The sequence below is a fragment of the Micromonospora sp. WMMD712 genome (assembly GCF_029581295.1).
GTDB classification, from domain to species: Bacteria; Actinomycetota; Actinomycetes; order Mycobacteriales; family Micromonosporaceae; genus Micromonospora; species Micromonospora carbonacea.
The window spans coordinates 2,348,682-2,406,352 of sequence record NZ_CP120743.1 but is presented as its reverse complement, the minus strand read 5'-3'; the positions used below and the strand labels follow the sequence as shown (position 1 = coordinate 2,406,352).

Annotated in this window: 50 protein-coding genes and 1 pseudogene (2 of these 51 cut by a window edge); 38 read left to right on the top strand and 13 right to left on the bottom strand. The window is 75.6% G+C overall.

What is annotated here, in order from left to right; all coding sequences use genetic code 11:
* The 5 genes from O7633_RS09965 to O7633_RS09945 all read right to left on the bottom strand — a co-directional run.
* Nucleotides 1-344, bottom strand: partial view of a YbaK/EbsC family protein gene (locus O7633_RS09965; protein WP_074474476.1) — the 5' portion only. 145 nt of this gene lie to the left of the window's left edge; only the first 344 of its 489 coding nucleotides appear in the window; its start codon is at nt 342-344; its stop codon lies beyond the left edge, outside the window.
* 65 nt (nt 345-409) lie between these two features.
* Nucleotides 410-1,222 carry an FAD:protein FMN transferase gene (locus tag O7633_RS09960; protein WP_278128211.1) on the bottom strand — a complete coding sequence of 271 codons (813 nt, stop codon included), beginning with the start codon at nt 1,220-1,222 and terminating at the stop codon, nt 410-412.
* Between the two features lie 17 nt (nt 1,223-1,239).
* On the bottom strand, nt 1,240-1,716 hold the full coding sequence (locus O7633_RS09955; protein WP_282327486.1) for an FMN-binding protein: 477 nt from the start codon (nt 1,714-1,716) through the stop codon (nt 1,240-1,242).
* A 20-nt stretch (nt 1,717-1,736) separates the two neighbouring features.
* Complete coding sequence (locus tag O7633_RS09950) at nt 1,737-3,137, bottom strand: ferredoxin reductase family protein (RefSeq protein ID WP_282327484.1); 1,401 nt, start codon at nt 3,135-3,137, stop codon at nt 1,737-1,739.
* A 104-nt stretch (nt 3,138-3,241) separates the two neighbouring features.
* Nucleotides 3,242-4,225, bottom strand: coding sequence for an EamA family transporter (locus tag O7633_RS09945; RefSeq protein WP_219824940.1), 984 nt, complete (start codon nt 4,223-4,225; stop codon nt 3,242-3,244).
* Nucleotides 4,226-4,646: 421 nt separating this feature from the next.
* Here O7633_RS09945 and O7633_RS09940 point away from each other — a divergent pair, with 421 nt between their 5' ends.
* The 10 genes and pseudogenes from O7633_RS09940 (at nt 4,647) to O7633_RS09895 (ending at nt 16,225) form a co-directional block, all read left to right on the top strand.
* Nucleotides 4,647-5,096 carry an SAV_6107 family HEPN domain-containing protein gene (locus O7633_RS09940; RefSeq protein WP_074474473.1) on the top strand — a complete coding sequence of 150 codons (450 nt, stop codon included), beginning with the start codon at nt 4,647-4,649 and terminating at the stop codon, nt 5,094-5,096.
* Nucleotides 5,097-5,182: 86 nt separating this feature from the next.
* A pseudogene (locus O7633_RS09935) lies at nt 5,183-5,923 on the top strand (hypothetical protein); the annotation flags it as partial.
* A 131-nt stretch (nt 5,924-6,054) separates the two neighbouring features.
* A complete protein-coding gene (locus O7633_RS09930) occupies nt 6,055-7,668 on the top strand; it encodes a DNA polymerase Y family protein (protein WP_348776326.1) in 1,614 nt (537 codons plus the stop codon).
* A gap of 90 nt (nt 7,669-7,758) precedes the next feature.
* The gene (locus tag O7633_RS09925) at nt 7,759-11,250 is read left to right on the top strand and encodes an error-prone DNA polymerase (protein WP_282327476.1); all 3,492 of its coding nucleotides are present in this window, start codon (nt 7,759-7,761) and stop codon (nt 11,248-11,250) included.
* A gap of 68 nt (nt 11,251-11,318) precedes the next feature.
* Nucleotides 11,319-12,086, top strand: a complete 768-nt coding sequence (locus tag O7633_RS09920) for a methyltransferase domain-containing protein (RefSeq protein ID WP_282328512.1) — start codon at nt 11,319-11,321, stop codon at nt 12,084-12,086.
* On the top strand, nt 12,083-13,300 hold the full coding sequence (locus O7633_RS09915; protein ID WP_348776325.1) for a nucleotide pyrophosphatase/phosphodiesterase family protein: 1,218 nt from the start codon (nt 12,083-12,085) through the stop codon (nt 13,298-13,300). The genes O7633_RS09920 and O7633_RS09915 overlap by 4 nt, the downstream gene beginning before the upstream one ends.
* 91 nt (nt 13,301-13,391) lie before the next feature.
* Complete coding sequence (locus O7633_RS09910) at nt 13,392-14,651, top strand: DNA polymerase IV (protein ID WP_282327475.1); 1,260 nt, start codon at nt 13,392-13,394, stop codon at nt 14,649-14,651.
* A gap of 115 nt (nt 14,652-14,766) precedes the next feature.
* Entirely contained in the window at nt 14,767-15,165 is a 399-nt protein-coding gene (locus tag O7633_RS09905) for a DUF3040 domain-containing protein (protein ID WP_043967266.1), read from the top strand.
* A 140-nt stretch (nt 15,166-15,305) separates the two neighbouring features.
* Nucleotides 15,306-15,698 (top strand): hypothetical protein, encoded by a 393-nt coding sequence (locus tag O7633_RS09900; protein ID WP_282327474.1) that lies wholly within the window; start codon nt 15,306-15,308, stop codon nt 15,696-15,698.
* Nucleotides 15,695-16,225 carry a DUF6036 family nucleotidyltransferase gene (locus O7633_RS09895; RefSeq protein ID WP_282327473.1) on the top strand — a complete coding sequence of 177 codons (531 nt, stop codon included), beginning with the start codon at nt 15,695-15,697 and terminating at the stop codon, nt 16,223-16,225. Before O7633_RS09900 ends, O7633_RS09895 begins: the two co-directional genes overlap by 4 nt.
* A gap of 43 nt (nt 16,226-16,268) precedes the next feature.
* Here O7633_RS09895 and O7633_RS09890 read toward each other — a convergent pair whose 3' ends face one another.
* The 3 genes from O7633_RS09890 to O7633_RS09880 form a co-directional block, all read right to left on the bottom strand.
* Nucleotides 16,269-18,746, bottom strand: a complete 2,478-nt coding sequence (locus O7633_RS09890; RefSeq protein WP_282327472.1) for a DUF3488 and transglutaminase-like domain-containing protein — start codon at nt 18,744-18,746, stop codon at nt 16,269-16,271.
* A gap of 67 nt (nt 18,747-18,813) precedes the next feature.
* A complete protein-coding gene (locus O7633_RS09885; protein ID WP_282327471.1) occupies nt 18,814-20,112 on the bottom strand; it encodes a DUF58 domain-containing protein in 1,299 nt (432 codons plus the stop codon).
* Between the two features lie 2 nt (nt 20,113-20,114).
* Nucleotides 20,115-21,170 carry a MoxR family ATPase gene (locus O7633_RS09880; protein ID WP_074474466.1) on the bottom strand — a complete coding sequence of 352 codons (1,056 nt, stop codon included), beginning with the start codon at nt 21,168-21,170 and terminating at the stop codon, nt 20,115-20,117.
* Nucleotides 21,171-21,654: 484 nt separating this feature from the next.
* Between O7633_RS09880 and leuS the strand changes: the two genes are divergently transcribed.
* Nucleotides 21,655-24,492 (top strand): leucine--tRNA ligase, encoded by a 2,838-nt coding sequence (gene leuS, locus O7633_RS09875; protein WP_282327470.1) that lies wholly within the window; start codon nt 21,655-21,657, stop codon nt 24,490-24,492.
* A 75-nt stretch (nt 24,493-24,567) separates the two neighbouring features.
* Here the strand turns inward: leuS and O7633_RS09870 are convergent, their stop codons facing one another.
* On the bottom strand, nt 24,568-25,410 hold the full coding sequence (locus tag O7633_RS09870; protein ID WP_278128189.1) for an ABC transporter permease: 843 nt from the start codon (nt 25,408-25,410) through the stop codon (nt 24,568-24,570).
* A complete protein-coding gene (locus O7633_RS09865) occupies nt 25,407-26,318 on the bottom strand; it encodes an ATP-binding cassette domain-containing protein (protein ID WP_278128188.1) in 912 nt (303 codons plus the stop codon). Before O7633_RS09865 ends, O7633_RS09870 begins: the two co-directional genes overlap by 4 nt.
* A 131-nt stretch (nt 26,319-26,449) precedes the next feature.
* Between O7633_RS09865 and O7633_RS09860 the strand changes: the two genes are divergently transcribed.
* Nucleotides 26,450-27,628, top strand: coding sequence for a sensor histidine kinase (locus O7633_RS09860; RefSeq protein ID WP_282327467.1), 1,179 nt, complete (start codon nt 26,450-26,452; stop codon nt 27,626-27,628).
* Nucleotides 27,625-28,281 (top strand): response regulator transcription factor, encoded by a 657-nt coding sequence (locus tag O7633_RS09855; protein WP_278128185.1) that lies wholly within the window; start codon nt 27,625-27,627, stop codon nt 28,279-28,281. The genes O7633_RS09860 and O7633_RS09855 overlap by 4 nt, the downstream gene beginning before the upstream one ends.
* A 143-nt stretch (nt 28,282-28,424) precedes the next feature.
* Here O7633_RS09855 and O7633_RS09850 read toward each other — a convergent pair whose 3' ends face one another.
* The 3 genes from O7633_RS09850 to O7633_RS09840 form a co-directional block, all read right to left on the bottom strand.
* The gene (locus O7633_RS09850) at nt 28,425-29,156 is read right to left on the bottom strand and encodes a VTT domain-containing protein (protein WP_282327465.1); all 732 of its coding nucleotides are present in this window, start codon (nt 29,154-29,156) and stop codon (nt 28,425-28,427) included.
* 70 nt (nt 29,157-29,226) lie between these two features.
* Nucleotides 29,227-29,946: a glutamine amidotransferase gene (locus O7633_RS09845; RefSeq protein WP_278128182.1), complete on the bottom strand. Its 720-nt coding sequence runs from the start codon at nt 29,944-29,946 to the stop codon at nt 29,227-29,229.
* Nucleotides 29,936-31,183, bottom strand: coding sequence for a MurT ligase domain-containing protein (locus O7633_RS09840; protein ID WP_282328509.1), 1,248 nt, complete (start codon nt 31,181-31,183; stop codon nt 29,936-29,938). The genes O7633_RS09845 and O7633_RS09840 overlap by 11 nt, the downstream gene beginning before the upstream one ends.
* 354 nt (nt 31,184-31,537) lie before the next feature.
* On the opposite strand from O7633_RS09840, the gene mraZ reads away from it, so the two are divergent.
* From mraZ to O7633_RS09715, 25 genes are all read left to right on the top strand, one after another.
* Nucleotides 31,538-31,969, top strand: coding sequence for a division/cell wall cluster transcriptional repressor MraZ (gene mraZ / locus O7633_RS09835; protein WP_043967289.1), 432 nt, complete (start codon nt 31,538-31,540; stop codon nt 31,967-31,969).
* Between the two features lie 202 nt (nt 31,970-32,171).
* Nucleotides 32,172-33,266 carry a 16S rRNA (cytosine(1402)-N(4))-methyltransferase RsmH gene (gene rsmH, locus O7633_RS09830; protein ID WP_282327463.1) on the top strand — a complete coding sequence of 365 codons (1,095 nt, stop codon included), beginning with the start codon at nt 32,172-32,174 and terminating at the stop codon, nt 33,264-33,266.
* A complete protein-coding gene (locus O7633_RS09825) occupies nt 33,263-33,883 on the top strand; it encodes a hypothetical protein (protein ID WP_278128180.1) in 621 nt (206 codons plus the stop codon). Before rsmH ends, O7633_RS09825 begins: the two co-directional genes overlap by 4 nt.
* 5 nt (nt 33,884-33,888) lie before the next feature.
* Nucleotides 33,889-36,108 carry a penicillin-binding protein 2 gene (locus O7633_RS09820; RefSeq protein ID WP_282327461.1) on the top strand — a complete coding sequence of 740 codons (2,220 nt, stop codon included), beginning with the start codon at nt 33,889-33,891 and terminating at the stop codon, nt 36,106-36,108.
* A 91-nt stretch (nt 36,109-36,199) separates the two neighbouring features.
* Entirely contained in the window at nt 36,200-37,723 is a 1,524-nt protein-coding gene (locus O7633_RS09815) for a UDP-N-acetylmuramoyl-L-alanyl-D-glutamate--2,6-diaminopimelate ligase (RefSeq protein WP_282327460.1), read from the top strand.
* Entirely contained in the window at nt 37,720-39,120 is a 1,401-nt protein-coding gene (gene murF, locus O7633_RS09810; protein ID WP_282327458.1) for a UDP-N-acetylmuramoyl-tripeptide--D-alanyl-D-alanine ligase, read from the top strand. Before O7633_RS09815 ends, murF begins: the two co-directional genes overlap by 4 nt.
* Nucleotides 39,117-40,253, top strand: coding sequence for a phospho-N-acetylmuramoyl-pentapeptide-transferase (gene mraY / locus O7633_RS09805; protein ID WP_043967300.1), 1,137 nt, complete (start codon nt 39,117-39,119; stop codon nt 40,251-40,253). The genes murF and mraY overlap by 4 nt, the downstream gene beginning before the upstream one ends.
* Nucleotides 40,254-40,613: 360 nt before the next feature.
* Nucleotides 40,614-42,020, top strand: coding sequence for a putative peptidoglycan glycosyltransferase FtsW (locus O7633_RS09800; RefSeq protein ID WP_282328508.1), 1,407 nt, complete (start codon nt 40,614-40,616; stop codon nt 42,018-42,020).
* Nucleotides 42,020-43,126: an undecaprenyldiphospho-muramoylpentapeptide beta-N-acetylglucosaminyltransferase gene (gene murG, locus O7633_RS09795; RefSeq protein ID WP_178065849.1), complete on the top strand. Its 1,107-nt coding sequence runs from the start codon at nt 42,020-42,022 to the stop codon at nt 43,124-43,126. Before O7633_RS09800 ends, murG begins: the two co-directional genes overlap by 1 nt.
* A 34-nt stretch (nt 43,127-43,160) precedes the next feature.
* The gene (gene murC, locus O7633_RS09790; RefSeq protein ID WP_282327455.1) at nt 43,161-44,615 is read left to right on the top strand and encodes a UDP-N-acetylmuramate--L-alanine ligase; all 1,455 of its coding nucleotides are present in this window, start codon (nt 43,161-43,163) and stop codon (nt 44,613-44,615) included.
* The gene (locus tag O7633_RS09785) at nt 44,612-45,430 is read left to right on the top strand and encodes an FtsQ-type POTRA domain-containing protein (RefSeq protein ID WP_178065847.1); all 819 of its coding nucleotides are present in this window, start codon (nt 44,612-44,614) and stop codon (nt 45,428-45,430) included. Before murC ends, O7633_RS09785 begins: the two co-directional genes overlap by 4 nt.
* Nucleotides 45,431-45,728: 298 nt before the next feature.
* Entirely contained in the window at nt 45,729-46,841 is a 1,113-nt protein-coding gene (ftsZ, locus tag O7633_RS09780) for a cell division protein FtsZ (protein ID WP_077939058.1), read from the top strand.
* Nucleotides 46,842-46,850: 9 nt separating this feature from the next.
* Nucleotides 46,851-47,612 (top strand): YggS family pyridoxal phosphate-dependent enzyme, encoded by a 762-nt coding sequence (locus tag O7633_RS09775; protein ID WP_282327451.1) that lies wholly within the window; start codon nt 46,851-46,853, stop codon nt 47,610-47,612.
* A 190-nt stretch (nt 47,613-47,802) separates the two neighbouring features.
* On the top strand, nt 47,803-48,543 hold the full coding sequence (sepF, locus tag O7633_RS09770; RefSeq protein ID WP_282327449.1) for a cell division protein SepF: 741 nt from the start codon (nt 47,803-47,805) through the stop codon (nt 48,541-48,543).
* A gap of 29 nt (nt 48,544-48,572) precedes the next feature.
* On the top strand, nt 48,573-48,872 hold the full coding sequence (locus O7633_RS09765; protein WP_043967312.1) for a YggT family protein: 300 nt from the start codon (nt 48,573-48,575) through the stop codon (nt 48,870-48,872).
* A gap of 55 nt (nt 48,873-48,927) precedes the next feature.
* A complete protein-coding gene (locus O7633_RS09760; RefSeq protein ID WP_043967314.1) occupies nt 48,928-49,731 on the top strand; it encodes a DivIVA domain-containing protein in 804 nt (267 codons plus the stop codon).
* A gap of 73 nt (nt 49,732-49,804) precedes the next feature.
* The gene (locus O7633_RS09755; protein ID WP_282327447.1) at nt 49,805-50,422 is read left to right on the top strand and encodes a hypothetical protein; all 618 of its coding nucleotides are present in this window, start codon (nt 49,805-49,807) and stop codon (nt 50,420-50,422) included.
* A 6-nt stretch (nt 50,423-50,428) separates the two neighbouring features.
* Entirely contained in the window at nt 50,429-50,728 is a 300-nt protein-coding gene (locus O7633_RS09750; protein ID WP_074474448.1) for a DUF167 domain-containing protein, read from the top strand.
* 22 nt (nt 50,729-50,750) lie between these two features.
* Nucleotides 50,751-52,256, top strand: a complete 1,506-nt coding sequence (locus O7633_RS09745) for a potassium/proton antiporter (protein WP_077939062.1) — start codon at nt 50,751-50,753, stop codon at nt 52,254-52,256.
* Nucleotides 52,257-52,479: 223 nt separating this feature from the next.
* Nucleotides 52,480-52,899 (top strand): TraR/DksA family transcriptional regulator, encoded by a 420-nt coding sequence (locus O7633_RS09740; RefSeq protein WP_043969309.1) that lies wholly within the window; start codon nt 52,480-52,482, stop codon nt 52,897-52,899.
* A 62-nt stretch (nt 52,900-52,961) separates the two neighbouring features.
* Nucleotides 52,962-53,570, top strand: coding sequence for a signal peptidase II (gene lspA, locus O7633_RS09735; RefSeq protein WP_074474446.1), 609 nt, complete (start codon nt 52,962-52,964; stop codon nt 53,568-53,570).
* Nucleotides 53,567-54,511: an RluA family pseudouridine synthase gene (locus O7633_RS09730; RefSeq protein WP_282327443.1), complete on the top strand. Its 945-nt coding sequence runs from the start codon at nt 53,567-53,569 to the stop codon at nt 54,509-54,511. The genes lspA and O7633_RS09730 overlap by 4 nt, the downstream gene beginning before the upstream one ends.
* A gap of 4 nt (nt 54,512-54,515) precedes the next feature.
* The gene (locus O7633_RS09725; RefSeq protein WP_282327441.1) at nt 54,516-55,424 is read left to right on the top strand and encodes a hypothetical protein; all 909 of its coding nucleotides are present in this window, start codon (nt 54,516-54,518) and stop codon (nt 55,422-55,424) included.
* A 76-nt stretch (nt 55,425-55,500) separates the two neighbouring features.
* Entirely contained in the window at nt 55,501-57,198 is a 1,698-nt protein-coding gene (locus tag O7633_RS09720) for an AAA family ATPase (RefSeq protein WP_282327440.1), read from the top strand.
* 89 nt (nt 57,199-57,287) lie between these two features.
* Nucleotides 57,288-57,671 carry the start of a DUF2567 domain-containing protein gene (locus O7633_RS09715; RefSeq protein WP_348776324.1) on the top strand. It continues 570 nt past the right edge of the window, so only the first 384 of its 954 coding nucleotides appear in the window; it begins with the start codon at nt 57,288-57,290; the stop codon falls past the right edge of the window.

The following is a 57,671-nucleotide window of genomic DNA, read 5'->3' as shown; positions in this document are numbered from 1 at the left end:
GGGTGGCCGAGCGGGGCGACCCCGCCGATCGGCTGGCCGGTGTGCGCGCGGACGAACTCGGGGGTGGCCCGGCGCAGGTGGGTGAACCCGAGGTGCGCGGCCAGGCCGGCGGCGTCCACCCGGTGCGCGCCGGAGGTGAGCACCAGCAGCGGCGCGCCGTCGGCGTCGAAGACGAGCGAGTTCGCGATGGCGCCGACGGCGACGCCGAGCGCGTCGGCCGCCGCGGCGGCGGTGTGCACCGCCTCGGGCAGCAGGCGGACCTCGCTGGGCCGGCCGGAGCCGTCCCGCGCGCCCGCGGCGTCGAGGGCCTCCTGCACGGCCCGCACGTTCGGGTGTGGCTGCATGCCGCCCATTCTCCCCGCCCCCGCCGGGCCCGGCGCACCCACCCACCCGCGCCCCCGCCGGCCGGCTACGCCGCGGCGGCCCACGCCGTCGGCCGGGTCCCCGGCCAGCCGGGGGTGGCCCGGATCCGGCCGTCGGCGGTCACCAGCAGGGCGGCGTACCCGTCGAGGGTGGCCAGCCAGTCCAGGGTGTCCGGGCCCCCGGCGACGGCCGCCGTGGCGTACACGTCGGCCCAGAGCAGGTCGGGGCCGACCACGGTGACCGCCCGGACGGCCCCGGCGGGCCGGCCGGCGCGCGGGTCGGTGATGTGCGTGCCGCGCCGGGCGGTGCCGGAGGTGGCGACCGCGCCGGACGCCCGCTCCAGCACGTCGAGCAGGTGCCCGGGGCGCTGCGGGTCCTCGACGCCGACCCGCCACGCCGGTCGGTCGGGCGCGGCGCGCAGCAGCACGTCGCCCCCGGCGTTGAGGCACACGTCGTGGTCGGGCAGGTCGGTCAGCCACCGGGCGGCCCGCGCGACCGCCCAGCCCTTGACCAGCCCGGACGGGTCGAAGCCGACGCCGCCGCGCGGCAGCGGCAGCCGCCGGGCGTCGAACCGGCCGTCGGTGCGCAGCCGGGCCCGCTCGCACAGCTCGACGACCTCCCGCACCGCCGGTTCGGCGGTGGCCGGGTCGGGCGACCGGCCGTCGAGCCGGCCGAGGACGCTGTCCGGCCGGTACGTGCTGAACGTGTCGTCGGCCGCCCGCAGCTCGGCGAAGAACGCCTCCACCCGGGCGGCGACGGCGGCGTCGCGCACCCCGGGCCCGCGCAGGTGCACGCTCACCGGCAGTCCCATCACCTGTTCCACCCAGGCCCGCCGGCCCGGCTCGGTGGTCGTGGCCATCGTGTTCACCTTCCCGCTCACAGGTGGGCCGCGTCGATGGCGGCCTGGAGGGACTCCCGGTAGCCGTCGCTGGTGACGGTGGCCCCGGAGACCGTGTCGATGTCGGCGCTCTGCGCGGCCAGGGCCGACTGCCGCAGGATCGGCACCGCGTAGTCGTTGATCTGCTGGTCCCGGTGGTTGCCGTCGGGCACCCGGAGCGTGGTGACGTCGGTGATCTTCCCGCCGGAGACGGTGATCCGGACCTGCACCGGCCCCCACCGGGTCTGCGCCACCGACCCGTCGTACCGCCCGGCGTCGGTGCCGGACGAGCCGGTGTCGGCGTCGGTGCCCGACGGGCCGGTGTCGGTGCCGGCCGGGCCGGTGCCGGCGTCGCCGCCCGTGCCGGCGGCGATCGCGCTGCTCTCCCCGCCCACCCCCATCGTGCTGGTCTTGTAGCTGAACAGCAGCACCAGCGCCGCCACGGTGGACAGCAGCCACACGGTGATCCGTCGCATGGAAACCCCCTTCGCGCCTGTCACCAGGCAAAACGTTCGTGGTGGGTGTGCTCGTCGGGCACCCCGGCGGCGCGGGTCGCGGCCCGCGCCGCGTCGACCCAGCCGTCCGGGCCGCAGAGGAAGACGTCGTGGTCGGCGATGTCGGGGGAGAGCCGGCGCAGCGCCTCGGCGTCCGGCGTCCCCTCCGCGTACGCGGGCAGCCAGGCGGGTCGCCCGGCGCGCGGGCCGACCAGGTGGTGCACCACCACCCCGCGCTCGGCCGCGAGCCGGTCCAGCTCCGCGCGGAAGGCGATCTCCTCCCCGGTACGCGCGCGGTAGAGCAGCACCGCCTGCCCCGGTGCGTACGGCAGCTCCCACAGCAGCGCCACCAGCGGGGTGACGCCGACCCCGCAGGCGAACAGGGTGATCCCGCCGCCGCGCCAGTGCTCCCCGGTCAGCCGCCCGTACGGGCCCTCCAGCAGCACCCGGGTGCCGGGGCGCAGGGCGGCCACCCGGGCGCTGCCGTCGCCGAGGTCCTTCACGGTGATCCGCATCAGGTCCCCCGCCGGGGGCGCCGACAGCGAGTACGGGTGGGCCCGGGACCAGCCGGGGCCGTCGAGGAACCGCCAGGAGAAGAACTGCCCCGCCCGCACGGGCAGCCGGTGCAGGTCGCGCCCGCGCAGCCACACCGAGGTCACCCCCGGCGCCTCGGGCACCACCGCCGCCACCTCGACCCGGTGCCGCAGGGAGCGCCACGCCGGCAGCCCGAGCCGGAACACCAGCACGCTGCCCAGCGCCAGCAGGTAGACCGTCCACCAGTACGCCCGCGCGGCGGGGGCGGCGACGAAGTCCGCGCCGGTCCAGAGCTGGTGCGGCAGGGCCAGCGCGATCCCCAGGTACGCGTACAGGTGCAGCAGGTGCCAGGACTCGTAGCGCAGCCGGCGGCGGGCCGCCCGCACCGAGGTGGCCACCACCAGCACCAGCAGGCCCAGCGCGGCGGTGGCCAGCAGCATCCCCGGGTAGCCGGTGACCAGCAGCCAGGACTGCGTGACGACGTCCTCGCGGGCGGTGCCGGCGTACCCGATGGTGGTCAGCGCCACGTGGGCCAGCAGCAGGTGGAACGAGGCGAAGCCGGCGAGCCGGTGCCAGCGGGCGATCCGGTCCTGGCCGAAGCGCCGCTCGACCAGCGGCACCCGGGCCATCAGGACCACCTGGATCAGCATCAGGTCGGCGCTGAGCAGGCCGGTGAGCCGGCCGGCGGAGGTGAGGCCGCCGGCCACCCCGGACAGCAGCTCCTGCACGCCCCGGTCGGCCGTCCAGAGGGCGGTGACCACGAGCAGGCTGAGCACGGCGGCGACGCCCGCCGCGTCGGCCCACCAGCCGGGCGCCCCCGGCGGGACGAGCCGGGCCGGGGCCGGTCGCCCGGCGACGGCGGCGCTCATCCGACGATCGTTTCGGTACGGCTGACGTTCATGGTCCCCACCCTGCGGCGGTGACCTCGACCGGTCCTTTGCGAAGCCTGTGCGCGTCCTGGGAGTCGCGGCGGTCAGCGGCCGGCGGCGGGCGCGCCGGTGACCACGGCGTCGGGCGCGGGCGGCACGGTCTGCCGTCCGGGCGGGGCCGACCGGGCCGTCTCGGCCAGCGCCACCCCGAGCAGCACCAGCGCGCCGCCGCCGAGCTGGGCGGCGTTGAGCGTCTCGCCCGCGCCGATGACGACCCAGGCGACCGCGGCGGCGAGCACCGGCTCCACCATGCCGACGATCCCGACGCTGGTCGCGGGCAGGTGCCGCATCGCGCCGGCCACCAGCAGGTACGGCACGACCGAGCCGAGCACCACCACGTACGCGCAGAGCAGGGCGACCGGCACGCCCCCGGCGCGGCCGGTCAGCGGCTCCCAGCCCCCGGCGCCGGCGGTGACCGCCCGGGTGAGCAGCCCGGCCACCGCGGAGCCGCCGAACGCCCAGGTGCACAGCGACAGGGTGTCCCGGCCCTGCACGCCCCGCGCCCCGAGCACGTAGTAGCCGGCCAGGAAGACCGCCGCGCCCACCCCGGCGAGCACGCCCAGGCCGTCCAGGCGCAGCCCGCCCCACACCTCGGCCACGCAGCCCAGCCCGACGAGGCTCAGCGCCAGGCCGACCCAGAGCCGGGGGCGGACCCGGTGCCGCTGGCCGAACCGCGCCCAGAGGGCGACCAGCAGCGGGGCGGAGTACTCGAACAGCAGGCCGATCCCGACCGGCAGCCGGGAGATGGCGACGAAGTAGAGCATCGGCACCAGGAAGAAGCCGGTCAGGCCGTACCCGAGCAGCAGCGGGAGCTGCCGGGGGGTGACCCGCAGCCGGCGCGCCCCCGGCCGCAGCGCGACGCTGAGCAGCAGCAGGACGACGACCGCGCCCAGGGCGCGCAGCAGGGTGAGCTGCTGCGCGTTCAGGCCGGCCCGGAGCACCAGCTTGGAGACCGTGCCGTTGACGGCGAACAGGGCTCCCGAGCCGAGCACCATGGCGACACCGAGGGCGGGGCGGGGAGTCGTCACCAGCAGAGGCTAGCGTCGCCGTCTGTTTCGGCACGCCGGCCTGCCACACGTTGCGTTTTCGTCGGGCGCGGGGTGTACTGTCAGCAGTAGTTAGAACGAGTGTTCGATTGCCTCGAACGTTCGTTCCAACCACCCGGGGTGGTGTTTCGCGGCGCCGGCCCCGGGCGGTGCGGCTCCGCGGGCCGCACCTGGGTCCCGGGCAGTCGCGAGTCCGGGCCCGTCAGGCAGGAGCGTCGCCCGCCGCCCACGACCCCCGGGCGGCGGGCGACGAACCCGCCGGCCGCCGGCCGGGTGTGGTGTGGGGAAGCGTCCACACCCGGCCGGCCCCACCCGGTGCGTCTTCCTCCGCACCACCCGACCCGGCCCGTGCCGGCGGCCCCGGCCGCCGTGCCCGGCCCCGGCCACGTGGAGGAGACAGCCCATGCCGACCAACTCGGCCCAGCCACCGACGGTGCCGGCGCACGTGCTGCCGAACCGCACCCCGGCCCAGCTCCTCGCGGTGGCCCGGCACGGGCTGGCGGAGGCCGCCCGCACCCGCCCCGACGGCCTGCGCTACGCCGCGGCCCACCTCGCCGCCCTCCGCGCCGCCGCGGCCGTGCTCGCCGCCCGCGCCCGCCCCGCGCCGGCCCGGCGACACCGCATCACGAGCGTCTGGGTCCTGCTCTGCACGGTCGCCCCCGAGCTGGACGAGTGGGCCGCCTACTTCGCCGCCGGCGCGGGCAAGCGCGCCGCCGCCGAGGCCGGCATCCCCCGGGTGGTGAGCGCCCGGCAGGCCGACGACCTGCTGCGGGCGGCCGAGCAGTTCGTGACGGTGGTGGAGACCTCCCTCGGGCTGGCCCACCAGCCGGAGCTCGACGGCCTCGCCGCCTGACCGCGACACCCACCCAGCACAGCACTTTGGCACAGCACTTCGGCACTTCGGCAACGACGGGCGAGGCACGACAGGGGGTAGGTCCGATGGCGGGCCGCATGGTGGTCGGTTCCGCCGCACTGGCCGGCCTGGTCCGTCCGGCGAGCGCGCCGGACCCGGCCGGGGCGCACCGGACACTGCCGGTGGCCGCCGAGCTGACCGGCCTGCTGCCCAGCCGGGGGCTGCGCCGGGGCAGCACGATCGCGGTCGCCGCCGGCCAGCCCCGGCGCAGCGGCGGCACCTCCCTGGTGCTGGCGCTGCTCGCCGAGGCGTCCCGGGCCGGCTCGTGGTGCGCCGTGGTGGGGGTGCCGACCTTCGGCGCGGGGGCGGCGGCCGAGGCCGGCATCGCCCTGGACCGGCTCGCCCTGGTGCCGCAGCCCGGGCCCGACTGGCCGACCGTCGTCGCCGCCCTGATCGACGGGGTGGACGTGGTGGTCGCCGCCGTGCCGGCCACCGTCTCCGCCTCCGTGGCCAGCCGGCTGGCCGCCCGGGCGCGGCAGCGCGGCAGCGTGCTCGTCCCGTACGGCCGGTGGGACGGCGCGGACGTCACGTTGCAGGTGGTCCGGGGCGTCTGGGAGGGGCTGGGCCAGGGCCGGGGCCGGCTGCGGCGGCGCGAGGTCACCATCTGTGCCCGGGGGCGGGGCGCGGCGGCCCGGCCCAAGGAGATCAAGGTCTGGCTCCCCGGTGACGCGCTGACCCGGGTCGTCCCCTGCCCGCCCGTCGCGCCGGGCGTCTCCGCCACCGGCCGCTCGGCCGCCGGCCGGCTCCGCCCCGTTCCGCCGTCGCTGCCGTCGGTCGCCCCGCCGCCGCCTCCGTCGGGCGTCCCGTCCTCGTCGGCTGTCCCGTCCTCGTCGGGCGTCCCGTCCTCGTCGGCGGGCGCACCGCCCCGCCGTGGCGCGCTCACCGTGGTCGGTCCCGCGTGACCGGTGCGCCGGTGCGGACGCTGCTGCTCTGGTGTCCCGACTGGCCGGTGCTCGCCGCCGAGATCGTCGACGGGGTGCCGGCCACCGGGGCGGTGGCCGTGCTGCACGCCAACCGGGTGGTCGCCTGCTCCGAGGCGGCCCGCGCCGAGGGCGTCCGCCGGGGCCTGCGCAAGCGGGAGGCGCAGGCGCGCTGCCCCCGGCTGACCGTCGTCGACCACGACCCGGGGCGGGACGCCCGGGCCTTCGAGCCGGTGGTCGCCGCCGTCGAGGAGCTGGCCGCCGGCGTCGAGGTGGTGCGCCCCGGCACCTGCGCGCTGGCCGCCCGGGGCCCGGCCCGCTACCTGGGCGGCGAGGAGGCGGCCGCCGAGCGGATCATCGAGCACGTCGCCCAGACCTGTGCGGTGGAGAGCCAGGTGGGCATCGCCGACGGGGTGTTCGCCGCCGGCCTGGCGGCCCGTGCCGGGCAGGTGGTGCCCCCCGGCGGCACCCCCGGCTTCCTGGCCGACCTGCCGGTGGAGGCGCTCGGCCGGCCGGCCCTGGCCGACCTGCTGCGCCGGCTCGGCGTACGCACCCTGGGGGGCTTCGCCGCGCTGCCGGCCGGGGACGTGCTGGCCCGGTTCGGGTTCGACGGCGCGCTGGCCCACCGGCTCGCTGCCGGCCGGGACCACCGGCCGTTGGCCGTCCGCCGGCCCCCGGTGGACCTGGCCGTCACCGCCGACCACGACGAGCCCGTCGACCGGGTCGACGCCGCCGCCTTCGCCGCCCGTGCGCTGGCCGAGCGGCTGCACGACCGGCTCGCCGCGCACGGGCTGGCCTGCACCCGGCTGGGCATCGAGGCGGTCACCGCCCACGGCCAGGAGCTGCACCGCGTGTGGCGGCACGACGGGCTGCTCACCGCGGCGGCCATCGCCGACCGGGTGCGGTGGCAGCTCGACGGCTGGCTCACCGGCAGCGCCGGCCGCCCCGGCGCCCGCCCGACCCGCCCGACGGCGGGGATCATCCGGCTGCGCCTGGTGCCCGACGGGGTGCTCGCCCGGGCCGACCTGCAACCCGGGCTGTGGGGGGAGACGGGCGAGGAACGCGAGCGGGCGCACCGGGCGCTGAGCCGGGTGCAGGGCCTCCTCGGCCCCGAGGCGGTGGTCACCGCGGTCCTCGGCGGCGGCCGGTCACCGGGCGACCAGGTGCGGCTGGTGCCGTGGGGCGACGAGCGGCTGCCCGCCCGCCCCGGCGAGCCGACCGGCCCTGCCCGGGGCGGGGCGGCCTTGCCGGGGCGGGGCGCGTCGCCGCCGTGGCCGGGTCGGCTGCCGCCGCCCTCGCCGGCCGTGGTGCTGCCCGCCCCGCTCGCGGCGACCGTCCACGACGCGGCCGGCGAGCCGGTCGGGGTCAGCGCGCGGCTCCAGCTCACCGCCGCCCCGGCGCGGCTGGCCGTCGGCGCGGCCCGGCCGGTGGAGATCGTCGGCTGGGCCGGCCCGTGGCCGGTGGACGAGCGCTGGTGGTCCCCGGCGGAGTCCCGCCGCCGTGCCCGGTTCCAGGTGTGCCTGGCCGACGGGGCGGCCCTCCTGCTGGCGGTCGAGTCCGGCCGGTGGCTGGTGGAGGCGATCTATGACTGACCGTCGGAGTCTCCCTGCTGCGGATCTTGGAAGTTCGTGGACCCTCCAGGGGCCGGAAACTTCCAAGATCTCCGTGGCTCGGGGCGCGCGGTGAGCTTTCACAACCCCGGCGTGGGGTGGAGGGAGCTGGAGCGGGTGCTCTCGGGCCGGGCCGGGCCGGGTCCGGGCGGGTCAGGGCGGGCCGGGGCGGATCGGGGCGGCGGGGAGGGCGAGCAGGGCGGGGAGGGCGAGCAGGGCGGCGCGGGCGGGGCGGGCGGGCGACGCCTGTGGGCCGTGGACCCGCCCGTGGTGGATCCCCTCGCCGTCGACGCCGACGGGGGCGACGGCCCCGCCTGGAGCCGCCACCGGGGCCGGTACACCCCGCCGGAGCCATCCCGCGCCGGCGGCGGCCCGGGAAGCGGCGGCCCCGGCACCGGCGCGGTGCCCTACGCCGAGCTGCACGCGCACAGCAACTTCAGCTTCCTCGACGGGGCCAGCCACCCGGAGGAGCTGGCCGAGGAGGCGGCCCGGCTCGGGCTCACCGCGCTCGCCGTCACCGACCACGACGGCTTCTACGGCGTGGTGCGCTTCGCCGAGGCGGCCCGCGCGCTGCGCCTGCCGACGGTCTTCGGCGCGGAGCTGTCCCTCGGGCTGCCCGGCCCGCAGAACGGCGAGCCGGACCCGCTCGGCGCGCACCTGCTGGTGCTGGCCCACGGCCACGAGGGCTATGCGCGGCTCGCCGCGACCATCTCCCGGGCCCAGCTGCGCGGCGGCGAGAAGGGCCGCCCGGTCTACGGCGAGCTGGAGGAGGTGGCCGCCGAGCTGCGCGACCACGTGCTGGTGCTCACCGGCTGCCGCAAGGGGCACGTGCCGGCCGCGCTGCTCACCGCGGGCGTCGACGCGGCGGCCCGGGAACTGGACCGGCTCACCGCGCTGTTCGGCGCGGAGACGGTGGCGGTGGAGCTGACCGACCACGGGCACCCGGTCGACGGCGACCGCAACGACGCGCTCGCCGAGCTGGCCCGCGCCGCCGGGCTGCCCACGGTGGCCACGAACAACGTGCACTACGCCACCCCGGGCCGCCGCCGGCTGGCCACCACCCTGGCCGCCGTGCGGGCCCGGCGCAGCCTCGACGAGATCGACGGCTGGCTGCCCGCCGCCGGCACCGCCCACCTGCGCGACGGGGCGGAGATGGCGGCGCGGTTCGCCGCGTACCCGGGCGCGGTGGCGCGGGCCGCCGAGTTCGGCGCGGAGCTGGCGTTCGACCTGCACCTGGTCGCGCCGAAGCTGCCGGCGTACCCGGTGCCGCCGGGGCACACCGAGATGAGCTGGCTGCGCGAGCTGACCATGGCCGGGGCCCACGAGCGGTACGGGCCGCCCGCGGCGCACCCGGAGGCGTACGCGCAGCTCGACCACGAGCTGCGGATGATCGACGAGCTGGGCTTCCCCGGCTACTTCCTGGTGGTCTACGACATCGTCGCGTTCTGCCGCGAGCAGGACATCTACTGCCAGGGCCGGGGGTCGGCGGCCAACTCGGCGGTCTGCTACGCGCTGCGGATCACCAACGTGGACGCGGTGCGGCACCGGCTGCTGTTCGAACGGTTCCTCGCCCCGGAGCGCGACGGCCCGCCCGACATCGACGTGGACATCGAGTCCGACCGCCGGGAGGAGGTGATCCAGCACGTCTACGCCCGCTACGGCCGGGAGCACGCCGCCCAGGTCGCCAACGTCATCTCCTACCGGCCCCGGTCGGCGGTGCGGGACGTGGCGAAGGCGTTCGGCTTCTCGCCCGGCCAGCAGGACGCCTGGAGCAAGCGGATCGACCGCTGGGGCTCGGTCGCCGCGGTCGACGCCGAGGACGTCCCCGAGCAGGTCGTGACGTACGCGAACGAGCTGCAGACCTTTCCGAGGCATCTGGGCATCCACTCCGGCGGGATGGTGATCTGCGACCGGCCGGTGATCGAGGTCTGCCCGGTGGAGTGGGGGCGGATGCCCGGCCGCAGCGTGCTCCAGTGGGACAAGGACGACTGCGCCGCCGTCGGGCTGGTCAAGTTCGACCTGCTCGGCCTCGGCATGCTCTCCGCCCTGCACTACGGCTACGACATGATCGGCGAGACCCTCGACCTCGGCGACATGACGCTGGACGACCCCGAGGTCTACGCCATGCTCTGCCGGGCCGACTCGGTGGGGGTGTTCCAGGTGGAGAGCCGTGCCCAGATGGCCACCCTGCCCCGGCTCAAGCCCCGCGAGTTCTACGACCTGGTGGTGGAGGTGGCGCTGATCCGGCCCGGCCCGATCCAGGGCGGCTCGGTGCACCCGTACATCCGGCGGCGCAACGGCCAGGAGCCGGTGGCGTACCCGCACCCGCTGATGCGCAACGCGCTGGAGAAGACCCTCGGCGTGCCGCTGTTCCAGGAGCAGCTCATGCAGCTCGCCATCGACCTGGCCGGCTTCGACGCGGCGGAGGCCGACCAGCTGCGCCGGGCGATGGGGGCGAAGCGGTCGGTGCAGCGGATGGCGCGGATCGCCGACCGGCTCTACGCGGGGATGGCCGAGCGGGGCATCGCCGGCGAGCTGGCCGACGACGTCTACCGCAAGCTCACCGCGTTCGCCAGCTACGGCTTCCCGGAGAGCCACGCGATGAGCTTCGCCTACCTGGTGTACGCCAGCTCCTGGCTCAAGCGCTACCACCCGGGCCCGTTCCTGGCCGCGCTGCTCAACGCCCAGCCGATGGGCTTCTACTCGCCGCAGACCCTGGTGGACGACGCGCGGCGGCACGGCGTGCAGGTGCGCCGGCCGGACGTCAACGCCAGCGGCGCGAAGGCCGTGCTGGAGTCCACCCCGGACACCCGGTGGGGCAGCGCGTCGGGCGAGCCGCCGCACGCGTGGGGGCTGGGCGGTCCGGCGGTGCGGCTCGGGCTGGGCGGGGTGCGTACCCTCGGCGACGGGGTGGCCGAGCGGATCGAGGCGGAGCGGGCGGCGCACGGGCCGTACCGTGACATGCCGGACCTGGCCCGGCGCGTGGGCCTGTCGGCCGCGCAGCTGGAGGCGCTGGCCACCGCCGACGCCTTCGCCTGCTTCGGGCTGACCCGGCGGCAGGCGCTCTGGGCGGCCGGGGCGGCCGCCCAGGACCGGCCGGGCCGGCTGCCGGGCACGGTGACCGGCGCGACCGCGCCGACCCTGCCCGGCATGGACGCGGTGGACCGCCTCGTCGCCGACGTCTGGGCGACGGGCCTGTCGCCGGAGAGCCACCCGGCCCGGTTCCTGCGCGACCGGCTCGACGCCCTCGGCGCGGTGCCGATCGCCCGGCTGGGCCGGGTGGAGCCGGGCCGGCGGATCCGCGTCGGCGGGATCGTCACCCACCGGCAGCGGCCGGCGACCGCCGGCGGGGTCACCTTCCTCAACCTGGAGGACGAGACCGGCATGCTCAACGTCACCTGCTCGCCGGGGCTGTGGCAGCGCTACCGGCAGGTGGCGCGCACCAGCGCCGCGCTGGTGGTGCGCGGCCGGTTGCAGCGGCACGAGGGGGTGACCAACCTGACCGCCGACCGGCTCGACCCGATCGAGGCGCCGGTCGCCCCGCCCTCCCGCGACTTCCGCTGAGGTGTAAGGAAGGGCACCTTTGTTAACGCTTTCTGCATAGCAGGGGCCCCCTGTTAACGCCGCCGGGGCTGACTAGGCTCGACCGTGTGGAGCAGACCAGTGCCCGGTTCACCGGCCCGCCGTTGACCCCCCGTACCGCCGTCATCTGGTCGGTGCTCCGCGCCGAGCTGGAACGTCGCGCCGGCGACCGGCTCACCGTCCTCGACGTGGGCGGCGGCACGGGCGGCTTCGCCGTGCCGCTGGCGCAGGCCGGGCACGGGGTCACCGTGGTCGACGCCAGCCCCGACGCGCTCGCCGCGCTCACCCGCCGGGCCGCCGAGGCCGGCGTCGCCGACCGGGTGCGCGCCGTGCAGGGCGACGGCGACGCCCTCGCCGGGCTGGTCGAGCCGGCCAGCGTCGACCTGGTGCTCTGCCACTCCGTGCTGGAGGTCGTCGACGACCCCGCGCCCGTGGTGGCCGCGCTGGTCACCGCGCTGCGCCCGGGCGGCGCGGCGAGCGTCCTGGTGGCCGGGCAGGCCGCGGCGGCGCTCGGCCGGGCGATGAACGGCCACCTCGACGTGGCCGCCGCCCTCGCCGCCGCCCCGACCGGCACCGCCGGCCCCCGCGACACCCTGCGCCGGCGCTACGACGCCGACCGCGCCGCCGCGCTGCTGGCCGCCGCCGGCCTCACGGTCGAGGAGATCCACGGGGTACGCGTCCTGGCGGACCTCCTCCCCGCCGCCGTCGCGGACGGCCAGCAGGCCGCCCTGGTCGAGCTGGAGCGGGCCCTGGCGGCCCGGCCGCCGTACCGGGACCTCGCCGCCCAACTGCACCTCTTCGCCCGCCGCCCCGCATGACCGCCGCCGTCCCGCCCCCGCCCGGTGAGCCAGCGCGGGGGGCCGTCCCGGCCCCGCGCCCGCCGGCCGATCCGCTGGCCCCGGTGCCGCCCTGCTACGGCGGGGGGAGCCTGGCCGACGTGCTGCCCAGCGCCCTGGCGGTGCTCGGCGTGCCCGGGGCCGTCGACCTGCTCGGCCTGACGCCGGCGCTCGCCGGGGTGCGGCGGGTCGCGGTGCTGCTGGTTGACGGGCTCGGCTGGTACCAGATCCCCACCGCCGCCCCGTACGCCCCGACCCTGGCCGGGCTGGCCGCGACCGTCGGCCGCCCGCTCACCTCCGGCTTCCCGTCGACCACCCCGACGAGCCTGGTGACGCTGGGCACCGGGGCCGCGCCCGGCGCGCACGGGGTGCTCGGGTTCCGGGTGCGGGTGCCCGGCACCGACCGGGTGCTCAGCCACATCGAGTGGACCGGCGACCCGGAGCCGCTGCGCTGGCAGCCCGTCGCCACCCAGCTCGAACGCGCCCGCGCCGCCGGGGTCGCGGTGACCGTGGTGAGCCGCCCCGAGTACGCCGGCAGCGGGCTCACCCTCGCCGCCAACCGGGGCGGGGACTACCGGGGCGCGGCCGACGCCGACGCGCTGGCCACCGCGATGCTGACCGCGCTGCGCGCCGGGGCCGGGCCGGCCCTGGTCTCCGGCTACCACCCCGACCTGGACCGGCACGGCCACCTCTCCGGCGTCGACTCGCAGCCGTGGCGGGCCGCCGCGACCGGGGTGGACGCGCTGCTCGCCCGGCTGGTCGACGGGCTGCCGCCGAACGCCGCGCTGCTGGTCACCGCCGACCACGGCCAGCTCGACGTGCCGCCGGCCGACCGGATCGACTTCGACGCCGACGACCGGCTGCGGGCCGGGGTGCGGGTGCTCGCGGGGGAGCCCCGGGTCCGCTACCTGCACGTCGCGCCGGGAGCGGCCGACGACGTGGTGGCCGCCTGGTCGGCCGTGCTCGGCGACGCGGCCCGGGTGCTGCGCCGCGAGGAGGCGGTGGCGACCGGTTGGTTCGGGCCGGTGCCCGAGGCGCACCTGGGCCGCATCGGCGACGTGGTGGTGGTCTGCCGGGGCACGTCCGCCGTGGTCGCCACCCGCTCGGAGCATCCCATGGACTCCCGCCTGGTGGCCTACCACGGGTCGGACACGGCCGCCGAGATGACCATCCCGCTGCTGGTGGTGCGCGGCTGAGCGGAGGCACCTGCGCGCCCGGGCGGTGCTGAGCGGGGCGGCGCGGCCCCGGGGGCCGCGGTGTGTCGTACCCGGGAGCTAGCCTGCGGGCATGGGTCGCAGTCAGTCGTTGCCGCGCGGCGGCGACCCGCGCTTCGGGCCCGACGGCGACGACTCCGGCAGCCCGATCCTGCACGTCGACATGGACGCCTTCTACGCCTCGGTCGAGGTGCGCCGCCGCCCCGAGCTGCGGGGCCGGCCCGTCGTGGTCGGCGGGGTCGGCCCGCGCGGCGTGGTCAGCGCCGCCAGCTACGAGGCCCGCCGGTACGGCGTCCGCAGCGCCATGCCGATCATGCGTGCCCGGGCGCTGTGCCCGCACGCGGTCTACCTGCCGCCCGACTTCGCGCAGTACACGGCGGCCTCCCGGGCGGTGATGCAGATCCTGCGGGACGTCACGCCGCTGGTCGAGCCGCTCTCGCTCGACGAGGCGTTCCTCGACGTGGCCGGGGCCCGCCGGTTGTTCGGGCCGCCCGCCGAGATCGCCCGGGGCATCCGCGCCCGGGTCGCCGAGGAGCAGGGGCTGACCTGCTCGGTGGGGGTCGCGCCGAGCAAGTTCGTGGCCAAGCTCGGCTCCACCCGGGCCAAGCCCGACGGGATGCTCGTGGTGCCGGCCGACCGGGTGCTCGACTTCCTGCGCCCCCTGCCGGTCGACGCCCTGTGGGGCGTGGGGGAGCGCTCCGCCGAGACGCTGCGCCGGCTCGGGCTGGCCACCATCGGCGACCTGGCCGAGGCGCCGCGCGGCATGCTCCGCAAGGCGCTCGGCGAGGCCGCCGCGGCCCACCTGCACGAGCTGGCCTGGGGGCGCGACCCGCGCCGGGTCAGCCCCGAGCAGGTGGAGAAGTCGATCGGTGCGGAGGTGACGTTCGACGCGGACGTGGCCGACCCGCTGGAGATCCGCCGGGCCCTGCTCGCCCTCGCCGAGAAGGTCGGCGCCCGGCTGCGCCGGGCCGGGCAGGTCGGCCGCACGGTGTCGATCAAGGTGCGCACGGCCGACTTCCGCACGGTCAGCCGGTCCCGCACCCTCGACGTGGCGACCGACACGGCGCGGGAGATGTTCGACACGGCCTGGGCGCTCTACACCGTCCTCGACCCCGGTGAGCGGATCCGCCTCGTCGGGGTGCGGATGGAGGGTCTCGCCCCGGCGGGCGAGACGCCGCAGCAGCTGACGCTGGGCGCGCCCGAGCGCGGCTGGCGGGAGGCGGAGGCCGTGGCGGACGCCGCCGCTGCCCGATTCGGGCGTTCCGTCATAGGTCCGGCGAGCCTGCTCGGCCGGCGCGATCCCGGGCGAACCGAAAATCCGCCCCGCCCATAGGTCGTCCCGCTTTCCGACGCGCGACCCCCCTCGTAGACTTGTCGTTAAGCAGCCGGTTGGCTGCCACGGTCTGTCGGTCCGACCGGGCCGACCAGCGTGACCGGGGAGGAGTGCCGTGCCGCTCTCGGAGCACGAGCAGCGGCTGTTCGAGCAGATCGAGCGGTCGCTTGCCGAGGACCCAAAATTCGCCTCGGCCGTGCGTGCCAGCGATCCGCGCTTCCACGCGCGGCGTCGTCTGCTCGTCGCTGCCGGCGCGATCATCGTTGGCCTGGCTCTACTGGTCTACGGTGCGGTGATCAAGACCCCACCGCTCGCGGTGGTGGGTTTCGTCATCATGCTGGGTTCGGCGGCGTACGCGGTGCAGTCGCACCGCAAGGCGCAGTCCCCCGACCTGCACGTGGTCGGGGGGACGACCACCAGCCGACGCCGCCCGCGCGGGCGGTCCGGCCGACGGTCGTCGTTCGTGGATCGGATGGAGGACCGGTGGCGGCAGCGCCCGGAGGGGCACCGCTGACCCGGTTCCACCGCTGATCCTCGGTCCCGCCGGCCCGGCGGGACCACGCTGATCCGGCCCGCCGACAGCGGGCCGCTGCCTCCTGCCCGCGCTTGCGCGGCTACACGCTCTCTGCCTCCCTGTGCACTAGCGTCAGGGGTGTGAGGAAGCGTGCTGCGAGGTATGAGCCGCTGACGGTGGCGCGGCTGGGTGCTCTGCTCGTCGGGGCCGACGAGACACGACGATGGCGGTTGGTGGCGGAGTTCCTGGAAGAGTACCGCTGGGAACCGTCCGAGATGCGTGCTGGTCTGTTGGAACAGGAACCATCCCCTACGGGGGACGAGCACTGGGACGTGTTCCTCGCCGCGTTGACCGAGCATGTGGCGGCCAAGGATGGGCGCGGTGCGCCGTCGTGGGTCGAGACGCGGTCGCTGCGGCGTTTCTGGTTTCCTTTCAACACCCGTGCTGCCCGGGTCGACGCTGTGGTGCACGCGCCCGCAGCGTTCCGTCGTCGTGGCGTGTACGTGTCGGCGCAGGAGCTGAACGTCGCATGAGCCTCGATGATCCGCTGCTGGACCGCGCCGCGATCGAGGATGCTTTTCGTCGGCTTGGGGACCGGCTGGCGAGGCGAGGCATGGTCGCGGATCTTTACATCTTCGGTGGGGCCGCTATGGCGCTGGCCTACGACGCACGACGGGCGACCCGTGACATCGATGCCGTGTTCCACCCGCACGGGGTCGTGCTCGACGAGGCTCGAGCCGTCGCTGACGAACTCGGCCTGCCGCACTGGTGGCTCAACGAACAGGCGAGTGCCTATGTCGCCCCCGGCGGCGACGCGGCAGCTCCTCGCGTATTCGATCATCCAGGCCTGCGGGTTGCGGCAGCGTCTGCGGAACATCTGTTGGCGATGAAGGTGCTTGCCGCTCGTCGTCGAGACGCCGAGGACATTCGCTTCCTGGTCGATCACCTCAGGCTGACCCGTGCCGAGGAAGTCCTCGATCTGTGCGCGGAGATCTTCCCCGAGGAGGAGGTCCCGGGCCGGGCGAGACTCGTGCTCGACGACGTCTTCGACAGCCAGTAGCCCCTGTCAACGAATCGGGCGTGATCTCGACGACCCGCGCGGGTCAGCGGCCGGTGCGGGTGGCCAGCAGGCGGCGCGGGCTCCAGCGCAGCAGCCGGTAGCGGGCGTCGCCCGTCCTGGCCACCAGCCGGGAGGACGCGTTGCCCAGCGCGGTGCGCCAGCGCAGCAGCACCGACGGCGGCAGCACCGCCGCCAGCAGCCGGGTGCGCCGGTCGGCCCGGGTGGCGAGCGCGCCCCGGACGGCGCGCAGCGCCGGGTGCAGCTCCCCGCCCGCGAGCGGGGTGCGGGCGTACCGGGCCAGTTCCTCGGCGCGGCCCAGCAGCCGCACCGCCGTGGCGGCGGAGGCGTTCTCGCCGACGGCCTCGGTGACCAGGCGCTCGGCGGTCGCCCGCGGCGTCTCCGTCCGGTCCACCCGGACCCGGTAGTCGACCAGGGTGTCGAGCAGCTCGTCCCAGGCGGCGTGCGCGTCCGCCCGCGCCCGGTCGGGGTCCAGCACCACGGTGACGGGCCGCCCCGGTTCGCCGGCCGGGCCTGTGCCGGCGTCCACCGTGGCCGGGGCGAGCGTCACCGCCGGCCGGGCGGCCCGCCGGCGGCGCAGCGCCATCCGCAGCAGCGCCGGCGCGGCGAGCAGGGCCAGCAGCGCCAGCGCGCCGGCCGTCCACCAGGGCCACACCGGGGCCTGCCGGGTCGGATCGTTCGCCCCGACCGCCAGGCCGGCGTCGGTGTCCGCGTCGGCGGCGTCCGGGCCGGCGGCGTCCGGCGTCGCCTCCGAGTCGTCGGGGGCGGCCGGGGCGCCCGGCTCGGTGGCCGCCGGCTCCGGCGCGTCGGTGTCCGGTGCCCACGCCGAGCGGGTCGAGCCCTGCACGCCGTACGCCGGGGTGGCGTCGAACGGCACCCAGCCCATCCCGTCGAAGTAGACCTCCGTCCAGGCGTGCAGGTTGCGGTTGGTCAGCACGTACCCCTCGTCGGTGCGGCCGGTGCCGTTGGTGAAGCCGAACGCCACCCGGGCCGGGATGCCGGCCGACCGGACCAGCCACGCCATCGCCGCCGCGTACTGCTGGCAGAAGCCGGCCTTGTTGTTGAGGAAGTCGACGATGTCCTGACCGCTGGTGCCGCCCTTCGTGGTCAGGCTGTAGGTGAAGCCGTTGTCCGCCGAGAAGTGGTCGTAGATCGCCCGGACCTTGTCGTAGTCGGTGCTGCGGCCGCGCACGAGGTCGGCGACCAGGGTGTCGACCTGCTCCACCGGCGGGGTGGCGGTCTGCTGGAGCCGGATCGGGTGGTCCGACGGCAGCGACGGGGCCCGCCGCAGCGCCGTCGGGGTGTACGTCGACCGGACGTACTCGAACGAGTAGCGCTTGCCGCGGGAGTTCTCCCGGTTGGAGAAGACGACCTGCTGGTTGGGGTCGTAGAGCCAGTTGCCGCTGAGCTCCTCGGTGCGCACCGGCTCGGCGTAGGCCGGCAGCAGCGGCATGTTGAGGTTCTTGGAGACCTCCACGGTGGCCTGGTACCGCGTCCGCTCGACGCCGTTGCCGGTCCCGGAGCGCTGGGTCGGGTCGGGCAGGTCCCGGGTGACGGGCCGGCCGGTCGGGTTGCGCACCCGGAACCCGTCGGGCCGCAGCTCGTCGGCGACGCCGTAGCGCAGGTAGAACGGGTTCGTCTCGGTGGTGGTCACCGTGACCATCTCGTAGACCTCGGACTGGTTGAGCTGCCCGCTCAGCGAGGCGAAGAGGTCGATGCGGCCCGGGTTGCCGCCCTGGCCGTTGCCCGACCCGGTGCCGGTGCCGGCGCCCACGGCGTTGAGCAGGCCGCCGGTCATCCCCGGCACCGCCAGCGGCAGCGCCACCGCCAGCACCACCCCGACCACGGCGAGCCGCCGCCCGGCGGCGGCCAACGGCGAGGACTCCCACACGTCGACGTCGCGGCCGTCGCCGGTGAACCGGCGGCCGAACCGGCGCACCCGGTCGACGTTGTCGGTGACCAGCAGCCACAGGTAGCCGGCCGCGCCGACCACGAACGGCACGGCGGGGACGCTGTCGACGTAGACGGCGACGGGCACCGAGTAGATGGCCAGCATCGGCAGCCCGGCCAGCGCCGGGCGGCGCAGGCCGACGGCGAGCACGTCGACCACCACGGCCACCCCGCCGATGCCGAGCACGCTGACGAACAGCAGCGGGTCGGTGTCGGGCACCTTCACCCCGTACGAGCGCATGTCCACCACGGACGCGCTCAGCAGCTCGCCGAAGTGGGCGAAGGTGCCCGGGGTCGGCAGGAACGCCACCAGCTCGGTGCCGGCGGGGAAGAGCCAGGCCAGCGCGAGGGTCAGCCCGCCGAGCATGCCCAGCACCTGCCCCCACAGCGGGGCCCGGACCAGCCGGGTCAGCGCGGCCACCCCGGCGACCACCGTGACCGCGATGGCCGCCTGGATGAGCCAGGTCCACCGCTCGAAGATGGCCGACAGCGGGGCCGCCGCGAGCAGGGTCGCGGCGGCGGCCACGAAGCCGAGGTTGCGGGTCGCGGTCACGGGGGAGCCCTTTCCGGTCATCGTCCCGCCGGAGCGGGGCGGCGGGCACGCCCGACCCGGCGGATCGTCACTTGACGCCCCCGGCCACCGTCTCGGCCAGCGCGGCCCGCAGGGCGAACCCCTGCGAGCCCCGGCCGGCCTGCGGCCACAGCGCGGGCAGCCGGGCGCCGTGGTCGACCCCGACGACCCGCCACCCGCTCTGGAGCAGGGCGAGCGCGGCGGCGCCGTGCGCGTGGTCGGCCTCGGCCCGGGCCCGGGGCGGGAGGTGGAGCCAGGTGGAGCTGTCCAGCAGGAAGCCGACGCAGGTCGCGCCGTTGCCGCGCAGGCCGGCGAGCAGCTCCGCCTCGGCGGTGCTCACCGCGCCGAACAGGCCGATGATCAGGCCGCCGTCGCCGCGCTGGCGGACCTGCCGCACCAGCGTGGTGATGTCGCCGCGCGGGTCGAGGCGGACCTCCGCGAGCTGGTCGAGCAGCAGCCCGTCGCCGGCGGCCTCGGTGGCGTCGACGTCCGCGCCGTCGCCGGTGACCAGGCGCAGCTTGTAGCCGGCCTGGCGCAGGTGCACGGCGATGCTGGCCGCGGCGGAGACCGCCCACTCGAAGCTCGCGGTGGGGCCGTCGCCCCGGTGGCCGTAGCCCCGGGTGTCGAGCACCACCGTCGCCCGGCTCTCCCAGGGCTGCTCCTCGCGGCGCACCATCAGCTCGCCCGTGCGGGCCGTCGACTTCCAGTGCACCCGGCGCAGGTCGTCGCCCATCCGGTACTCCCGGGTCGCCGCGTCGTCCTCGCCGTGCACCGCGACCGAGCGGGCGCGGCTGGAGCCGCTGCCCGCGTACTCGCCGGGGAGCCGCACCGAGGGCAGCGGGGTGACCTGCGGGATCACCGTGAGCCGGTCGACGCTGGGGAACGAGCGGGTCAGCTCGCACAGCCCGAACGGGTCGGTGAGCCGGACCACCAGCGGGCCCACCTCGTACCGGCCGCGCACGTCCGCGCGGACCGTGTACGCCACGGAGCTGGCCTGGTGCGCGCCGAGCCGCTCCAGCACCACGCGGGGCCGGCTGCCCAGGGCGTACGGCAGCCGGTCCTCCAGCAGCAGCGTGCCGGTGGGCAGGCGGGACAGGTTCTGCAACCGCAGCACCACCCGGGAGCTGGCCCCGACCGGCACCCGGTGCGGGTCCAGCGACCGGTTGCAGGCCAGCTTGTAGCGGCTGCGCCCCACGTAGGCGGCGGCGAGCAGCGGCAGGACGGCGAGCAGCACGGCCACCCGGAGCAGGTCCTTCTCGCCGAGGATGAGGGCGGAGACCGCCGCGGCGAGCGCGGCGGCCAGGAACGAGCGGCCGCGGGTGGTCAGGCCCCGGAGCCCGTCGCGCACGCTCACCGCCTCCGCGGCTCGTACGGGGCGCGGCCGTTGCCGTCGGCGGCGGGCCGGTTGTCGTACGGGGAACGCTGGCGGTCGTGCGGCAGCGGCAGCCGGTGCACCAGCTCGGCGACGATCGCGTCGGTGGTGCGCCGGGCGAGCTGGGCGTCGGCGGTCGGGATGATCCGGTGGGCGAGCACCGGCACCGCGAGCGCCTGGAGGTCGTCGGGGAGGACGTAGTCGCGCCCCTCGAGGGCGGCGACGGCCCGGGCGGTGCGCAGGAGCTGGAGGGTGGCCCGGGGCGACGCGCCCAGCCGCAGGTCGGGGGCCTCCCGGGTGGCGGTGACCAGGTCCACCGCGTACTGCTTCACGGCGTCGGCGACGTGCACCTCGCGGACGGTGGCGATGAGCCGGCGCACGGTGTCGGCGTCGGAGACCGACCGCAGCTCCTGCAACGGGTCGGCCGCGCCGTGCCCGTCCAGCATGGCCAGCTCGGCCTCCGGCCCCGGGTAGCCCATCGCGATGCGGGCGGTGAACCGGTCGCGCTGCGCCTCGGGCAGCGGGTAGGTCCCCTCCATCTCGATCGGGTTCTGGGTGGCGATCACCATGAACGGGGTCTGGAGCTGGTAGGTGACGCCGTCGACGGTGACCTGCCGCTCCTCCATGCACTCCAGCAGGGCGGACTGGGTCTTCGGCGAGGCCCGGTTGATCTCGTCGCCGACGACCAGGTTGGCGAAGACCGCGCCGGGGCGGAACTCGAAGTCGTGCGTCTCCTGGTTGTAGACGCTGACGCCGGTGACGTCGCTGGGCAGCAGGTCGGGGGTGAACTGGATGCGCCGTACCGAACAGTCGATGGACCGGGCGAGGGCCTTCGCCAGCTTGGTCTTGCCGACGCCCGGGACGTCCTCGATGAGGAGGTGGCCCTCGGCGAGCAGGACGGCCAGGGCGAGCCGGACGGTGGCCGTCTTGCCCTCGATGACCTGCTCGATGTTGGCCACGATGGCCTCACTGGCGGCGCGGAACTCGTCGTGCGGCAGCAGACCGCCCACCTCGTCCCAGGTCTGTTGTGTCACGGGCCTCCTCCTCGTCGCCACGACGGCAGCTCTGTTAAGAGCACCTGGACCCGCCGTTGGGTTCGCGACGGGAGAGCCTCGTCTGCCGCAGAAATCTCACTGGCCTCTCAGGCTAACCATGTTTGTCGTGAACGCCGAACCCCGCAGGAAGTCGGTCGGTTACGCCCGGATTATTCGCCCGACGGGGGAAACGCATCGTCACCGAGCGTGAGAGGGGTGTCCCGCAGCCGGCCTCGCGGCGGCGGGGCGCGTGCCCGGCGCGCCGGCGGGGTACACTGCCCGACATGGCCGGAGTCTTCCTGCTTCTTACCGGGCCGTGCTGATGCGCTGACGCGCGACAGCACGGCGGCCCCTCCTGCGCGAGGGGCTTTTTTGTGCCCTCCGCCGGGCCGGGCCCGGCGGGCCGGGACCGCCGGCCCGGTCGGCGGGCCGACACGCCGGAGCCGGCCCGGCGACGCCGCGACGAAGCGAACGAGGAGAGACGATGAGTGAGGCGACAGCGGCGGGCGACATCCCCCCGTACCGGTACACCGCGGCCCTGGCCGAGGAGATCGAGCAGCGCTGGCAGGACACCTGGCAGCGGGAGGGCACCTTCCACGCCCCGAACCCGACCGGGCCGCTGGCCGACCCCGGCCACCCCCGGGCCGGCGCGGAGAAGCTGTACGTGCTGGACATGTTCCCCTACCCGTCGGGGGCGGGCCTGCACGTCGGGCACCCGCTGGGCTACATCGGCACCGACTGCTTCGCCCGCTACCAGCGGATGGCCGGCCGCAACGTGCTGCACGCGATGGGCTTCGACGCGTTCGGCCTGCCCGCCGAGCAGTACGCGGTGCAGACCGGCACCCACCCCCGCACCACGACCGTGGCCAACATCGAGCGGTACAAGGCGCAGCTGCGCCGGCTGGGCCTGGCCCACGACGACCGCCGCTCGGTGGCCACCATCGACACCGACTTCTACCGCTGGACCCAGTGGATCTTCCTGCAGGTCTTCAACTCCTGGTACGACGCGGACGCCCGCAGGGCCCGGCCGGTCGCCGAGCTGATCGCCGAGTTCGCCGCGGGCGACCGCCCGACGCCGGACGGCCGGCCGTGGGCCGCGCTGACCGACGCCGAGCGGCGGGCGGTCGTCGACGGGCACCGGCTGGCGTACGTCTCGGAGGCGCCGGTGAACTGGTGCCCGGGGCTGGGCACCGTGCTGGCCAACGAGGAGGTCACCGCCGACGGCCGCTCCGACCGGGGCAACTTCCCCGTGTTCAAGCGCAACCTGAAGCAGTGGATGATGCGGATCACCGCGTACGGCGACCGGCTGCTGGAGGACCTGGACGCCCTGGACTGGCCCGAGCCGATCAAGCTGATGCAGCGCAACTGGATCGGCCGGTCCACGGGCGCGCACATCGACTTCGCCACCGAGCGGGGCCCGGTGCGGGTGTTCACCACCCGCCCGGACACCATCTTCGGGGCCACCTACATGGTGCTGGCCCCCGAGCACGAGCTGGTCGACGCGCTGCTGCCGGCCGCCTGGCCGGACGGCACGCGGGACGCCTGGACCGGCGGGCACGCCAGCCCCCGGGCGGCCGTCGAGGCGTACCGCAAGGCGGCGGCGGCCAAGACCGACGTGGAGCGGCAGGCCGACACGAAGGAGAAGACCGGCGTCTTCGTCGGCGCGTACGCCACGAACCCCGTCACCGGCGGGCAGATCCCGATCTTCATCGCCGACTACGTGCTGGCCGGCTACGGCACCGGCGCGATCATGGCGGTGCCGGCGCAGGACGAGCGGGACTGGGCGTTCGCCGAGGTCTTCGAGCTGCCGATCGTGCGTACCGTGCAGCCGGCCGACGGCTTCACCGGCAAGGCGTACACCGGGGACGGGCCGGCGATCAACAGCGCCGCGCCCGAGCGCGGCCTGGACCTGAACGGCCTGGGGGTCGCCGACGCCAAGGCGGCGATCATCGCGTGGCTGGAGGCCAACGGCCACGGCGCGGGCGCGACCACCTACCGGCTGCGCGACTGGCTGTTCTCCCGCCAGCGCTACTGGGGCGAGCCGTTCCCGATCGTCTACGACGAGTCCGGGGCGGCCATCGCGCTGCCCGAGTCGATGCTGCCGGTCGAGCTGCCCGAGGTCGACGACTTCTCGCCGAAGACGTTCGACCCCGACGACGCCGACAGCAACCCGGAGACCCCGCTGTCGCGCCGCCGCGACTGGGTCGAGGTCGAGCTGGACCTGGGCGACGGGCCGAAGCGCTACACCCGCGAGACCAACGTGATGCCGCAGTGGGCCGGCTCCTGCTGGTACGAGCTGCGCTACCTGGACCCGACCAACTCGGAGCGCTTCGTCGACGCGGAGAACGAGCGGTACTGGATGGGCCCGCGCGCCGAGGGCGACTGCGGCGGCACCGACCTGTACGTCGGCGGGTCCGAGCACGCCGTGCTGCACCTGCTGTACGCCCGCTTCTGGCACAAGGTGCTGTACGACCTGGGCCACGTGTCCAGCTTCGAGCCGTTCCGCAAGCTGTTCAACCAGGGCATGATCCAGGCGTACGCGTACACCGACGCCCGGGGCTCCTACGTGCAGGCCGAGGAGGTCGTCGAGCGCGACGGCGCCTGGTTCCTGGGTGACGACGAGGTGCGCCGCGAGTACGGCAAGATGGGCAAGTCGCTGAAGAACGTGGTGACCCCCGACGACATGTGCGCCGCGTACGGCGCGGACACCTTCCGGGTGTACGAGATGTCGATGGGCCCGCTGGAGGTGTCCCGCCCGTGGGAGACCCGGGCGGTCGTCGGGTCGTACCGGTTCCTGCAACGGGTCTGGCGGGCCGTCGTCGACGAGCAGACCGGCGCGCCGCGGGTCACCGACGACCCGGCCGACGAGGCCACCCGGCGGCTGCTGCACAAGGTCGTCGACGGGGTCCGGGGCGACATGGAGGGGATCCGGTTCAACACCGCGATCGCCAAGCTGATCGAGCTGACCAACGCGCTGACCCGGCTGCCGGCCACCCCCCGCGAGGTGGCCGAGCCGCTGGTGCTGATGCTGGCCCCGTTCGCCCCGCACGTGGCCGAGGAGCTGTGGCGGCGGCTGGGCCACGACGCCTCCCTGGCGTACGCGGACTTCCCGACCGCCGACCCGGCGCTGCTGGTCGCCGAGACGGTGACGTACCCGGTGCAGATCAACGGCAAGGTGCGCGGCCGGGTCGAGGTGGGCGCCGACGCGTCCGAGGACGACGTGCGCTCGGCGGCGCTGGAGGCGGTGGCGGGCGCGCTGGCCGGCAAGGCGCCCCGCAAGGTCATCGTGGTGAAGGGCCGGATGGTCTCGATCGTCGCCTGAGGTGCAAGGAGGGGCCCCTTGTTAACGCATTCTGCATAGCAGGGGCCCCTTCCTAACGCCCCGCTCGGCGGTGGGTCAGGGCTCGCGGTGGTGCACGACGGCCATGGCGACGAGCGCGGCGACGACCGGCCAGGCGGCGAAGACCGCCCATGCTCCCCCGACCGTCGGGGGATAGCCCTCGAAGTTGGGGAACGGCACCATCCCCACCAGCCGTTCCCAGGCGGCCCACGGCAGCGCGTTGTGCAGCGCCGCGGTCCACCGGTGTCGCATGTCGAACGCCAGCGGCAGCAGGAGCAGCACCGCCGTGGTGGTGACGATCGCCGGTGCGCTGTACCTGACGAGGGCGCCGATGCCCAGCCCGGTGAGCGCGCAGACCGGCACCAGCAGCGCGGACCCGGCGACGGCGCGCAGCGCCCCGGGGTCGGCGATGGACGCGCCGGCGGGCAGGTCGGCGAGGATGGCCTGGGAGATCCAGAAGGCGCTGCCCGCGGTGACCGTCCCGACCACGGTCATGACCGCCGCCAGCACGGTGACCTTGGCCGCCGCGACCGCCCACCGGGCCGGGACCGCCGCGAACGTGGTGCGGATCTGCCCGCTGGCGTACTCGCCGGCGATCATCACCGCGCCGACGCTGCCGGCGGCGAGCATGACGAACAGCCAGCCCTCCGCGGGGAAGGCATCGTAGATCGGGTCGAGGGCGGCGCGGTGCTCGGCGGAGTAGCTCGGCCAGTTGCGCCGGTCGGCGAGGGCCGCCCGTACGCTGAACAGCATCGCCGACACCACGATCACGGCCAGCGAGCCGTAGGTCGAGCGCAGCGACCAGAGCTTGATCCATTCGGCGGCCAGGAGATCGGTGAACCGAGCCCGCCCGCCGGCGGGACGGGCGACGGTGACACTGGACGGGGTCCGGCTGCTCAACGGTGTGCTCCTGCCTGGTATTCGACGCGGTCGGCGGTCAACGCCATGAAGGCCTCCTCCAGGGAGGCGGTGCGGGTGGCCAGTTCGTGAAGCGTCACCCCGTGCCCGGACGCCAGGTCACCGATCCGGGCGGCGGTCAGGCCGGTGACGGTGAGGGTCCCGTCGGCCGCCGCCGAGACGGTGCCGCCCGCAGCGCGGAGCGCCGGGCCGAGCGTCGCCGCGTCGGGCGTACGGACGGAGACCTGCACCTGGCCGCTGCGGGCGGCGAACTGTGCCAGGCTCTCGTCGGCGATCAGCTCGCCCCGGCCGATGACGACGAGGTGTTCCGCCGTCTGCTCCATCTCGCTCATCAGGTGGCTGGAGACCAGGACGGTGCGCCCCTCGGCGGCGAGCCGCCGGAACAGCCCGCGCACCCAGCGCACCCCCTCCGGGTCGAGGCCGTTGAACGGCTCGTCGAAGAGCAGCACCGGCGGGTCGCCGAGCAGCGCGGCGGCGATGCCGAGCCGCTGCCTCATGCCGAGGGAGAAGCCGCCGACCCGACGCCCTGCCACCTCGGCCAGTCCCACCTCGTGCAGCACCTCGTCGACGCGGGACCGGGCGATGCCGTTGCTGCGGGCGAGCGCGCGAAGGTGCGCCCGGGCGCTCCGCCCGCCGTGCACGTCGCCCGCGTCGAGCAGCGCGCCGACGTGGCGCAGCCCGCGCGGCCGGTCGGTGAACGGGGCGCCGTCCACCAGCGCGGTGCCGGCGGTGGGCCGGTGCAGGCCGAGCACCAGCCGCAGGGTGGTGGACTTGCCAGCGCCGTTCGGGCCGAGAAACCCGGTCACCTGCCCGGGGCGGACGGTGAGGGTCAGCCGGTCGACGGCCGTCGTGCGGCCGTACCGTTTGGTGAGGTCACGTATTTCGATCACGCCGTCGACGGTGCCGCACGACCGGCGGTGGATCGTCGTGCCACCGACCACAACCGCCGGCCGCGGGTCCGCCCCGGGGCGTACGCCCACGGGCCGACGACCGTGGGCCGCCCGCTGGCTACGGTGTGCTCATGCAGGCCGTCGCCCCCCGTCTCCGTCCGCGCCCCGTCGCCCGATGGCTGCGGGCCGTCCTGCCCTGGGCCGGTGTCGCCCTGTTCCCGGTCGCGGTGCTGCACGCGTCGACGGCGGGAGCGGACCCCGACGGCAGCGTCGCCGACCTCCCGTTGCGCTATCTTTCCCCCGCCCTGGTGGTCCTTCTGCCCGCCGGCCTGCTCGGCCGCCGTCCGCTGCTCGCGCTCGCCCTGACGCTCGTCGGCGCGTCCGTGCTCACCGTGTCGACGAACGCCTGGGAGGAGGGCTATCGGGCCGGCGTCTGGTACCTCACGTTCCTTGTCGTCGACCTGATGCTGGGGTTGGTCGTGGCACGCAGCCCGGGCCGGGTCGCGGTACCCGTCGTGGTCGTGGTGCTCGCGGTGCAGGTCGCGGCGGCCTTCGTCAACCCGGTCTCCGATCCGGTGGACCGGGCCGCGACCTCGGTGCTGGCGGTGGCCGTCGCGTGGCTGGCCGGCAGCGCGGCGTGGGCCCGCCGCCGGCACGCGGAGGAACTGCGCGCGCAGACCGCCGCCGAGGCGATCACCGCGGAGCGGCTGCGGATCGCCCGGGATCTGCACGACCTGGTGGCACACAGCGTCGGCGTGATCGCCATCCAGGCCGGCGTCGGTGCCCGGGTCATCGACACCCAGCCGGGGGAGGCCCGCGCGGCGCTCGCCACGATCGAGCGGACCAGCCGGGAGACCCTGACCGGACTACGCCGCACTCTCGGCGCGCTGCGTGGGCCGGAGGGGACGACGACCCCGCTGGATCCCGCGCCCGGGCTCGCCGGCCTCGACCGGCTGGTCGCCGCGGCGGCGGACGCGGGGGTACGGGTGGAGGTGTGCCGCGACGGGTTGCCCCGGCCGCTGCCGGTGGAGGTCGACCTGGCCGCGTACCGGATCGTGCAGGAGGCGCTGACGAACGTGGTGCGGCACGCCGGCGTCGGGCAGTGCCGGGTCACCGTCACGTACCCGTCGGACGGGGTCCTCGTCGAGGTGGTCGACGGGGGCCGGGGCGCCCGGCTCGGGGGTGCGGGGCACGGCATCGTCGGCATGCGGGAACGGGTGGCGCTGCTGGGCGGCGACTTCGCCGCCGGACCGCGCCCGGAGGGCGGGTTCCGGGTCGCCGCCCGGCTGCCGACGCAGGGGGACGCGTGAACATCCGCGTCCTGCTCGTCGACGACCAGCCTCTGATCCGCGCCGGCCTCCGGGTGCTCATGGCCGACGTCCCCGACATCGACGTGGTCGGCGAGGCGGGCACCGGTGCCGAGGCGGTGCGCCTGGCCCGGGAGGTCGCCCCCGACGTGGTGCTGATGGACCTGCGGATGCCGGGTACCGACGGGATCGCCGCCACCCGGGAGATCACCGCGGGCGGCGGCCCGACCCGGGTGCTCGTCCTCACCACGTTCGACGACGACGCGCACGTGCACGCGGCCCTGCGGGCGGGCGCGAGCGGGTTCCTGGTCAAGGACATGGCGCTGGAGGAGATCCTCGGCGCGGTCCGGGTCGTGGCGGCCGGGGACGGGCTGATCGCGCCCGGGGTCACCCGGCGGCTCATCGCCGAGTTCGCCCGTCGTCCCGATCCGAGCCCGCGGCCCCGCCACCTGACGGGCGTGACCGACCGGGAGCGGCAGGTGCTCACCCTCGTCGGCCTGGGACTGTCCAACGCGGAGATCGCCGAGCGGTTGGTGATCAGTCCGGCCACGGCCAAGGCCCACGTGGCCCGCCTCTTCACGAAGCTGAACGCCCGGGACCGGGTGCACCTGGTGATCGCCGCCTACGAGGCGGGCCTGGTCGCCCCCACCCCCTGACCCACCCCCTGACCCACCCCCTGACCCACCCCCTGACCCACCCCCTGACCCACCCCCTGACCCACCCCCGGATCCCGCGATCTTGCGGTTCGGGCCCTCGTTTCGTCCCTTTAGTGCGAAATGTCGGGGCCGCAACTGCAAGATCAGCGGGGGGAGGGGGCCGCGCGGCGGCGGCGTTCCGCGCGCCACCAGCGGTGCAGCAGCACCGCGCTGGCGATCAGACCGAGGCTCGCGGGAGCGGCGGCGTACCAGTTGACGTCGCCGGGGGAGCTGGCCGCCGCGCCGAGCGCCGCGTAGCCGAACGCCGTCGGGGCGGAGGCGAGGACGCTGCCGGCGAGGTACGGCAGCACCCGTGCCCCGGTGGTGCCGTAGCCGTAGCTGACCAGGCCGTACCCGGAGATCGGCAGCAGCCGGACGGTGGCCACGCCCAGCACGCTCTGCCGGGCGAACCAGCCGTCGAGGCGGGCGAGCCGCCCGCGGACCCGTGCGGCGACGAACTCCCGGCCCAGCGCCCGGCCGACGGCGAAGCCGAGCGCGGCGGCCAGCAGCGCCGCGCCGAGCGCGTACGCCGCCCCTTCGAGGGGGCCGAAGATCGCGCCGATGGCGAGCGTGACGAAGGTGCGCGGCACCAGGGCGACCAGCAGCAGCGCCCCGCCGACGATCGCGGCGAGCGGGGCGTAGCCGCCGAGGGGGTCGGCGAGCCGGGGCAGCGCCCCCGCCTCCGGGCGGGGCAGCACCGGCAGCAGCGCCGCCAGCCCGGCGAGCAGGAGCAGCAGCAGGGCGAACCGGCGCGCCGCCGGCTGCCCGAGCAGCCGCCGGGCGCCCGGGAGGATCCGCCGGACGGCCGGCAGCAGCCGCCGGGGGGCCGGTGTCATGCGCGGCGGGGCCGCGGCCCGGACGGGTGGGGACGGCCCACGCGTTCAGCTCGCCGCCGGGCGGCCCGGGTCATGCCCGGGCTGCGGCCACCGCGGCGCGGCGCTCGGCGCGGAGCCGGTCGGCCCAGGTGTCGTCCAGCGGCGGGAGCTGGTGCGCGCCGGTCGCCCAGCGCAGCAGCAGGTCGGCCAGGGCGGGGTTGCGGGCCAGGGCCGGCCCGTGCGAATAGGTGCCGAGCAGCTTGCCCCGCCACGCGCCCTCGGTCGCGCCGTCGTTGCCGACCCCGGCGGTGACCCGGGCCAGCGGGGACACGCCCGGCCCGAGGTGGGTGCGGCCGCCGTGGTTCTCGAAGCCGGTGAGCGCCGGCACCCCGAGGCGGGGGTCGATCTCGCCGGCCAGCTCCCCGACGGCCCGCGACGGGCCCCGGTCGGAGGAGAGGTCGAGCAGCTCCAGCCCGGCGCACTGGACGCCCTTGGCGAAGAACGAGGTGCCGAGGAGCTGGTAGCCGGCACAGACGCCGAACACTACCGAACCCTGGGCGACGGCCCGGTGCAGGCCGCCGTCGGCGCGCAGCCGCTGCGCGCCCAGCGCCTGCGGGCCGTCCTCGCCGCCCCCGATGAGGTAGATGTCGGCGGTGGCGGGCAGCTGCTGGTCGGAGCGGACCTCCAGCACCTCCACGGGCATGCCGCGCTGCTGGGCCCGGCGGGCCAGGATCAGCATGTTGCCCCGGTCGCCGTAGGTGGACAGCAGGTCGGGGTAGATCCAGACGATACGCAGGCTCTCAGTTGACACGGTCCAGCTCCGCTCGGATGTCCTGGAAGGCGGTGTAGTTGGCGATGACCTCCAGCCGGCCCGGCGGAACCGACCGGACCGCCTCGCCGAACGTGCGGACGTGCTGGAAGGGCACGCCGTTGACGTCGAGGCGGACCGCCAGGTCGTACGCCCGGTCGCCGGTGATCAGCACCTGGCGGCCGCGCAACGGGGCGAAGTCGACGTCGAAGAGCCAGGAGGTGTCCAGCCCGTCGGGGTCCCGGGCGTTGATGGAGAGCAGCGTCGGCGCGAAGTCGGCCATGTCGAACGCCTCCAGCCAGCTCGCCGGGTTCTTCGCCAGCAGCAGCCGGATGTTGCGCCCGTCCCGGTCGACCTGGGCGTAGCGGCCGGCGACCGAGGTGACCGCACCGAGCCGGGAGACCGCGTCGACCGGCCGGACGCCGAACTCGGCGGCGACGGCGAGGGCGGTGGCGGCGTTGCCGAGGTTGACCTTGCCGGGGAGCTGGAGCACCACCTTGTGCCAGGCGCCGGTCGGGTCGAGCACCCCGTCGTCCTCGACGGCCCACTGCGGCTCGGGCCGGCGCAGCGGGCAGGCGCTGCACCACCACTGGTCGCCGTTGCGGGCGATGGTGTGCCCGCACTCGGGGCAGACCCACGAGTCGTCGTGCCAGCGCTGGCCGGCGCTGAACCAGGTGACGTGCGGCGGCCGGATGCCCCGGGCCGGGTCGCCGGGCGGGGTGGCCGCCCACACGACCATCGGGTCGTCGGCGTTGGCGATCACCCGCACGTCGGGGTGGTTGACCAGCGCCGCGCGCCAGAGCTGCGCCATCATGGCGACCTCCTTGGCGCGGTCGAGCTGGTCGCGGGAGAGGTTGAGCAGCGCCACCACGTGCGGCTCGGTGGCCTCCAGGACCTGCGCCAGGTAGTGCTCGTCGACCTCCAGCACGGCGTACGGGGTGCTGCCGGCCTTGGCCAGCGCCGAGGTGTGGCCGGTGGGCATGTTGGCGCCGAAGGAGTTGGTGGCGACCCGGCCGAGGACGCCGACCGCCGCCGTTGTCAGCCGGGTGGTGGTCGTCTTGCCGTTGGTGCCGGAGACCAGCGCGATGGCGCGCCCCGCCGAGAGGTGGGCCAGCAGGTCGGGGTCGATCTTCAGGCCGATCCAGCCGCCGATCACCGAACCGTCGCCACGACCCGCGGCCCGGGACAGCGCCGCGGCGGTCCGCGACACGGAGCTGGCCACCTTTGCCCGCAGGGGCATCTTCGCGTCCGTCACGCGAGCGAGGTTACCGGACCGCCGCCCCCGCCAGATCGCCGCCGACGGCGAACCGTTCGGCCGGGGCGCCCGGGCGGACGGCCGGAACGCGCTCGACCGGATGGAGTCGATCTATGTCGGGTAGTGGACGCCGGGGTGGGGGCGGTGCGGCCCTCCACTTCGCTCCACCCCTTCTGACGTGCGGTTTTGTCGGCGGCGGCGACGCGCCGCGCCGGCGAATCTGGTTGCAGGTGGAGGGAAGTGGAGTAGAGTGGGGACCAATGGTGAGGCCGGGAGGGCCCACCGGCCCGGGGGGAGCGGCGCCGCGAACGCCGCTGCAAGGGCGAGGGGGTTGGGCCGATGTTCCTCGGCACCCACACCCCGCGCCTGGACGACAAGGGCCGGTTGATCCTTCCGGCGAAGTTCCGGGATGAGCTGGCGGGGGGTGTCGTGATCACCAAAGGGCAGGATCGCTGTCTCTACGTCTTCCCGATGCCCGAGTTCCAGCGCATCGCCGACCAGTTGCGCGCGCAACCCATGACGAACAAGGCGGCCCGCGCCTACAGCCGGGTCTTCTTCGCCAGCGCGCACGACGAGGTCCCGGACAAGCAGGGCCGGGTCACCGTCCCGGCGCACCTGCGGGCCTACGCCGGTCTCGACCGCGACCTCGTGGTCATCGGCGCGAGCACACGGGTGGAGGTCTGGGACAAGGCGGCCTGGGAGGCCTACCTCGCCGACAGCGAAGACGACTTCGCCGACATCGAGGAGGGGGTGTTGCCCGGCGGTCTGTAGGGCGTGACGACGCCCGACGTACTGCGAGATCTCCAGCCGCTTTCGAGTTCCTGGCACCCCTTCCCCGGTGCCAGGCGCACGATCTCCCGGAGGGCCGCGGCCTCCGGTGGGCGGGAGCGGATGGGGATCTGGCGGTACGACGGAGGCGTCGTCCGACGACAGGCGCGGAGAGAAACGGACGGTCCAACCGGTGGGGGTCGACATGGGGGAGCTTCGCGGCACGCACGTGCCCGTGCTGCTCGAGCGGTGTCTCGAGTTGTTGGCCCCCGCGCTGGACAGGGGCGACCGCACGATCCACGTCGACGCCACGCTGGGCCTGGCCGGTCACGCCGAGGCGGTGCTGCAACGGCATCCGCGCACGGTGCTGATCGGGCTGGACCGGGACACCGAGGCCCTCGCCCACGCGCGGGTCCGGCTGGCCCGGTTCGCCGACCGGGTCCACCTCGAACACGCCGTCTACGACGAGCTGCCCGAGGTGCTGGCGCGGCTGGGTTATCCGGCGATCGACGGCGTCCTGTTCGACCTGGGCGTCTCCTCGCTCCAGTTGGACGCGCCCGACCGCGGGTTCGCCTACGCGCAGGACGCGCCGCTGGACATGCGGATGGACCAGACCCGGGGGGTGACCGCCGAAGAGGTGGTCAACACCTACTCCCACCCGGACCTGGCCCGGGTGCTGCGGGTCTACGGGGAGGAGAAGTTCGCCCCGAGGATCGCCTCGGCGATCCTGCGGGAGCGGGAACGGGCCCGGATCACCTCGTCGGCGCGGCTGGCGGAACTGGTCAGGGAGAGCATTCCCGCACCAGCCCGACGAACCGGTGGACATCCGGCCAAGAGAACGTTTCAGGCTTTACGGATCGAGGTAAACAGGGAGCTGGCGGCGCTGGAGACGGCGCTGCCGGCCGCTCTCGACAAGCTCACCGTGGGCGGTCGCATGGTGGTCCTGTCCTACCACTCGCTGGAGGACAGGCTCACCAAGGCGGCCCTCACCGACCGGGTCCGCAGTAAGGGCCCGGTCGACCTCCCGGTCGAACTGCCCGGGTCGGGTCCGACGTTCCGGCTGCTCAGCCGGGGCGCGGAGCTGCCCGGGGAGGCGGAGGTCGCCGCGAACCCGCGTGCCGCGTCGGTGCGGCTGCGGGCCGCGGAGCGGATCGACCCGGATGCGGAGCAACAGGGGCGGGCCGACCGCGAACGGCCCCGCCGGCGGGTCAGGGCGATGCACCAACCGGGAACCGGATCGGCGGATCCGGGGCCGACGGGCGCAGGGACGGACGAAGAGGGGGAGGGAAGAAGAAGATGAACGCTGACAAGCGCGACGGCCGGGACACCGGCGTCGGGCAGCGTGCACCGCGGTCGGGGGGCCGGATCGCGGCGCAGCGGACCACGCGGGCCGGGATGCCGGCTCCGGGGGCCGGCCGGCTCGACCGGCAGGGGGAGACTCGCGCCCGGGGGGCGCGCGAGTTCCCGACCAACGGCAGCGCCGCGCTGCGCCCGACGGAGCGGGTCAGCCCGACCGAGCGGGCCGGTGCGGCGGCGACCCCGTCGCCGCGGCTGCGGGTCGCCCCGCCGCCGCCGGTGTCGGTGCCGCGGGCGCCGTTCGTGGCGCTGATCCTGGTGCTGGTCGTCGGTGGGGTGCTCGGCATCCTGCTGGTCAACACCAAGATCAACGAAAACTCGTTCCGGCTGGAGCGGCTCCAGCAGCAGCAGGCCAAGCTCGACGTGGACCAGCAGCAGCTGGAGAAGGAGATCGCCGACGCCAAGGCGCCCGGCAACCTCACCGCCACGGCCCGCCGGCTCGGCATGGTCGAGGCGGAGGAGCCGGCGTACATCCGGCTGCCGGACGGCCGGGTGATCGGGGTGCCGCAGCCGGCCAACGGCCAGCCGTCGGTCACCAGCCAGCAGGGTGCGGGGGGCTGACCGAGGTGCCGCCGAGAGCTGAGGAACCGCGCCGGGACCCTTCGGGCTCCCGGCGCGGTTCGTCGCGGGCCACCGGCGGGCGGGGCGAGCCGCGCACCGGCGAGCCCGGCGTGCAGGGCATCTCCGACGCGCGGGCGTACACCCCCCGGGGGCGCACCGTCCGCGAGGAGCGCCAGGCGGCGGGCCGGCCGACCGCCGGGGGCGCCGAGCAGCGGCGTACCCCGCGTGGGGCCCGGGCCGGCGGCGACCCGTTCCGGCCGGCGTTGCAGGTGCTCGACGGCGGCCGCGCCGGCGCAGGCCGCGCCGCCCGCCGGGAGCCCGTCCCGGCCGCGCGGGCCGCGGTGGTCCGGACGGTGCCCACCCGGGCGCGGCCCGACGACGACGATGACGCGCCGCGCCCGCCGCGCCGCCGACCCCCCGGGCGCGGCCCGCGCCGTCCCACCCGGCCCGCCGCCGGGCGGTCGCCGCGCAAGCCGCGCAAGCCGCCCCGGCTGGCCGACCCGCGCCGCCGGCTGCGCCTGGGCACCCTGCTCGTCCTCGTGCTGTTCGCCGCCATCGGCATCCGGCTGGTCTTCCTCCAGGCCGTCGACACCCCGGCGTACGCCGGCGGCGGGCTGGCCAACCGGCTGACCCGGGTGGACCTGCCCGCCCCCCGGGGGGCGATCTACGACCGCACCGGCGCCCCGCTGGCCAACAGCGTCGAGGCCCGGTACGTCTTCGCCGACCCGACCCAGGTCAAGGACCGCACGGAGACCGCGCGGGCGCTGTCGCCCCTGCTCGGCCGTCCGGCCTCCGAGCTGGCCGAGCGGATGAAGCCGCGCACCCTGGAGAACGGGAAGTCCTCCCAGTTCGAATACCTGGCCCGGGGCGTCGACATCCCGACCGCCAAGAAGATCGTGGCGCTCGACCTGTACGGCATCGGCGTGCACCGCGACGAGCGGCGCGAGGTGCCCGGCGGCGACCTGGCCGCCAACCTGATCGGCTTCACCAGTCAGGACATGGTCGGCCTGGAGGGCCTGGAGGCCCGCTACGACGACCTGCTGCGCGGCGAGAACGGCCGCCGGGTCTACGAGGCCGGCCAGGGCAAGCTGGACGCCCCGATCCCCGGCGGCTACAGCAGCACCACCCCCGCCAAGCCGGGCAGCTCCCTGCAACTGACCATCGAACGGGACCTCCAGTTCAAGGCGCAGCAGGTGCTCAAGACCCAGGTGGCCAAGGCGCAGGGCAGCGTCGGCGTCGCCATCGTCCTCGACGTGCCCACCGGCGAGGTGCTGGCCCAGGCCAGCCACCCCATCTACAACGCGGCGAAGCCGCAGGAGAGCGAGCCGACCGACCGGGAGGACGCCGCCACCAGCTTCGTGGTCGACCCCGGCTCCATCCACAAGGCGATCACGTTCGGCGCGGCGCTCCAGGAGGGTGTCGTCACCCCCGACACGGCGCTGCCGATCCCGGACACCATCGTCAAGGGCGATACCACGTTCCGCGACACCCATCCGGCGAACGGGCAGCGGATGAGCCTGCCGGGGATGCTCGCGTACTCGTCGAACGTCGGCACCATCGAGATCGCCGACAAGCTCGGCCCGGACCGGCTGATCGACTACCAGAAGCGCTTCGGGCTCGGCCAGCCCACCGGCGAGGGCATCCCCGGGGAGGCCAGCGGCCGGCTGCTGCCCGTCCAGTCGTGGAGCGAGTCGTCGTACGGGTCGGTGCCGATCGGGCACAGCGTCGACGCCACCCCGTTGCAGATGGCCGCCGCGTACGCCGCGATCGCCAACAACGGCACGTACGTCCAGCCGCACCTGATCAAGGAAGTGATCAGCGGCAGGGACGGCAGCCGGATGCCGGGCAAGGCGCCGGTCACCCGCTCGGTGCTCAGCCCGGCCAACGCGGCGGCGCTGCGCACCATGCTGGAGGCGGTCACCACAGTCGACGGGGCCACCGGCCTCGCCGCGGCGGTCCCCGGCTACCGGGTCGCCGGCAAGACCGGCACCGGCATCCGCTACGTCGACGGCAAGCAGCAGCCCGGCGAGGTCGGCTCGTTCATCGGGATGGCCCCGGCGGACAATCCGCGCTTCGTGGTGGCGGTCTTCGTGTGGAGCCCCGGTGGCGGGGGCGGGGCGGTCGCCGCGCCGGCGTTCCGCGACATCATGGGCTTCACGCTCAGCCGCAACCGCGTCCCCCCGTCCGGCGCGCCGGCGCCCAAGTTCGAGGTCTTTCCGCGCTGACCAGGCACGGCGGGACATCATCGGTTGGTGGGGACGAACCACCGGGGCGGCTGTACGGTCGGAACCGGACGACCGGGTAGGGTCTGACGCCGTGCCCGGCAATCCACGCCCACGTACCGTGACCGGAATCCGGCTCGGCGAACTCGCCGACCGGCTCGCCGTCGAGGCCCCCGAGGGGGCCGCCGACCAGGCCGTCACCGGGGTGACCCACGCCAGCCAGGAGGTCCGCCCCGGCGACCTGTACGCGGCGCTGCCCGGCGCGCGCCGCCACGGCGCGGAGTTCGCCGCCGGCGCGGCCGCCGCCGGCGCGGTGGCCGCCCTCACCGACCCGGCCGGCGCGCCGGCCGTGGCCGCGGCGGGCCTGCCGGCGCTGGTGGTGCCCGACCCCCGCGCGGTGCTCGGCGCGCTCGCCTCCGCCGTCTACGGCGACCCCACCGCCGGCCTGACCGTCATCGGGATCACCGGCACCGCCGGCAAGACCTCCACGGCCTACCTGGTGGAGTCGGGGCTGCGCGCCGCCGGCCACGTCACGGGCCTGATCGGCACCGTGGAGACCCGGCTGGGTGACCTGGTCGTCGACAGCGTGCGCACCACCCCGGAGGCCACCGACCTGCACGCGATGCTCGCCGCCGCCCGGGAGCGCGGGGTCACCGCGCTGGTCATGGAGGTCTCCAGTCACGCCCTGGCCATGGGACGGGTCGGCGGGGTGCGGTTCACCGTCGGCGGCTACACCAACTTCGGCTCCGACCACCTGGACTTCCACGCCGACTCGGCGGACTACTTCGCGGCGAAGGCGCAGCTGTTCGACGGGCGCTGCGCCGTCGAGGTGCTCAACCACGACGAGCCGGCGCTGCGTCCGCTGTTCACCCCCGCCACGGTCAGCTACTCGGCCGCCGGCGACCCCACCGCCACCTGGTACGCCACCGACGTCGACGGCGAGGGCTACGCGCAGCGGTTCACCGCGCACGGACCCGGCGGGGTGACCGTGCCGGCCGGGGTGGCGCTGCCCGGGCGGCACAACGTCGCCAACGCCCTGCTGGCCATCGCCGCGCTGGTCGGCGCGGGGGTGGACGCGGCGACCGCCGCCGCCGGGGTGGCCGCCTGCGGCGGGGTGCCCGGCCGGCTGGAGCTGGTCTCGGCGGCCGGGCCGGTGCGCGGGGTGGTCGACTACGCGCACAAGACCGACGCTATCGTGGCGGCCCTGGCCGCGCTGCGCGAGCTGAGCGCCGGGCGGCTGATCTGCGTCATCGGTGCCGGCGGCGACCGCGACCGCGGCAAGCGGCCGGAGATGGGCGCCGCCGCCGCCCGGGGCGCCGACGTGGTGCTGGTGACCGACGACAACCCGCGCACCGAGGAGCCGGCCGGGATCCGGGCGGAGGTGCTGGCCGGGGCGTACGCCGCCGGCACGCCGGCCCGGATCGTCGAGGTGGCCGGCCGGCGTGCGGCGATCGACGAGGCGGTCCGGCTGGCCGCCCCGGGTGACGTGGTCGCCGTGCTCGGCAAGGGGCACGAGCGTGGGCAGGAGGTGGGCGGCGAGGTGCTGCCGTTCGACGACCGCACGGAGCTGGCCGACGCGCTGCGCGCCCGCTTCGGGGACCTGGCGGGCCGGCGATGATCCCGCTGACGCTGGCCGAGGTGGCCGAGGCGGTCGGCGGCCGGCTGGTCGCCGCCGACCCCGCCGCCCAGGTGACGGGCCCGGTGGAGTTCGACTCGCGCAGGGCCGGGCCGGGCGCGCTGTTCGTCGCGTTCCCCGGCGAGAAGGTGGACGGCCACGACTACGCCGCCGGTGCCGTGGCCGCCGGCGCGGTGGCGGTGCTCGGCACCCGCGAGGTGCCCGGCGTGCCGATGGTGCTCGTCGGCGACGCCCTCGACGCGATGGGCCGGCTGGCCCGCGCGGTCGTGGACCGGCTGCCCGCGCTGACCGTGATCGGGCTGACCGGCTCGTCGGGCAAGACCACCACCAAGGACCTGATCGCCCAGCTCACCGCGCGGCTCGGCCCCACGGTGGCCCCGCCGGGGTCGTTCAACAACGAGCTGGGCCACCCGTGGACGGCGTTGCAGGCCGACGCGGACACCCGCTTCCTCGTGCTGGAGAAGGGCGCCCGGGGGGTGGGGCACGTGCGCTACCTGTGCGAGGTGGTGCCGCCGCGCATCTCGGTGGTGCTCAACGTCGGCGTGGCGCACCTCGGCGAGTTCGGCTCGGTGGAGAACATCGCGCTGGCCAAGGGGGAGCTGGTCGAGTCGCTGCCCGCCGACGGGCTGGCGGTGCTCAACGCCGACGACCCCCTCGTCGACGCGATGGCCGCCCGCACCGCCGCCCGCGTGGTGCGCTACGGCGAGGCCGCGCACGCCGACGTGCGGGCCGTGGACGTGACGCTGGACGGGCGGGGCCGCGCCGCGTACACCCTGGTGACGCCGGAGGGGAACGCGGCCGTGCGGCTCGGGCTCACCGGCCGGCACCAGGTGTCGAACTCGTTGGCCGCCGCCGCGGTGGCCCGGGAGCTGGGCATGCCGCTGGGCGAGCTGGCCGCCGCGCTGGGCGGGCTGGGCCTGGTCTCCACCCGCCGGATGGACGTCTTCGAGCGCCCCGACGGCGTGACGGTGATCGACGACTCGTACAACGCGAACCCGGCGTCCACGGCGGTGGCGCTGCGCGCGCTCGCCGGGATGCGCGGCGCGGGACGGGCGGTCGCGGTGCTGGGCTACATGGCCGAGCTGGGGGAGTACGAACGACAGGGGCACCTGGAGGTCGGCCGGCTCGCGGCCGAGCTGGGTGTGGACCGGCTGCTCGTGGTGGGCGAGCCGGCGGCGCCGATCCACGAGGGCGCGACAGCGGTAGAGGACTGGGGAGGAAAATCGGTGCTGCTCACCGATCAGGCGGCGGCCGTCGAGGTGCTGCGCAGTGAACTACGGGCGGGCGACGTCGTCCTGGTGAAGGGCTCCCGGTACCGCACCTGGGAGGTGGCCGACGCGCTGCGCGCCGACGCCACGGACGGGGGTGCCGCCGCATGAGGGCGGTGATCGTCGCCATCGGGGTGGCCTTCCTCGTCTCGCTCTTCTGCACCCCGATCGCGATCAAGGTGTTCGCCCGGCTGAAGGCCGGCCAGCCGATCCGATCGAACCTCGGGCTCGCCAGCAACGAGGGCAAGAAGGGCACGCCGACGATGGGCGGCGTGGTCTTCATCCTGGCCACCGTCATCGCGTACGTCGCCGGGCACCTCGCCCTGACCACCCTGCCGGACGCGCAGATCGCCCAGGTCGAGCCGACGATCACCGCGCTGGTCCTGCTGGGGCTGATGGTGTTCTCCGGCGCGGTCGGCTTCATCGACGACTTCCTCAAGGTCCGCAAGCGGAACAGCGGCGGCCTCAACAAGCGGGGCAAGCTGGCCGGGCAGATCCTGGTCGGCGCGGCCTTCGGCGTCGTCGCGCTCTACTTCCCCAGCAGCATGACCGACGCCAGCGGGGCGGCCACCAACACCGAGACCGTGGGCGCGACCACGCTGAGCTTCATCCGGGACATCCCCGCGCTGGACGTCACCAAGATCGGCGCGGTGGTCATCTTCATCTTCGTGGTGATGGCGGCGACCAACGGCGTGAACCTCACCGACGGCCTGGACGGCCTGGCCACCGGCGCGTCGGTGATGGTCCTCGCCGCGTACGCGCTGATCGCGTTCTGGCAGTACCGGCACTGGTGCGCCGACCCGTCGTACACGGCGAACCCGGACAACTACTGCTACACCGTGCGGGACCCGCTGGAGATCGCGCTGATCGCCGGGGCGGCGGCCGGGGCCTGTGTGGGCTTCCTGTGGTGGAACACCTCGCCGGCCCGGATCTTCATGGGCGACACCGGCGCGCTGGGCCTGGGCGGCCTGATCGCCGGCATGGCGATGTCCACCCGCACCATCCTGCTGCTGCCGATCATCGGCGGGCTCTTCGTGATCATCACGATGTCGGTGGTCATCCAGATCATCTCGTTCCGCACCACCGGCAAGCGGGTGTTCCGCATGTCGCCGTTGCAGCACCACTTCGAGCTCGCGGGGTGGAGCGAGGTCAACATCGTGGTCCGGTTCTGGATCATCGCGGGGATCGGCGTGGCCATCGCGCTCGGCCTGTTCTACAGCGACTTCCTCGCCGCGATGGGCTGATCCGCCCGCTGTCCGCCCGCCCGCCCGCTGTCCGCCCGCCCGCCCGCTGTCCGCCCGCCCGGTGCCGCCGGCCCGCCCGGCGCGGCCCGGCACCGCTCGCGCGGCGCGCCAGGCGTTAAGAAGGGGCCCCTGTTATGCAGAATGCGTTAACAGGGGGCCCCTCCTTTCGCCCGGCGACACGCCGACCACGGCGTTCGGCCGGAACGGGCCGCCCGCATTGGCGATGATGGGCGGGTGGGGGAGGACCGAGGCACCAGCGCGACAACGACCGACACGTCCGGCCGACGCGGCCCGGGGAGCGGCCGGGGGGTCGACCCGCCGGCCGCCGCGCCCGGGTTCGGCCTGGACGCCGCCGGCGGGCTGGCCGCGCTGCGGGGCCTGCTGGCCCGCCCGCTGGCCTCCTACTACCTGCTGATCTCCAGCGCCGGCCTGCTGCTGGTCATCGGCCTGACCATGGTCTTCTCGGCCACCAGCGTGAAGAACTACGCCGAGGAGGGCAACGCCTTCGCCGACGCCACCCAACAGGCGATCTTCGCGGTGATCGGGGTGGTGGCGTTCTGGGTGTGCCAGCGGCTGCCGGCGAGCACCTACCGGTCGGTGGCCGGCACGGCGCTCGGCATCGCCGTGGTGCTGCTGCTGGTGCTCAACCTGCTGCTCGCGCTCGACTCGTTCTTCGGGGTGGAGCGGGTGGGGCCGCTGGAGGCCAACCTGCTGTGGCTGTTCGTCGGCGGCGTCCAGCTCCAACCCTCCGAGCTGGCGAAGTTCGCGCTGGTGCTGTGGGGCGCCGACGTGCTCGCCCGCAAGGGCGCCCGGCTCGGCTGGTGGAAGGAGCTGGCCACCCCGCTGTTCCCCGTGGTCGCGCTGCTGTTCGTGCTGGTCGGCTACAACGACGTCGGCACGATGCTCTGCCTGCTGGCCCTCGTCGTCGGCCTGCTCTGGGCGGCCGGGGTGCGCGCCAAGGTCTTCGCCGTGCTGTCGGTGATCGGGCTGGTCGGCATCGGGCTGCTCGTCGCCGCCGCCTCGCTCGGCGCGGGCTCGGGGGCGAAGGGCGAGGAGAACTACCGGCTGGCCCGGCTCACCATCTTCTTCAACCCGCCCGAGCCCAGGGACTGCTTCGAGACGTGGTGCTACCAGCTCGTCCAGGGCCGCAACGCCATCGAGCACGGCGGCTGGTTCGGCGTCGGGCTGGGCAAGAGCAGCTTCAAGTTCGGCTGGCTGCCGGAGGCGCACAACGACTTCATCTTCGCCGTCCTCGCCGAGGAACTGGGCGTGGTCGGCTGCGTGGTGCTGATCACCCTGTTCGCGGTGCTCGGCTACACCGGGCTGCGCATCGCCCGGCGGGTCGAGGACCCGTTCCGCCGGCTCGCCGCCGCCGGGGCGACCACCTGGCTGGTCGGGCAGGCGATCATCAACATCGGCGGGGTCATCGGCCTGATGCCGATGACCGGCGTGCCGCTGCCGTTCATCTCCGACGGCGGAAGCGCCCTGGTGGTGACCATGGCGGCGGTGGGGATGCTCGCCTCGTTCGCCCGCTGCGAACCCGACGCGGCCCGAGCCCTGCATGCCCGTCCGCCCGCCCGATGGGTCCGACTACTCTGGGCCCCGTTGCCGCCGCTTCCCGGCCGGCGCCGTCGCCCGGCGCCGCCACCGGCGGACCGTGGGTCCGTGCCCCGGTCGCGGGCGCGGCGCGAGGACGACCAGGCCGCATCCCGTGGCGCCCGGCCGGACCGGGCCCGGGGCGGGACGGCGAGCGAGAGGAGACGCTGATGGGTCCGCTGCGTTCGGTGGTGCTCTGCGGAGGGGGCACGGGTGGCCACATCTACCCGCTGCTCGCCTTCGCCGACTGCCTGCGCCGACACGACCCGGGCGTCCGGATCACCTGCCTCGGCACACCGAAGGGCCTGGAGAACGAGCTGATCCCGCCGGCCGGCTACGACCTGCGGCAGATCCCGGCCTACCAGCTGCCCCGGTCGGTGAACATGAGCCTGGTCCGCACCCCCGACCGGATGTGGAAGGCGGCCCGCGCGGCGGGCAAGGTGATCGACGAGGTCCGGGCCGACGTGGTCGTCGGCTTCGGCGGGTACGTCTCGGTGCCCGGCTACCTGGCCGCCTGGCGGCGCGAGCTGCCGATCGTCATCCACGAGGTGAACGTGCCGCCGGGGGTGGCCAACCGGCTCGGCATGAAGTTCACGAGCAACGTCGCGGTGGGCTTCCCGCACCAGCCGGCGCAGGCCGAGGCGCTGCGCGACGCCCGGGTGGTCGGGGTGCCGCTGCGCCGGGGCATCGCCGGGCTGGACCGGGCCGCCAACGCCGCCGCCGCCCGCGCCCACTTCGGACTCCGGCCGGACCTGCCGGTCCTCTTCGTCGCAGGCGGCTCGCAGGGCGCCCGGTCGATCAACCTCGCCGTCGCGGGCGCGGCCAAGGAGCTGGCCCGGCACGGCGTGCAGGTGCTGCACGTGATGGGCGCCCGCAACGAGCCGGTGCCGGTCCCCAGCGACCTGCCGGTGCCGTACGTGACGCTGCCGTACCTGTCCCAGATGGAGATCGGCTACGCCGCCGCCGACCTGATGCTCGGCCGGGGCGGGGCGATGACCTGCGCGGAGGTCGCCGCGATCGGGCTGCCCACCGTCTACGTGCCGTACCCGCACAGCAACCAGGAGCAGAAGCGCAACGCGCTGCCCGTGGTGGAGGCCGGCGGCGGGCTGCTCGTGGACGACGCCGAGCTGACCCCGGACTGGGTGGAGCGCACCATCATCCCGCTGATCCGCGACCCGCACCGGCTCGCCGCGATGGGCGCCGCCGCGGCGGCGTACGGGCGGCGCGACGGCGACGAGGCGCTGCTGAACTTCGTCTACGAGGCGGTGGCCCGATGACGGGCGCGGCCGTCGCGACCGGAAGGTGCCCGTCATGAACACCGCGCAGTTCACCCCGGCCGGCACGCTGACCGCCGAGGACCTGGGCCGGATCCACCTGATCGGGGTCGGCGGCGTCGGCATGAGCGGGCTGGCCCGGCTCTTCCTCACCCGGGGCCTGCCGGTCTCGGGCAGCGAGCTGCGCGAGTGGCCGTCGCTGGCCGGGATGCGGGCGCTGGGCGGGACCGTCCACATGACCCACGAGCCGTCCAACCTCGACGGCGTCGACACGGTCGTCTACTCCTCGGCGATCCCGCAGGACCACGTGGAGATGGTGGAGGCGCGGCGGCGCGGGCTGCGGGTGCTGCACCGCTCCGAGGCCCTCGCGGCGGCGATGACGGGCCGCCGCACGGTGGCGATCGCCGGCACCCACGGCAAGACCACCACCACCTCGATGGTGACGATGGTGCTCCAGCAGGCCGGCGCCGATCCGTCCTTCGTGATCGGTGGGGAGATCTCCGAGGTCGGCTCCGGGGCGCACCACGGCACCGGCGAGCACTTCGTGGTCGAGGCGGACGAGAGCGACCGCTCGTTCCTCATCTACCGCCCGTACCTCTCGGTGATCACCAACATCGAGGCCGACCACCTCAACACGTACGGGGACCTGGCCACGCTGGAGGCGGCGTTCGCCGAGTTCGCCCGGCTCACCGACCCCGACGGGTTCATCGTCACCTGCGCCGACGACCCGGGCGGGCGGCGGCTGGCGCAGACGCTGCGGGCCGAGGGCCGCCGGGTGCACACGTACGGCGAGGCGGCCGACGCCGACCTGCGGCTGAGCGAGGTCGTCTCCTCCGCGCAGGGGGTGCGCTACCTCGCCGAGATCGACGGGCGGTCGCTGGGCGAGTTCCGGCTGCCGGTGCCGGGTCGGCACATGGGGCTCAACAGCGCGTCGGCGGTGCTCACCGCGTACCTGCTGGGGTTGCCCGTCGAGGCGGCGGAGGCCGCGCTCGCGGCGTTTCCCGGAGTGCGGCGGCGCTTCGAGCGCAAGGGCGTCGCCGACGGCGTGCTGGTCTACGACGAGTACGCCTACCACCCGACCTCGATGACGCTGGCCATGCGGACGCTGCGCGAGGTGGCCGGCGAGGGGCGGCTGCTCGTGGTGTTCCAGCCCTACCGGCTCTACCGCACCCGCGACCTTCAGGCGGAGATCGCCGCCGCCCTCGGCCTCGCCGACGAGCTGGTGCTGCTGGAGGTCTTCGGCCCCGGCGAGCTGCGCCAGCCGGGGGAGGGCTCGGCGGCGCTGGTGGAGGCGGTGCCCCTGCCGGCCGACCGGAAGGTCTTCGTCGGCTCCTGGGAGGACGCGCCGGTCGAGGTGGCCCGCCGGGCCCGCCCGGGCGACGTGGTGGTGACGATGGGCGCCCCGCCGATCTCGCTGATGGGCGACGAGCTGCTGGCGGCCCTGTCGGCCCGCGCCGGTGACGCGGGCGGCTCGGCGGCCACCGCCGGATGAGCCCCGGTCCGGCGCGGGGCCGCACGGCCGGCGCGGACCCGGGCGGGGGCCGGCGGGGGCCGGTGCGGCGCTGGCAGCTGGTGCGGGCCGGCTCGGACGCGGTGCCGCCCTCGACCCGGCGGTTCATGGCCCGGGCCCGGCAGCGCCGGATGCGGGCGGCGCTGCCCTGGGCGGTGGCCGCGGGGGTGCTGGCCCTGGCCGCGCTGGTGGCCTGGACGGTGCTCGGCACCGGGCTGTTCGGCGTGCGCGAGGTGCGGGTGGAGGGCGCCGAGCTGGTCACCGCCGTGGAGGTCCGCGAGGCCGCCGCCGTGCCGGACGACCAGCCGCTGGCGCGGGTCGACCTGGCCGCCGTCGCCCGGCGGATCGGCGCGCTCGCCCCGGTGGAGCGGGCGACGGTCACCCGGGACTGGCCGGGGGCGCTGGTGGTGCGGGTGGTGGAGCGCACGCCGGTGGCGGCGGTGCCGCAGGGCGAGCGGTTCGCCGTGGTCGACGGGTCCGGGGTGGTCTTCCGGTCGCTGCCCCGGCAGCCGGAGGGCCTGCCGGTGGTGCGGGTCGGCCAGCCGGGGCCGGCGGATCCGGGCACCCTGGCCGGGCTGGAGGTGCTGGGCGCGCTGACCCCGGAGCTGCGCGGGCAGCTCGTGGAGGTCGGCGTCGAGGGGCTGGCCCGGATCAGCCTGCGGCTGCGCGGCGACCGGACCGTCGTCTGGGGCGACGCCACCCGGGGGGCGGACAAGGCCCGGGTCGCCACGGCCCTGCTCGGTCGGAAGGCCGACACGATCGACGTGAGCGCGCCGGACGTGGTCACCTTCCGGTGACCGGCCGGTCAGCGGCCCACCCGGGGCGGGTCGCCCCGGGCATGGGCCGGCCGGCGGCGCGGGCCGGAAGGTGAGGCGTGGCCCTCTCCGGCGGCGACACGCCGGGCGGGTCCTTGGCTCCGGGCGTGGGGCCGCTTACGTTGCCCCGAAGAGGATCAGTAGTTGACATAACAGTAAGCCTCTAGTAGAGGGTGAGGGTTCACCTCTCGGCCTCGTTGGGGGCCCGGCCGTGTCGGCGCTGGTCTGGCCAAGCCGTGTGGGGTCGGCCCATGCCAATCTCGAAGGGAAAGGACCGGAGATGACACCTCCGCACAACTACCTGGCGGTCATCAAGGTCGTCGGCATCGGGGGCGGCGGCGTCAACGCCGTCAACCGGATGATCGAGGTTGGGCTCAAGGGCGTCGAGTTCATCGCGATCAACACCGACGCGCAGGCGCTGCTGATGAGCGACGCCGACGTCAAGCTGGACGTGGGGCGGGAGCTGACCCGGGGGCTCGGCGCGGGCGCCAACCCCGACGTCGGCAAGAACGCCGCCGAGGACCACCGCGACGAGATCGAGGAGGTGCTCAAGGGCGCCGACATGGTCTTCGTGACCTGCGGCGAGGGCGGCGGCACCGGCACCGGCGGCGCGCCGGTGGTGGCCAACATCGCCCGCAAGCTCGGCGCGCTGACCATCGGCGTGGTCACCCGGCCGTTCTCGTTCGAGGGCAAGCGCCGCCAGGTGCAGGCCGAGGCGGGGATAGACGAGCTGCGCAACCAGTGCGACACGCTGATCGTCATCCCCAACGACCGGCTGCTCGCGCTCGGCGACCGCAACATCAGCATGATGGACGCCTTCCGCACCGCCGACCAGGTGCTGCTCTCCGGCGTCCAGGGCATCACCGACCTGATCACCACCCCGGGTCTGATCAACCTGGACTTCGCCGACGTCAAGAGCGTGATGAGCGGCGCGGGCAGCGCCCTCATGGGCATCGGCAGCGCCCGGGGCGAGAACCGCGCGGTCGAGGCGGCGGAGGCGGCCATCTCCAGCCCGCTGCTGGAGCAGAGCATGGACGGCGCGCGCGGCGTGCTGCTCTCCATCGCCGGCGGCTCCGACCTCGGCCTGTTCGAGATCAACGACGCGGCGCAGCTCGTCACCGACGCGGCCCACCCGGACGCCAACATCATCTTCGGCGCGGTCATCGACGACGCCCTCGGCGACGAGGTGCGGGTCACGGTGATCGCCGCCGGGTTCGACGGCGGGACGCCGGCCTACAAGCCCGAGCCGAGCCGCAAGAGCAACCAGAACCAGCCCGCCCAGCCGACCACGCCGTCGCCGCCCCCCGCCACGATGCCGGCGCCGTCCCAGTCGCCGCGGCGGGTGCTCTTCGACGACGTGGACGTGCCGGACTTCCTCAAGAACGGATCCTGACCGCCCGAGATGACCGACGTGAACCCGACGGCGCGCCCCGGGCCCGGGCGCACCGACCGCCGGGCCGAGCTGGCGGCCGGGCTGGCCCGGGTCCGGTCCCGCATCGCCGCCGCCTGCGCGGCGGCGGGGCGGGCCGACTCCGAGGTCACCATGGTCGCGGTGACCAAGACCTATCCGGCCTCCGACGTGCTGGCCCTGGCCGGGCTGGGCGTGGTCGACATGGGGGAGAACCGGGACCAGGAGGCCGCCGGCAAGGCCGCCGAGGTGGCCGCCGCGGGGGCGACGCCCCGCTGGCACTTCATCGGGCAGTTGCAGCGCAACAAGTGCCGGTCGGTGGTCCGCTACGCCGACGTCGTCCAGTCGGTCGACAGCGTCCGGCTGGCCCGGGCGCTCGACGTCGCGGCCCTGGCGGGCCGGGACCGCCCCGTCGACGTGTTGGTGCAGGTCAGCATCGACGCCGACCCGTCCCGGGGTGGGGCGTTGCCGGGCTCGGCCGACCCGGACGCCGGGCTCGGCCCGGTGGCCGACGCGGTGGCCGGCGCGGCGGGGCTGCGGCTGGCGGGGCTGATGGCGGTGGCGCCGCTGGGCTGGGAGCCGCAGCGGGCGTTCGCCCGGCTCGCGGAGGTGGCGGAGGCGTTCCGCGCGGCCCATCCGGAGGCGGTCGCGCTCTCCGCCGGGATGAGCGGGGACCTGGAGGCGGCTATCCGACACGGCGCGACACATGTCCGCGTCGGCAGCGCGTTGCTCGGAATGCGTTCCACGCTGCGGTAGCCTGACCCGCGAGAGAAGCAAATTACATCAGTGTTGTTTCAGGAGCGGCGTCCCGTCGTCAGGGGGCGCGGCCCACGACCGCGAATCGTGGGCCGGGGATTGCTGTTCCGGTCCGGTGGGCAGGTCGTCCACTCGCGAGAAGCGACACGGCACGGGGGCGCGTGCCGCACGGCGGACGGAAGGGCGCGGGATGGGTGCACTGCGCAAGGCGGGGGTCTGGCTCGGTCTGGTCGAGGAGGACGACGAGCGGGCGTACGACGACGGTGGCTACGACAAGGGTGGCTACCGCGAGTCGTCGCGCTACCGGCAGGGCCGGTACGCCGAGGAGTTCGCCGACGACGACGATGACGACGAGCCACCGGCGCCGCGGCCCCGGGCCGGTGAGCGGGGCCGGCTGACCGAGCGTTCCGCGACCCGTCCGCTGGACTCCGACCGGGACCGGGACCGGGACCGGGACCGGGACCGGGCCGACTCCGACCGGCCGGAGCGCGCCGAGCGGGTCGAGCGCCCCGACCGGTCCAGCGTCCGGTCGATCACCCGCAGCTCCGGCGGGGAGGGCTCCGGCGCGTTGACCTACCACACCCGGGACAACCTCGCCCTGGCCCCGCAGGCCCAGCCGAGGGAGCGGGTGGCCCCGGTGGAGGAGGAGCAGCGTTACCAGATCACCACGCTGCACCCCACCACCTACCGCGAGGCCCGCACGATCGGGGAGCACTTCCGCGACGGCGTCCCGGTGATCATCAATCTCACCGAGATGGACGAGGCCGATGCCCGCCGACTGGTCGACTTCGCCGCCGGGTTGGCGTTCGGGCTGCGCGGTACGATCGAGCGCGTGACCAACCGGGTGTTCCTGCTCTCACCGGCCAACGTCCAGGTCACCGCGGAGGACAAGGCCAAGATCGCTGAGGGTGGGTTCTTCAGCCTGAGTTAGCCCCGCCCGACCGAGGGACGTCGCCTGCTGTGTTGTCGATCCTGCTGCAAGTGCTGTACCTGATTCTGTATGTCTTCCTGATCATTCTTCTGGCCCGGTTTGTCCTCAGCGCGGTCCTCGCCTACGGGCGTCGCTGGCAGCCGGGCCGGGGGGCGACGGTCGGACTGGAATCCGTGTGGAGCGTCACTGATCCGCCTCTCAAGGCGTTGAGGCGTGTGATCCCTCCGCTGCGAATTGGTACCGTGAGCATCGACCTGGCCTCCCTTGTGCTCCTGGTTATCCTGTTCGTGCTGATGGAGTTCGTGTTGAAGCGGCTGATCCTCGGGTGATGAAGACCCGCAGGTCCAGCCCGCTACGCGGCCGCAACTGACCCGAGGAGTTTCGATGCCGCTGACCCCGGCCGACGTTCACAACGTCGCCTTCAAAAAGCCGCCGATCGGCAAGCGGGGGTACGACGAGGAGGAGGTCGACGCCTTCCTGGACGAGGTCGAGCGCGAGCTCGCCCGTCTGATCGAGGAGAACAACGAGCTGCGCGCCCAGGTGGAGCGCGGCGGTCGCGGCGGTGCCCCCGCCGGTCCGGGCGGCGACGCCCGGCTCGCCGCGGAGCTCAACGACGTCAAGGCCCAGCTCGACCGGGTGCAGCGCGACAAGGTGGCCGCCGAGCAGGCCGCCCGGGCGATGCAGGCCGAGCTGGAGCAGGTCCGCGCCCAGGGCGGCCCGGCCGTGGCCGGTGACGGCGAGCAGCAGGCGCTGCGGGTGCTGATGATGGCCCAGCGCACCGCCGACGACCACGTCTCCGACGCCCGTCGCGAGGCCGACCAGCTGCTCTCCGAGGCCCGGTCCAAGGCCGAGGAGGTCACCCGCGAGGCGCGCGCCAAGGCCGACGCCCTGGAGCGCGACGCCCGCCAGCGGCACCAGGAGGCCATGGGCGGCCTCGACGCCAAGCGCACCGCGTTGCAGAAGCACATCGAGGAGCTCAAGCAGTTCGAGCGGGAGTACCGCACCCGGCTCAAGGCCTACCTGGAGAGCCAGCTGCGCGACCTCGACGGCCGTGGTCAGGGCCTGGAGGCCGAGATGACCCGGGCCGAGGGCGGCCGGGCCGTCGGCGGCAGCAACGGCCTCGCGGCCGCCGGCCTCGCCGGCTCGTACGGCGGCGGGCGCTCCGGCGCGCTGGAGTCCGGCCGCTGATCTTCGGTGTGGCGGCCGTCGTGGGGACGGCCGCCGACCGTGCCACCTGAATCCGACGCGGCGGGGGTGAGCCGTGCTAGTCGCAAGCCTGTTGCTCATCCTCGTCGCGGTCGTGCTCCTGGTGGTCGGCCTCACCGGTGGCTCCAGCGTGCTGCTGGCCGCGTCCATCGCGGCCAGCCTGCTGGCCGCCGTCGCGTTGGTGGTGGGCGCCCGCCAGGCGGCCGCCGCCCGGGCGGCAGCCGCGCGGGTCGACCCCGGCCCGTCCGACCAGGGCCGGCCCCCTGCCGGCCGGGCCCCGTGGGACGCGGCCGGACCCCCGGCCGGGCCGGACGTTCCGGCCCAGCGTGTCCCGTCCACTATCGGCGCCGACGACCCCGGGTGGCGGCAACCGCCCGGGTCGCCGGCCGCCGGGGCGGACCCGTCCGCCGACGGGGCGGGTGAGACCGCCACGCCCCTCGACGAGCCGCCGCCGCTGCCGGTGTCCCCGGCCGACGCGGCGCTGGTCGCCGAGCTCGACGCGGAGGTCCAGGTCGTGGACGGCCGGCCGCGCTACCACCTGTCCGACTGCCCCCACCTCTACGGCCGCGGGGCCGAGCCGCTGCCGGTGGCCGAGGCGGTGCGGCTGGGGTTCACCCCGTGTTCGCGCTGTGCGCCGGACGACGCCCTGCTCGCCGACGCCCGGCTGCTCTGACGGCCGATGGACGACACGCTCACCGTCGCCGTACGGGTCAAGCCGGGTGCCTCCCGCGCCCGCGTCGGCGGCCGGCACGACGGCCCGCACGGGCCGGCGCTGGTGATCGCCGTGAACGCCCCGCCGGTCGACGGCCGGGCCACCGAGGCGGCCCGCCGGGCCCTCGCCGACGCGCTCGGCGTCCGGCCGGCGGCCGTCGCGCTGCGGGCCGGCGCGGCGAGCCGGGACAAGCTCTTCGCGGTCGAGCGCCCGACGCCGGAGCTCACGCAGACGCTGCGCCGGCTGCGCGACGGGGCCGGCCGGTGACGGCTGGCCGCACCGGGCCGGCATGACCCCCGGGTTCGATCTCGCACTGCTGCTCGGCGCCGGGGTGTTGCTGGTGGCGGTCGGCGCGGTCCGCTTCTCGACCCGCCTCGGCGTGCCCAGCCTCCTGGTCTACCTGGCCCTCGGGGTGGCCATCGGCGAGTCCGGGCTGGGCATCCGCTTCGACGACGTCGACCTGACCCGCACCCTCGGCTTCTGCGCCCTGATCGTGATCATCGCCGAGGGCGGGCTGACCGCCCGGTGGAGCACCCTGCGCCCGGTGCTCGGCCTGGCCTCGGCGCTGTCCACCGTCGGCGTGGTGGTGAGCATCCTGGTGGTCGGCCTGGCGGTGCACCTGCTGCTCGGGCTGGACTGGCGGCTGGCGATGCTCTACGGTGCGGTGCTCTCGTCCACCGACGCCGCCGCCGTCTTCGCCACGCTGCGCCGGCTGCGCCTGCCGCCCCGGCTGGTCGCCACGCTGGAGGCCGAGTCGGGCATGAACGACGCCCCGGTGGTGCTGCTGGTGGTGCTGCTGTCCCGCTCGGCCACCGAGGCCGGCCACCCCTGGTGGTACGAGGTGCTGCTGCTCGGCTACGAGCTGGGCGTGGGCGCGGCCGTCGGGGTGGGCGCGGGGCTGGCCGGCCGGGCGGCGCTGCGCCGGGCGGCGCTGCCGTCGGCGGGGCTGTACCCGATCGCGGTGGTCGGCTTCACCGTGCTCGCGTACGCCGCCGGCGCGGTGCTGCACGCCTCGGGCTTCCTCGCCGTCTACGTGGCGGGGGTGCTGCTGGGCAACGCCCGGCTGCCGCACCGGCAGGCGATCCTCGGCTTCGCCGACGGGCTGGCCTGGCTGGCCCAGATCGGCCTGTTCGTGCTGCTCGGGCTGCTGGTCTCGCCGGGCCGGCTGGAGGCGGCGGTGCTGCCGGCGGTGGTCGCCGGGCTGGCGCTGCTGCTGCTGGCCCGGCCGCTGTCGGTGGCGGTGTCGGCCACCCCGTTCCGGGTCGGCCCGCGCGAGCAGGCGTTCCTGTCCTGGGCGGGGTTGCGCGGGGCGGTGCCGATCGTGCTGGCGACCATCCCGCTGTCGCAGCGGGTCCCGGGGGCGGAGCAGCTCTTCGACGCGGTCTTCGTGCTGGTGGTGATCTTCACGGTGCTCCAGGCGGGCACCCTCGCCCCGGCCGCGCGCCGGCTGCGGGTCACCGCGCCCGCCGAGCCGGCGGAGATCCGGGTCGAGACCGCGCCGCTGGAGCGGATGCGGGCCGACCTGCTCCAGTTGGAGGTGCCGCCGGGCTCGCGGCTGGGCGGGGTGCACGTGGACGAGCTGCGGCTGCCGGTGGGCGCGTCGGTGACGCTGGTGCTGCGCGACGGGGTGGGCTTCGTGCCCGGCCCGGACACCCGGCTGAAGGCGGGCGACAGCCTGTTGATCGTGGCCACCGCCGGGGTGCGGGACGCCGCCGAGCGGCGGCTGCGGGCGGTCAGCCGCCGGGGCCGTCTGGCGCGGTGGTTTGGCGAGTACGGCGACGACCGCGACGACTGATCTGCTAGCGTTCGTTTTGCCCATTTGAGGGCTTTTAGAGGCGGATTAGCGGTGCGGCGGTGCGGCACGTTGTCGGACGCCTGTACGTTCCGTATTCTTGCCAACCTCCGGAGTGCGCGGCGGTCCTCGCCGCGCGCCCGTTTTGTTACCTGGGGGCGCCAGGCCGGTGCCCCCTGTCCAGAGGCCGTGGCATGCCGCGGTCCCGTGGCGCGAGGGAGTGACGATGGTGAAGCCAGCCGACACCAGGACCGCCGGGCGCAAGCCGGTGGCCAGGACCACCCGCAGCGCGGCGGAGACCGAGAAGATCCGGGCGGCGCTGGCGGCCCGCCGCGACGAGCTGAGCGCCGAGTACGATCAGACGCTGAGCGAGATCACCGAGCTGCAGCGCGACCGGCTGACCGACTCGGCCGGGGACGACCAGGCCGACACCGGCACCAAGACGTTCGAGCGGGAGCAGGAGATCTCACTCGCCAACAGCATCCGGGAACGGATCACGCAGGTCGAGCGGGCCCTGGAGCGGCTCGACGAGGGTGGCTACGGCTGGTGCGAGAAGTGCGGCGACCCGATCCCGGTGGAGCGGCTCGCGGCCTTCCCGTCGGCGACCCTCTGCGTGAAGTGCAAGCAGCTGGAGGAGCGGCGCTGACCCCGCTCCCCGGCCGGTCAGGGCGGTGAGCGATCACCGCCGGGAGCGTCGATGGGGAGCAGATGACGGCTACACCGCCCGCCGGAACCGAGACCGGCACCGCCGAGCCGGGCGGGGGCAGGGCCCGACGCCGGGCGATCGTGCTCCTCGCCGGCGTCGGCCTGTTCGCCTTCCTCGCCGACCTGCTCACCAAGCATCTCGCGTTGCAGGCGCTCAGCGACCGGGAGCCGGTGAAGCTGCTCGGCGGCGCGGTCTACCTCAGCCTCACCCGCAACAGCGGGGCGGCGTGGAGCATCGGCAGCGACCACACCTGGGTGTTCCCGCTGATCACCATCGCGGTGATCGGCTGGATCGGCTGGATGGCGCTGCGGCTGCGTTCGGTGCCGTGGGCGGTCTCGCTCGGCCTGGTGCTGGGCGGGGCGCTGGGCAACCTGGCCGACCGGATCTTCCGCGCCCCCGGCCACTTCGTCGGGCACGTGGTCGACATGATCAGCCTGTTCGACCCGTACGGGCAGGTCTGGCCGGTGTTCAACCTGGCCGACAGCGCGCTGGTCTGCGGCGTGGTGCTCGCCGTGTTCCTGGAGCTGACCGGCCGCCAGCGCGACGGTTCCCGGCTCGGCCGGGACAAGCCCGCCGCCGACGCCCCCGTCGAGCAGCGGGAGCGGGCGTGACGGCCGCGTTCGCCGCCGGCGGCGACCACCGTTCCCTGCCCGTCCCCGACGGCCTGGACGGGATGCGGCTCGACCAGGCCGTGGCCCGGCTGTTCGGGCTCTCCCGCACCGCCGCCGCGAACCTCGTCGACGGCGGGGACGCGCTGGTCGACGGCGTCGTCCGGCCGAACTCGCACAAGGTCAAGGCCGGCTCCTGGCTGGAGGTGACGCTGCCCGCCCCGGTCGCCCCGCCGGCCGTGGTGCCGCAGGCGGTGCCCGGCCTGCGGGTCGTCTACGCCGACGACGACATCGTGGTGGTGGACAAGCCGGTCGGCGTCGCCGCCCACCCCAGCCCCGGCTGGACCGGGCCGACCGTGATCGGCGGGCTGGCCGGGATCGGGCACCGCATCTCCACCAGCGGCGCGGCCGAGCGGCAGGGCGTGGTGCACCGGCTCGACGTGGGCACCACCGGGATCATGGTGGTGGCCAAGAGCGAGCAGGCGTACACGGCGCTGAAGCGGGCCTTCAAGTACCGCGAGGTGGAGAAGCGTTACCACGCCGTGGTGCAGGGGCATCCGGACCCGTCGCGCGGCACCATCGACGCCCCGATCGACCGGCACCCGCACCACGACTACCGGTGGGCGGTGGTCTCCGGCGGCAAGCCGAGCATCACCCACTACGACACGCTGGAGGCGTTCCCGTCGGCGAGCCTGCTCGACGTCCGGCTGGAGACGGGGCGTACCCACCAGATCCGGGTGCACTTCTCCTCGCTGCGCCACCCCTGCGTGGGCGACGTCACCTACGGCGCGGACCCGACCCTGTCGGCCCGGCTGGGGCTGGCCCGGCAGTGGCTGCACGCCCGGTCGCTGAGCTTCCTGCACCCCCGCACGGGCGACGAGGTGACCTTCGTGAGCGACTATCCCGACGACCTGGACCGGGCGCTGCGGGTCCTCCGCGACTGACCCGGTGACCAGCGCAGACGCCGGGCGGCCGGACCGCCGCGCGCCGGGCCCGCGCCGGCCCCGCGCGCTCGCCGTCGCCGCGCTGCTGTCGGTGGCGGCGGTGCTGGCGGCGGCCGGCTGGGTCGGCCGCCACGACCGGCCGGCGGGCGACCGCACGGTGGGCGAGGTGACCCGGGTCGGCGTGCCGGCCGGCGGGTCGATCCCGGCGTACCTGCGCGCCGCCGCCGCCGAGCTCGCGGCCCTGCCGGCGGGCGGGTCGCCGGCCGGCACGTACGCGCTGGTGTCGTTCGGGGACTACCTCGCGCCGGACCGGCTGGCCGACGTCCTCGCCGGGGCGGAGGTCGTCGAGGTGGTGGCGCGGGCGCCGCTGCCCGGCCGGCAGACCGAGATCGTCCGGCTGCGGGCCCAGCGGCTCCCGCAGGACCTGGTGACGGGGATGGCCGGCGTGGCGGGCCGCAAGGACCGCGAGGCCGCCGACCAGCGGGCCCGGGCCGCGGCCGCCGCCGACGCCGAGCTGCGCCGGACGTACGAGACCGGCGCGCTGGTCGCGGCGGGCGAGGCGGCGGCGTACCGGGCGGGGTGCGGGTGCGCCTACGCCGCCGTCGTGCGGGCCGCGCCCGACGCGCTGCGCGCCCTGGCCGCCCGGCCCGGGGTCCGCGCCGTCGACCCCGCCCCGGAGCTGAGCCGGCTGGACCGGACGGTGGTGACCCCGCCGCTGCCCGAGCAGCGCGACGTGGCCCGCCCGCCGGCCGACGCCGGCCCGACGCCGCTGGTGGGCGAAACGTCGGAAGCGGCACCGACGGCGACGGATTCCTCACCTAGCGTCGATCGGGGTCGACCCGCCGTGGCCCCGTCCGGCGTCGCGAGCTCCCCGGACGTGCCTGCGGGCAGCCGAACGGCGCCGGAGAAGTGACAAAGCCGAATCAGGATGTGCGCGGACCGGTGTGGTCCGAATAGGGTTTCGTTCGTAGCCTGTCAGGCGGAGATCGATGGCGCTGGGAGGGCGAGCCTTGGACGGCACGGAGACCAGCTGGGGTCGGCCGGCCGAACCAGCACCGCGGTGGCGGGCGCTGCTCGACCGGGCCCGGCTCGGTGGTCGCACCGCGGAGCAGGCCGAGGCAGACCGCCACGCCGAGGAGGCGGCCCGCGCGGCGCCGGAGCCGCTGCCCCGGCGCGGGTCCGGCAACGGCTACGCCGGGCGGGCGGCGATCGGCCCGCCGGGGGAGCAGCCGTACGCCGCGGAGCCCGGCTATCCGGCCGAGCCGGCGCGCGGCGGCTACCGGGCCGGGGCGAGCTACCGGGTGGACCCGGCCTACCGGATCGACCCGTCCTACCAGCCGGATCCCCCTGGCTACCAGCCGGAGGCCCCGTCCTACCAGCCGGAGCAGGCGGGCTACCCGGCCGATCCGCTGGGCTACCAGCCCGAGCCCCCCGGCTACCAGCCCGAGCCGACCTATCCGGCCGAGCCGTCCTGGCGGTCCGGCCCCGGGCGACCCGACCCGGAGCCGCCGCGCCGCGCCGACCCGCCGCCGCCCGCCCAGTCGCGCTACTCGCTGCTCGACGGCGGCGGCTACCGCCCCGAGCCCGCGCCGGTCGAGTCCCGCTACTCGCTGCTCGACAGCGGCGGCTACCGCCCCGAGCCCGCCTATCCGCCGCCCCCGGCGGAGCCGGTCTACCAGCCGCCCGTGGTGGAGCCCGCCTACCCGCCGCCCCCGGCCGAGCCGGTCTACCAGCCGCCGCCGGCCGAGCCGGTCTACCGGGCCGAGGCCGCCTACCAGCCCGTCGCCGAGCCGGTCTACCAGCCGCCGCCCGGGCCGCCCGCCGTGGTCGAGCGGGGCTACCCGGCCCGCATCGAGTGGCGGGCGCAGAGCGCCGAGAGCGAGCTGGAACGCGCCGCCGGGGTGCTCCGCCGCGACCTGGGCACGCCCCGGGTGCTCGCCTTCGCCAACCCCAAGGGCGGGGTGCACAAGACGACCGCCACGGTGCTGGCCGCCGCCACCGTCGGCAGCGTACGCGGCCGGGGCGTGCTCGCCTGGGACGACAACGAGCTGCGCGGCACCCTCGGGCTGCGGGCCGGCAGCGCCCGGCACGCCCGGACGATCCGGCACCTGATCCACGACCTCGCCCAGATCGAGATCCTGGAGGGCTCCACCCTGCTGGGCAGCCTCGACGACTACCTGCGGCACGCCGCCGACGGCTCGTACGACGTGCTGGCCGGGGAGGAGAGCCCCCGGTTCGCCCAGCGGCTCGACCAGTTCACCGTCAAGCGGGTGCTGGAGCTGCTGCGGCGCACGCACGACGTGGTCTGCGTGGACACCGGCAACAACGTGGAGAGCCCCAACTGGCGCACGGTGATGCAGGCCGCCGACCAGCTCGTGGTGACCACCGTGCCCCGGGAGGACGCCGCGTTCAGCGCCGACTGGATGCTCGACCTGCTGCACGAGGTCGGCATGGGCGAGCTGGCCGACAACGCCGTCACCCTGATCTCCTGCCCGACGCCGGGCCGCTCGCCGTTGCAGACCGACCTGGAGCGGCACTTCGCCACCCGCACCCGGGCGGTGGCCGTGGTGCCGTACGACCCGGCGCTGGAGACCGGCTCGTCGATCGAATACCACCAGCTCCAGCCGGAGACCCGGCAGGCGTGGCTGCGCGCGGCGTCGGTCATGCTGGAGCCCTTCGCCCGCTGAGCCCTTCGCCCGCCGCGCCCGCCGGCCCCCGCGCCTGCCGCGGCGGCACCGACGCCCCGGGGACGCCGCCGGTCTGTAAGGATCATCGGGTGAGCCCGGACACCTCCGACGCCGACCGTCCCGCGCCCCGTCCCGACCCGACCGCCGGGCCGGTCCCCGACCCGCCGGCCGCCCCGCCCCTCGACCCGTTCGCCGGGCCCCCGGCCGACCCGCCACCGGCCGCCCCGGTCTCCGACCCGTTCGCCGGGCCGCTCGCCGGGCCCCCGGCCCACCAGCCGCCCGCCGGGCCGTTCGCGGGGCCGCCCCCGCACCCGTTCGGCGCGCCGCCGGCCGGTCCGGTCCCCGCCGACCCGACCCCGCCCGAGCGCCGGCCGGGCCGGGCGGCCGGGGTGGCGCTGGGCGCGGCGGCCCTGGTGACCGCGCTGGGCGTCCCGCTGGGGCTGCTCTGGGCGGCCGTCGCCCCGGACACCCCG

Excerpts from the sequence above, each read along its gene's own strand:
- O7633_RS09960 (WP_278128211.1), bottom strand. The coding sequence starts at position 1,222 with ATGGCCACGACCACCGAGCCGGGCCGGCGGGCCTGGGTGGAACAGGTG.
- O7633_RS09955 (WP_282327486.1), bottom strand. The coding sequence starts at position 1,716 with ATGCGACGGATCACCGTGTGGCTGCTGTCCACCGTGGCGGCGCTGGTG.
- O7633_RS09950 (WP_282327484.1), bottom strand. The coding sequence starts at position 3,137 with ATGAGCGCCGCCGTCGCCGGGCGACCGGCCCCGGCCCGGCTCGTCCCG.
- O7633_RS09940 (WP_074474473.1), top strand. The coding sequence starts at position 4,647 with ATGCCGACCAACTCGGCCCAGCCACCGACGGTGCCGGCGCACGTGCTG.
- O7633_RS09915 (WP_348776325.1), top strand. The coding sequence starts at position 12,083 with ATGACCGCCGCCGTCCCGCCCCCGCCCGGTGAGCCAGCGCGGGGGGCC.
- O7633_RS09910 (WP_282327475.1), top strand. The coding sequence starts at position 13,392 with ATGGGTCGCAGTCAGTCGTTGCCGCGCGGCGGCGACCCGCGCTTCGGG.
- O7633_RS09895 (WP_282327473.1), top strand. The coding sequence starts at position 15,695 with ATGAGCCTCGATGATCCGCTGCTGGACCGCGCCGCGATCGAGGATGCT.
- leuS (WP_282327470.1), top strand. The coding sequence starts at position 21,655 with ATGAGTGAGGCGACAGCGGCGGGCGACATCCCCCCGTACCGGTACACC.
- O7633_RS09860 (WP_282327467.1), top strand. The coding sequence starts at position 26,450 with ATGCAGGCCGTCGCCCCCCGTCTCCGTCCGCGCCCCGTCGCCCGATGG.
- O7633_RS09850 (WP_282327465.1), bottom strand. The coding sequence starts at position 29,156 with ATGACACCGGCCCCCCGGCGGCTGCTGCCGGCCGTCCGGCGGATCCTC.
- O7633_RS09840 (WP_282328509.1), bottom strand. The coding sequence starts at position 31,183 with ATGCCCCTGCGGGCAAAGGTGGCCAGCTCCGTGTCGCGGACCGCCGCG.
- mraZ (WP_043967289.1), top strand. The coding sequence starts at position 31,538 with ATGTTCCTCGGCACCCACACCCCGCGCCTGGACGACAAGGGCCGGTTG.
- rsmH (WP_282327463.1), top strand. The coding sequence starts at position 32,172 with ATGGGGGAGCTTCGCGGCACGCACGTGCCCGTGCTGCTCGAGCGGTGT.
- O7633_RS09825 (WP_278128180.1), top strand. The coding sequence starts at position 33,263 with ATGAACGCTGACAAGCGCGACGGCCGGGACACCGGCGTCGGGCAGCGT.
- murF (WP_282327458.1), top strand. The coding sequence starts at position 37,720 with ATGATCCCGCTGACGCTGGCCGAGGTGGCCGAGGCGGTCGGCGGCCGG.
- mraY (WP_043967300.1), top strand. The coding sequence starts at position 39,117 with ATGAGGGCGGTGATCGTCGCCATCGGGGTGGCCTTCCTCGTCTCGCTC.
- murG (WP_178065849.1), top strand. The coding sequence starts at position 42,020 with ATGGGTCCGCTGCGTTCGGTGGTGCTCTGCGGAGGGGGCACGGGTGGC.
- murC (WP_282327455.1), top strand. The coding sequence starts at position 43,161 with ATGAACACCGCGCAGTTCACCCCGGCCGGCACGCTGACCGCCGAGGAC.
- O7633_RS09785 (WP_178065847.1), top strand. The coding sequence starts at position 44,612 with ATGAGCCCCGGTCCGGCGCGGGGCCGCACGGCCGGCGCGGACCCGGGC.
- ftsZ (WP_077939058.1), top strand. The coding sequence starts at position 45,729 with ATGACACCTCCGCACAACTACCTGGCGGTCATCAAGGTCGTCGGCATC.
- O7633_RS09775 (WP_282327451.1), top strand. The coding sequence starts at position 46,851 with ATGACCGACGTGAACCCGACGGCGCGCCCCGGGCCCGGGCGCACCGAC.
- sepF (WP_282327449.1), top strand. The coding sequence starts at position 47,803 with ATGGGTGCACTGCGCAAGGCGGGGGTCTGGCTCGGTCTGGTCGAGGAG.
- O7633_RS09760 (WP_043967314.1), top strand. The coding sequence starts at position 48,928 with ATGCCGCTGACCCCGGCCGACGTTCACAACGTCGCCTTCAAAAAGCCG.
- O7633_RS09750 (WP_074474448.1), top strand. The coding sequence starts at position 50,429 with ATGGACGACACGCTCACCGTCGCCGTACGGGTCAAGCCGGGTGCCTCC.
- O7633_RS09745 (WP_077939062.1), top strand. The coding sequence starts at position 50,751 with ATGACCCCCGGGTTCGATCTCGCACTGCTGCTCGGCGCCGGGGTGTTG.
- O7633_RS09740 (WP_043969309.1), top strand. The coding sequence starts at position 52,480 with ATGGTGAAGCCAGCCGACACCAGGACCGCCGGGCGCAAGCCGGTGGCC.
- lspA (WP_074474446.1), top strand. The coding sequence starts at position 52,962 with ATGACGGCTACACCGCCCGCCGGAACCGAGACCGGCACCGCCGAGCCG.
- O7633_RS09720 (WP_282327440.1), top strand. The coding sequence starts at position 55,501 with ATGGCGCTGGGAGGGCGAGCCTTGGACGGCACGGAGACCAGCTGGGGT.